Annotated in this window: 43 protein-coding genes (1 of these 43 running past the window's edge); 17 read left to right on the top strand and 26 right to left on the bottom strand. The window is 69.2% G+C overall.

Going from position 1 to position 42,579, the window contains the following annotated elements; all coding sequences use genetic code 11:
• Positions 1-1,021, bottom strand: the 5' portion of a protein-coding gene (locus ACLQ2O_RS23095) for an RNA polymerase sigma factor (protein ID WP_425834685.1). 236 nt of this gene lie to the left of the window's left edge; 1,021 of the gene's 1,257 nt are visible here — the first part of the coding sequence; its start codon is at positions 1,019-1,021; its stop codon lies off the left edge, out of view.
• A gap of 205 nt (positions 1,022-1,226) precedes the next feature.
• Here ACLQ2O_RS23095 and ACLQ2O_RS23100 point away from each other — a divergent pair, with 205 nt between their 5' ends.
• Positions 1,227-1,601 carry a YciI family protein gene (locus tag ACLQ2O_RS23100; RefSeq protein ID WP_425834687.1) on the top strand — a complete coding sequence of 125 codons (375 nt, stop codon included), beginning with the start codon at positions 1,227-1,229 and terminating at the stop codon, positions 1,599-1,601.
• A gap of 35 nt (positions 1,602-1,636) precedes the next feature.
• Here ACLQ2O_RS23100 and ACLQ2O_RS23105 read toward each other — a convergent pair whose 3' ends face one another.
• Both ACLQ2O_RS23105 and ACLQ2O_RS23110 read right to left on the bottom strand, forming a co-directional pair.
• Entirely contained in the window at positions 1,637-2,656 is a 1,020-nt protein-coding gene (locus ACLQ2O_RS23105) for a dipeptidase (RefSeq protein ID WP_425834689.1), read from the bottom strand.
• Between the two features lie 51 nt (positions 2,657-2,707).
• On the bottom strand, positions 2,708-3,535 hold the full coding sequence (locus ACLQ2O_RS23110) for an SDR family NAD(P)-dependent oxidoreductase (protein ID WP_425834691.1): 828 nt from the start codon (positions 3,533-3,535) through the stop codon (positions 2,708-2,710).
• A gap of 103 nt (positions 3,536-3,638) precedes the next feature.
• Here ACLQ2O_RS23110 and ACLQ2O_RS23115 point away from each other — a divergent pair, with 103 nt between their 5' ends.
• The 4 genes from ACLQ2O_RS23115 to ACLQ2O_RS23130 all read left to right on the top strand — a co-directional run bounded on the left by ACLQ2O_RS23115 (position 3,639) and on the right by ACLQ2O_RS23130 (position 9,110).
• Complete coding sequence (locus ACLQ2O_RS23115; RefSeq protein ID WP_425834693.1) at positions 3,639-4,244, top strand: TetR/AcrR family transcriptional regulator; 606 nt, start codon at positions 3,639-3,641, stop codon at positions 4,242-4,244.
• 89 nt (positions 4,245-4,333) lie between these two features.
• Positions 4,334-4,960 (top strand): hypothetical protein, encoded by a 627-nt coding sequence (locus tag ACLQ2O_RS23120; RefSeq protein WP_425834695.1) that lies wholly within the window; start codon positions 4,334-4,336, stop codon positions 4,958-4,960.
• Positions 4,961-5,282: 322 nt separating this feature from the next.
• Positions 5,283-6,809, top strand: a complete 1,527-nt coding sequence (locus ACLQ2O_RS23125; RefSeq protein ID WP_425834697.1) for an NYN domain-containing protein — start codon at positions 5,283-5,285, stop codon at positions 6,807-6,809.
• Between the two features lie 18 nt (positions 6,810-6,827).
• Positions 6,828-9,110 (top strand): NACHT domain-containing protein, encoded by a 2,283-nt coding sequence (locus ACLQ2O_RS23130; RefSeq protein WP_425834699.1) that lies wholly within the window; start codon positions 6,828-6,830, stop codon positions 9,108-9,110.
• A gap of 31 nt (positions 9,111-9,141) precedes the next feature.
• Here ACLQ2O_RS23130 and ACLQ2O_RS23135 read toward each other — a convergent pair whose 3' ends face one another.
• The 3 genes from ACLQ2O_RS23135 to ACLQ2O_RS23145 form a co-directional block, all read right to left on the bottom strand.
• Positions 9,142-10,683, bottom strand: coding sequence for an LCP family protein (locus ACLQ2O_RS23135; RefSeq protein ID WP_425834701.1), 1,542 nt, complete (start codon positions 10,681-10,683; stop codon positions 9,142-9,144).
• Positions 10,684-10,812: 129 nt separating this feature from the next.
• Positions 10,813-11,595 (bottom strand): ABC transporter permease, encoded by a 783-nt coding sequence (locus tag ACLQ2O_RS23140; protein WP_425834703.1) that lies wholly within the window; start codon positions 11,593-11,595, stop codon positions 10,813-10,815.
• Positions 11,592-12,545, bottom strand: a complete 954-nt coding sequence (locus ACLQ2O_RS23145) for an ATP-binding cassette domain-containing protein (RefSeq protein ID WP_425834705.1) — start codon at positions 12,543-12,545, stop codon at positions 11,592-11,594. Before ACLQ2O_RS23145 ends, ACLQ2O_RS23140 begins: the two co-directional genes overlap by 4 nt.
• 99 nt (positions 12,546-12,644) lie before the next feature.
• On the opposite strand from ACLQ2O_RS23145, the gene ACLQ2O_RS23150 reads away from it, so the two are divergent.
• The gene (locus tag ACLQ2O_RS23150) at positions 12,645-13,409 is read left to right on the top strand and encodes a TetR/AcrR family transcriptional regulator C-terminal domain-containing protein (protein WP_425834707.1); all 765 of its coding nucleotides are present in this window, start codon (positions 12,645-12,647) and stop codon (positions 13,407-13,409) included.
• Positions 13,410-13,518: 109 nt separating this feature from the next.
• On the opposite strand, the gene ACLQ2O_RS23155 is transcribed toward ACLQ2O_RS23150, so the two are convergent.
• Genes ACLQ2O_RS23155 through ACLQ2O_RS23165 form a run of 3 tightly spaced genes read right to left on the bottom strand, consistent with a single transcriptional unit; the run spans position 13,519 to position 16,014 of the window.
• Entirely contained in the window at positions 13,519-14,193 is a 675-nt protein-coding gene (locus ACLQ2O_RS23155; protein ID WP_425834709.1) for an SDR family NAD(P)-dependent oxidoreductase, read from the bottom strand.
• A gap of 9 nt (positions 14,194-14,202) precedes the next feature.
• Positions 14,203-15,078 carry a hypothetical protein gene (locus ACLQ2O_RS23160; protein WP_425834711.1) on the bottom strand — a complete coding sequence of 292 codons (876 nt, stop codon included), beginning with the start codon at positions 15,076-15,078 and terminating at the stop codon, positions 14,203-14,205.
• A gap of 30 nt (positions 15,079-15,108) precedes the next feature.
• The gene (locus ACLQ2O_RS23165) at positions 15,109-16,014 is read right to left on the bottom strand and encodes a GntR family transcriptional regulator (protein WP_425834713.1); all 906 of its coding nucleotides are present in this window, start codon (positions 16,012-16,014) and stop codon (positions 15,109-15,111) included.
• A 98-nt stretch (positions 16,015-16,112) separates the two neighbouring features.
• On the opposite strand from ACLQ2O_RS23165, the gene ACLQ2O_RS23170 reads away from it, so the two are divergent.
• On the top strand, positions 16,113-17,324 hold the full coding sequence (locus ACLQ2O_RS23170) for an FAD-dependent monooxygenase (RefSeq protein WP_425834715.1): 1,212 nt from the start codon (positions 16,113-16,115) through the stop codon (positions 17,322-17,324).
• Here ACLQ2O_RS23170 and ACLQ2O_RS23175 read toward each other — a convergent pair.
• Positions 17,296-17,919, bottom strand: coding sequence for an HD domain-containing protein (locus tag ACLQ2O_RS23175; RefSeq protein WP_425834717.1), 624 nt, complete (start codon positions 17,917-17,919; stop codon positions 17,296-17,298). The two genes, ACLQ2O_RS23170 and ACLQ2O_RS23175, sit on opposite strands and share 29 nt — an antisense overlap.
• Positions 17,920-18,031: 112 nt before the next feature.
• Between ACLQ2O_RS23175 and ACLQ2O_RS23180 the strand changes: the two genes are divergently transcribed.
• Complete coding sequence (locus ACLQ2O_RS23180) at positions 18,032-19,006, top strand: GlxA family transcriptional regulator (RefSeq protein WP_425834719.1); 975 nt, start codon at positions 18,032-18,034, stop codon at positions 19,004-19,006.
• On the opposite strand, the gene ACLQ2O_RS23185 is transcribed toward ACLQ2O_RS23180, so the two are convergent.
• Positions 18,992-19,582: a TIGR03086 family metal-binding protein gene (locus ACLQ2O_RS23185; RefSeq protein WP_425834721.1), complete on the bottom strand. Its 591-nt coding sequence runs from the start codon at positions 19,580-19,582 to the stop codon at positions 18,992-18,994. The two genes, ACLQ2O_RS23180 and ACLQ2O_RS23185, sit on opposite strands and share 15 nt — an antisense overlap.
• Positions 19,583-19,746: 164 nt before the next feature.
• On the opposite strand from ACLQ2O_RS23185, the gene ACLQ2O_RS23190 reads away from it, so the two are divergent.
• Positions 19,747-20,313, top strand: coding sequence for an HhH-GPD-type base excision DNA repair protein (locus ACLQ2O_RS23190; protein WP_425834723.1), 567 nt, complete (start codon positions 19,747-19,749; stop codon positions 20,311-20,313).
• 226 nt (positions 20,314-20,539) lie between these two features.
• Here ACLQ2O_RS23190 and ACLQ2O_RS23195 read toward each other — a convergent pair whose 3' ends face one another.
• From ACLQ2O_RS23195 to ACLQ2O_RS23205, 3 genes are all read right to left on the bottom strand, one after another.
• Positions 20,540-20,911, bottom strand: a complete 372-nt coding sequence (locus ACLQ2O_RS23195; RefSeq protein WP_425834724.1) for a hypothetical protein — start codon at positions 20,909-20,911, stop codon at positions 20,540-20,542.
• A gap of 362 nt (positions 20,912-21,273) precedes the next feature.
• Complete coding sequence (locus ACLQ2O_RS23200; RefSeq protein WP_425835271.1) at positions 21,274-22,164, bottom strand: RNA polymerase sigma-70 factor; 891 nt, start codon at positions 22,162-22,164, stop codon at positions 21,274-21,276.
• A gap of 107 nt (positions 22,165-22,271) precedes the next feature.
• Positions 22,272-23,132, bottom strand: a complete 861-nt coding sequence (locus ACLQ2O_RS23205; protein ID WP_425834726.1) for an SDR family NAD(P)-dependent oxidoreductase — start codon at positions 23,130-23,132, stop codon at positions 22,272-22,274.
• A gap of 321 nt (positions 23,133-23,453) precedes the next feature.
• Between ACLQ2O_RS23205 and ACLQ2O_RS23210 the strand changes: the two genes are divergently transcribed.
• Entirely contained in the window at positions 23,454-23,846 is a 393-nt protein-coding gene (locus ACLQ2O_RS23210; RefSeq protein WP_425834728.1) for a DoxX family protein, read from the top strand.
• A 511-nt stretch (positions 23,847-24,357) separates the two neighbouring features.
• Here the strand turns inward: ACLQ2O_RS23210 and ACLQ2O_RS23215 are convergent.
• From ACLQ2O_RS23215 to ACLQ2O_RS23250, 8 genes are all read right to left on the bottom strand, one after another.
• Positions 24,358-24,828 carry a tyrosine-type recombinase/integrase gene (locus ACLQ2O_RS23215; RefSeq protein WP_425834730.1) on the bottom strand — a complete coding sequence of 157 codons (471 nt, stop codon included), beginning with the start codon at positions 24,826-24,828 and terminating at the stop codon, positions 24,358-24,360.
• A gap of 129 nt (positions 24,829-24,957) precedes the next feature.
• A complete protein-coding gene (locus tag ACLQ2O_RS23220) occupies positions 24,958-27,048 on the bottom strand; it encodes an iron ABC transporter permease (protein ID WP_425834732.1) in 2,091 nt (696 codons plus the stop codon).
• Positions 27,045-28,016 (bottom strand): ABC transporter substrate-binding protein, encoded by a 972-nt coding sequence (locus ACLQ2O_RS23225; protein ID WP_425834734.1) that lies wholly within the window; start codon positions 28,014-28,016, stop codon positions 27,045-27,047. Before ACLQ2O_RS23225 ends, ACLQ2O_RS23220 begins: the two co-directional genes overlap by 4 nt.
• Positions 28,017-28,023: 7 nt before the next feature.
• Complete coding sequence (locus ACLQ2O_RS23230; RefSeq protein ID WP_425834736.1) at positions 28,024-28,860, bottom strand: ABC transporter ATP-binding protein; 837 nt, start codon at positions 28,858-28,860, stop codon at positions 28,024-28,026.
• Between the two features lie 75 nt (positions 28,861-28,935).
• Positions 28,936-29,514, bottom strand: coding sequence for a dihydrofolate reductase family protein (locus ACLQ2O_RS23235; RefSeq protein WP_425834738.1), 579 nt, complete (start codon positions 29,512-29,514; stop codon positions 28,936-28,938).
• 66 nt (positions 29,515-29,580) lie between these two features.
• Positions 29,581-30,420: a helix-turn-helix domain-containing protein gene (locus ACLQ2O_RS23240; protein WP_425834740.1), complete on the bottom strand. Its 840-nt coding sequence runs from the start codon at positions 30,418-30,420 to the stop codon at positions 29,581-29,583.
• 43 nt (positions 30,421-30,463) lie between these two features.
• On the bottom strand, positions 30,464-32,533 hold the full coding sequence (locus ACLQ2O_RS23245) for an FAD-dependent oxidoreductase (protein ID WP_425834742.1): 2,070 nt from the start codon (positions 32,531-32,533) through the stop codon (positions 30,464-30,466).
• Positions 32,530-33,075, bottom strand: coding sequence for a PadR family transcriptional regulator (locus ACLQ2O_RS23250; RefSeq protein ID WP_425834744.1), 546 nt, complete (start codon positions 33,073-33,075; stop codon positions 32,530-32,532). Before ACLQ2O_RS23250 ends, ACLQ2O_RS23245 begins: the two co-directional genes overlap by 4 nt.
• Positions 33,076-33,219: 144 nt before the next feature.
• Here ACLQ2O_RS23250 and ACLQ2O_RS23255 point away from each other — a divergent pair, with 144 nt between their 5' ends.
• The gene (locus tag ACLQ2O_RS23255) at positions 33,220-33,702 is read left to right on the top strand and encodes a cation:proton antiporter regulatory subunit (RefSeq protein WP_425834746.1); all 483 of its coding nucleotides are present in this window, start codon (positions 33,220-33,222) and stop codon (positions 33,700-33,702) included.
• A gap of 10 nt (positions 33,703-33,712) precedes the next feature.
• Complete coding sequence (locus tag ACLQ2O_RS23260) at positions 33,713-34,933, top strand: cation:proton antiporter (protein ID WP_425834748.1); 1,221 nt, start codon at positions 33,713-33,715, stop codon at positions 34,931-34,933.
• A 152-nt stretch (positions 34,934-35,085) separates the two neighbouring features.
• Here ACLQ2O_RS23260 and ACLQ2O_RS23265 read toward each other — a convergent pair whose 3' ends face one another.
• Positions 35,086-35,682: a YdeI/OmpD-associated family protein gene (locus tag ACLQ2O_RS23265; RefSeq protein ID WP_425834750.1), complete on the bottom strand. Its 597-nt coding sequence runs from the start codon at positions 35,680-35,682 to the stop codon at positions 35,086-35,088.
• A gap of 99 nt (positions 35,683-35,781) precedes the next feature.
• Between ACLQ2O_RS23265 and ACLQ2O_RS23270 the strand changes: the two genes are divergently transcribed.
• Positions 35,782-36,402 (top strand): hypothetical protein, encoded by a 621-nt coding sequence (locus ACLQ2O_RS23270; RefSeq protein WP_425834752.1) that lies wholly within the window; start codon positions 35,782-35,784, stop codon positions 36,400-36,402.
• On the opposite strand, the gene ACLQ2O_RS23275 is transcribed toward ACLQ2O_RS23270, so the two are convergent.
• From ACLQ2O_RS23275 to ACLQ2O_RS23285, 3 genes are read right to left on the bottom strand one after another with little or no spacing between them, the layout of a single operon-like run.
• A complete protein-coding gene (locus ACLQ2O_RS23275) occupies positions 36,399-36,884 on the bottom strand; it encodes a methylated-DNA--[protein]-cysteine S-methyltransferase (protein ID WP_425834754.1) in 486 nt (161 codons plus the stop codon). The genes ACLQ2O_RS23270 and ACLQ2O_RS23275 overlap by 4 nt on opposite strands.
• 1 nt (position 36,885) lies before the next feature.
• Positions 36,886-37,422: a GNAT family N-acetyltransferase gene (locus ACLQ2O_RS23280; protein WP_425834756.1), complete on the bottom strand. Its 537-nt coding sequence runs from the start codon at positions 37,420-37,422 to the stop codon at positions 36,886-36,888.
• Entirely contained in the window at positions 37,419-38,888 is a 1,470-nt protein-coding gene (locus tag ACLQ2O_RS23285) for an AlkA N-terminal domain-containing protein (protein ID WP_425834758.1), read from the bottom strand. The genes ACLQ2O_RS23280 and ACLQ2O_RS23285 overlap by 4 nt, the downstream gene beginning before the upstream one ends.
• A gap of 198 nt (positions 38,889-39,086) precedes the next feature.
• On the opposite strand from ACLQ2O_RS23285, the gene ACLQ2O_RS23290 reads away from it, so the two are divergent.
• From ACLQ2O_RS23290 to ACLQ2O_RS23305, 4 genes are all read left to right on the top strand, one after another.
• On the top strand, positions 39,087-39,827 hold the full coding sequence (locus ACLQ2O_RS23290) for an SDR family NAD(P)-dependent oxidoreductase (RefSeq protein ID WP_425834760.1): 741 nt from the start codon (positions 39,087-39,089) through the stop codon (positions 39,825-39,827).
• Between the two features lie 36 nt (positions 39,828-39,863).
• Complete coding sequence (locus ACLQ2O_RS23295; protein WP_425834762.1) at positions 39,864-40,655, top strand: LLM class flavin-dependent oxidoreductase; 792 nt, start codon at positions 39,864-39,866, stop codon at positions 40,653-40,655.
• A gap of 1 nt (position 40,656) precedes the next feature.
• Positions 40,657-41,187 carry a kinase gene (locus tag ACLQ2O_RS23300; RefSeq protein ID WP_425834764.1) on the top strand — a complete coding sequence of 177 codons (531 nt, stop codon included), beginning with the start codon at positions 40,657-40,659 and terminating at the stop codon, positions 41,185-41,187.
• A 106-nt stretch (positions 41,188-41,293) separates the two neighbouring features.
• Entirely contained in the window at positions 41,294-42,304 is a 1,011-nt protein-coding gene (locus ACLQ2O_RS23305; RefSeq protein WP_425834766.1) for a LacI family DNA-binding transcriptional regulator, read from the top strand.
• Positions 42,305-42,579: the final 275 nt, after the last annotated feature.

The raw sequence follows: 42,579 nt of genomic DNA on the forward strand, positions 1-42,579 counted from the left end.
TCAGCTCGACGACCGGCGACGGCACGAGCTGCGCCAGTACGGCGTACAGGCCCGCGATCCGCGCCCAGTCGGTGTCCTCGGCCTCGGCCGCCCGGGCGTGACAGGCGGCGATCGCGGCCTGCAGCAGGTACGGGCCGGGCGCGCCCTCCAGCGCCCAGGCGCGGTCGATGCTCTCCAGCCCGCGGCGGATCAGCAGCCGGTCCCAGCGGCGGCGGTCCTGGTCGAGCAGCAGCACCGGCTCACCCGTCGGGCCGACCCGCGCCTTCGCGCGGGACGACTGCAGCTCCATCAGGGCGAGCAGGCCGTGCACCTCGCGCTCCTGCGGCATCAGCTCGGCGAGCAGCCGGCCGAGCCGGATCGCCTCGTTGCAGAGCGTCGGGCGCATCCAGTCGTCACCGGCGGTCGCCGAGTAGCCCTCGTTGTAGATCAGGTAGACGACCTCGAGCACGGACGCGAGCCGGTCCAGCAGTTCGTCGCCGGTCGGCACCTCGAAGCCGACCTCGGCCTTCGCGAGGTTCTTCTTCGCGCGCACGATCCGCTGCGCGATCGTCGCCTCCGGCGCGAGGAACGCGCGGGCGATCTCGTCGGTCTTCAGCCCACCGAGCAGCCGCAGCGTCAGGCTGACCCGCGCGTCGGTGGTGATCACCGGGTGGCACGCGGTGAACACCAGCCGCAGCAGGTCGTCCTCGATGGTGTCCTCGAGAATCGCCTCGACGTCGTCCTCGACCGACTCGCCGTCGATCTCCAGCTCGTGACCCAGCTCGGCGAGCTTGCGCTGGTAGGTCTCCTTGCGCCGGATCAGGTCGATCGCGCGGCGCTTGGCGATCGCCATCAGCCAGGCGCCGGGATTCCTCGGTACGCCGGACTCCGGCCACTGCTCGAGCGCCGCCACCAGCGCGTCCTGCGCCAGCTCCTCGGCCAGCCCGACGTCGCGCACGATCCGCGCGACCCCGGCCACGATCCTGGCCGACTCGATCCGCCAGACCGCGTCGATCGCCCCGTGCGTGTCCGTCACCGTCACCCGACCGATAGAACAGCACGCGCGGGGTCAGAGCAAGCCGGTACGGCGGGCGCCGACCTCAGCGGGCACCCGGCGCCCGACGATGGTCGACACCGGGTCGGGTCGGCGTCCCCGGAAATCCTTTCCGGCAGGTGTGTCGATCTGCCGGTGACCCGGTCGACGTGAGAGTAAGTGATCGACCGACGACCGAGGGAGTGGGCAGCAGATGCGTTACATGATCATCAACAAGGCCGACGAGGCGAGCGAGGCCGGGCGGATGGTGAGCGACGAGGTCGCCGCGAACGTCGGCGCGCTGGTCGACGACCTGTCCAAGGCCGGTGTCCTGCTCGTTGCCGAGGGCGTGCACCGCAGCGCGCTGGGCGCCCGGGTGAAGGTGAGCGGCGGCAAGCGCACCGTCACCGACGGGCCGTTCGCCGAGACCAAGGAGCTGATCGGCGGCATCATCGTCGTCGAGGTCCGCAGCAAGGACGAGGCGATCGAGTGGGCGGCCCGCCTGGCCGAGGCGCTGGACGACGAGGTCGAGGTCCGCCGCGTCGTCGACGAGGCCGACTTCGGTCCGGACTCGGACCTGTTCAGCTGAGCCTCGATCCGGCCGCGCAGGGTGCTCCGGGACGGTCAGGCGTGCGCCATGACCTCCCGGAGGACCCGCAGCACGTTCTCGCCCAGGATCTTGCGGATGTCGGACTCGGCGAACCCGCGCCGTACGAGGGCCTCGGTGATCCTCGGCAGGTCGGACGGACGCGCGACCTCGGCGTGGGCGGTGGTGGCGGCGAAGTCGGGCGGAAGGATCCAGCCGCCGAAGACCTGCTGGTAGTAGTCGTCGATGAAGTCGGGGCCGAGCCCGACGTGGTCGATGCCCGCCACCTCGACGATCCGCTCGATGTGGTCGACGACCCGGTCGGCCGTGGGGTGCTGGGCATCGATGAAGAACGGGATCGCCGCCGCGACCCCGACGACGCCACCGAGCTGGGCGATCTGCCGGATGTGGTCGTCGTGCAGGTTGCGGTGGATGTCGGTGATGCCGAGGCAGGCCGAGTGGGTCGCGAGGAACGGCCGCGTGGCGAGCTCGAGCACGTGGTCGACACCGCCGAGACCGAGGTGGCTGATGTCGAAGACGATGCCCAGGTCCTCCATCTCCCGCAGTGCCTCGATGCCCTGCGGGGTCAGGCGGCTCCGCGAAGTCGTGTCGAGGCCGCTGCCGTCGGCGAGGAACGTACGGCCGAAGTGCGCCATCGACACGACCCGGACGCCCACCCGGTGCAGGGTGCGGACGAGCGCGACGTCCTGCCCGATCCCGTGCGCTCCCTCGAGCGCGATGACGAGGGCGATCTTGCCGGTGGCAACCGCCGCGTCGATCTCGGCGCCGGTCAGGCACACCGCCACGTCGTCGCTGTGCTCGGCGGCGAGGCGGTGGATGCGCTCGACGAGCAGCAGCGTACGGCGCAGTCCGCCCTCCGACTGGAAGGCCGGTTCGAGGCAGATGGGCAGGATCTGGACGTCGACGCCCCCGGCCCGCAGCTCGGGCAGCCAGAAGTCCCTGAAGTGGTTCGGCTGATCGCGCTGGTCGAAGTGGTCGACCAGCAGGATGAGGTCGTTGTGGCAGTCCACGACCACGGCGTCCTGGTGCAGAGACATGCCGCGAGTCTAGGCTCCACGACCGCACCCGCCTCACCTGAGCAGCCCACCTCAGCTCGGGGTCAGTACGTCCTTCGTCAGGTCGTACAAGCGCTTCGCGTCCACCGGATCGAAGGTCGGCAGCGAAGGATCGACCGGCTTGTCCAGGGCGCGCAGGATCAAGCGCTCGGGCGGCTGGTCGTCCATCAAGGCGATCGTGCCGCGGATGCTGGCCTCCGGGGACTTGGCGAAGAGCTTGCCGAGAGTGCGGGCAACCGTGCGATGGGGCTGCGGCAGGTGATTGGTGCCGCTGTCGGTGTACCACGGCCGTAGTTGCAGGTACTTCGTCCGCCCGTCGGGGTGGTTCTGGACGTAGTGCACGCCGAGCAGGTCGTTGGCGCGGCCTCCGCTGACCATCGCCTTCACCATCCCGTACGACGAGGTGAACTGCGGGTCCGCCCAGTTCACCGCACCCTTCGTGAGGCCGGTCGCGCCGATATTGACGACGAGTGGGGTGTCGCCGCGTTCGAGCAGCTCGGTCAGCCGGTAGCTGAGCACGAACCGGCTCACGTAGTACAGCGAGAAGACCCCCTCGAACCCGTCGACCGTCTCGTGGCGCTTCACGAACGGCATCAGCTGGGTCAGCACCAAGCCGTCCAGCGCCTCGTGCCGCTGCTCGATCTCGGCGACGACGCGATGGTTCTCCGCGACCGAGCGCAGGTCCGCGCGGACGAACCCGGCCCGCTCCCCCGCACCGAGCGCGGCCGCGTCGGCGAGGAACTGCTCGCCGCGCGCCGGCGTACTGCCGATCACCGTCACCCGCGCACCCTGCCGCAGGTGGTGCAGTGCGATCACGCGGCCCATCCCGGTCGTTCCACCGGCTACCACGACGTTCTTCATCCCAGCCTCCGTCTCCAAGTCATCGATCGATGACTTAGCCCGAGGGTAGGCACTGGCGCGCTACCATGTCAACGATCGATGACTTGGAGACGGAGGGACGGCGATGGCGCACAAACGGGATCGGGAGGCGACCCGGACCGCACTGCTGGACTGCGCCCGCGTCCGGTTCGCCAGGGACGGGTACGACGGCGCGAGCGTGCGCGACGTCGCCGGGGACGTCGGCGTCGACCCGGCGCTGGTGTTCCGCTACTTCGGCTCGAAGTCGCAGCTGTTCACCGAGGCGATGGCGACGTCGACCGCCTCGGTCGTCCTGCCGGACGGCCCGGTCGAGGAGCTCCCCGCGAAGCTCCTGCACGACCTCGTCTTCGAGGACTGGGCCGCGTACGCCGGCGAGCACCCGCTGATCGCGATGCTCCGCTCGGCCGGCCACGAGGACATGCGCGACCGCGTCCGCGAGCAGGTCTGCAACGGCTACCTCGGCATCCTCAAAGAACTTGCCAACGGCAACGATGACGCCGAGCTCCGGACCGAGCTGTTCGCCGCCTGGCTGCTCGGCATCGGCATCCTCCGGACCGCCGTCGGCACCCCCACCCTGACCAAGGCGACCGAGCAGGACCTGATGCCCCACCTGGCCACGGTCGGCGAAGCCCTCTTCGGCCGCGCCATCCCTGTCCCTGCCGACAGCCCGGGCCCCGAAGCGACACCCTGACTCCACCGGGCTGCTCTCCACAAGCTCGTCGATAGCTCCCCGACGCAGGAGAATCTACTCTGAAGCTCCGTCCAGAGAATCAGGTGGAGATGACAGTCGAAGCCATGCTGCCGACAGCAATCAATTGGGACAACGTGATCCCCTTTGCCGGGACTGGATTAGCTGTTCTCAGCGCCGTCGTGGCGATCTGGCAGGCACGCATCGCTCGCACCGCCGCCAAGTCCGCCGGTACGTCAGCAACCGCGGCGTCTGTCCAGGCGCAAGCAACGGTCGAGCAGGCAAACCTGCTTCGTCGACAAGTTGACTCCGAAGCCGAAGAACGTCACAAGCGCTCCGCGCCCGTCTACAGAGTGCGAATGCTCGCCGACGAGGAATGGGGCGTGCTCACCGCGAAGGGGAGGTCCACCGGCACACTGACACCCTTCCACCACGGCCACACTCCACCGGTCACCGATTGGATCAAGAAACAAACGATTGAAGTCACTCTGGTCGCGGCACCCGGTGAAATGAATCTCGGCGTCGACCTTCGCGATTCGCCAAGTGCATTGATCTTCGACTCGGGGCCGGCAGCCATCAGCCTGAACGGCGTCGCGCGATTCTCCCTCCTCACGCCGAACGCCCTCGTCGGGCGGCAGCTCACGCTGCGGATCACCAGTTCGGCGGCCTCACAAGGGGACTCTCGTCGCTGGACCAGTGAGCACAGCATTGCTCCCTGACCGGCCCGCCATCGCTTGACATCGTGGCGGAGCGCTTCTACCTTTGAATCAAACAGGGCGACTAGTGGCTCTCGACGGCTGGCTTCGGCCACACTGTTGGCAATCTAGTCAGGATCCCCGGTTGGAAACCCTCTCGCGACAATGCGTGAGGGTTTCTTTCTTTTGGTCCAGCACGACATGTTGCGCACGTCAATCAGCGGCGCTACGGTGCGTATCTCGACCAAATCGCGGTCCAGGGGGGCTCGTGAAAGATCTTTCAGGGTACTTCAGCACGCCCATTTTCTTCAGCCGAGCAGTCGAATAGCCGGCCACGAAGATGGCATTGAACAATGAAGCAGTTCTGCTGGTTGACTGGCTCAACCTGAGCATTCATCTCAAGAACCTGCGCCTCAACTTCGGCGCCGATCTCGTTCATCAACTCATTGCTGTCGCCCGGCAGGAGTGCGCCCGGCTGCCTGGGCAGGTCGATCTCGCCCGGGCACACTTCGTCGGCGAGAACATCTCGGGCAACGTGCGAACTGCCGTTCAGAAAACGCTGGTGGCAGAACTGCACGAGACCCGCACGGCCAAGGAGCAGGCAGACCTGCAGCTCGCCGTCCTGGCGATGGACCACCTGCATGCCCCCACTGGATGCCCGGCGCTGTTCTTCCTGGCCACCGGCGATCAGGATTTCGTGCCACTGATCGAGCGCATCGTCGCAGAGAAGAGCCGGGTCGTACTCGTAGTCGCGTCGTCGGGGAACCTGGCGCCCGCGTATCGCACCGTCGCTTCCCAACCGAACGTGTCGCTGATCTCCCTGGTCGAGACCCTGCAGTTGCAGCCTCTTCCGACCACGTCGGCCGAACGCACGAGTTCCGCCGTTCTCGCGCTCTTCCGTCTGAATCTGGATGGTCGCGTACTCGGCGGAGACCAGACGAAGAACATCCAGCTGCTCACGACTTGGGGCCAGCTGTCGACGACCGGCCGGGAAGAGATCGACTACCAGGGCTTTCTCACCGAGTTCACCCGCACCGACCCGCGCAAAGTCGCGTTCCCGGCCCGCAGCGAGACCGGTAACAAGTTCACCGTCATGCGCCGGACCAGCCTGAGCTTCCAGATCGAAGCGGTCGCGTCGACGATCGACAGCGCCGACTGGGTGCTCCGCAGGCTCGCGAACCCGACCCGCCCTGCTGGGATCGGCGACCTGTCGGGCGGACCGTTCAGGTCCGACGACAACGCCAGCAAACTGACCCGGTTGCTGCTGGCAATGAAAGAGCTGGGCTGGATCCTGCAGCGACCTGACAACACGTATCAGGCGGACGTGCAGCGCCCGTCGGACGGACTGCTCGAACCGATTCTCCGACTGATCACCGAAGCCAGTCGACTGAGTTTCGAGGCCGTCGCGGACGGCGTACCGCGGGACACGTTGTTCAAGGCGCTCCGCAGTACACCGATAGCGCAGGACGCCGACCGCAGGGGAGGCAAGGCCGCCGGCGACGTCATCGAGCTGGGCCGACGGCTGGGGGTCATCGACGCCATCCCTCACGGCACGGACGGATACTTGCTCACGGTCATCCACAGCCACCCCTTGTGCCGCCGAGTATCGACGATGGTCCGAAACGTCGCCGGTCTGTTCGACTTCGAATTCGGCCGGCCGATCGCCGAGCACGACTTCCTGGCCCGGATGGCCACGCGCGACGAACAGGCGAACTCACCGGTGTTCGGGTACGACACCCGCGACCGGCAACGAGCCTTGAGAATCCTGCGCAGGTCGAGTCTGTTGGATCGGCGAACCTCGCCAGAACCCTCCTTGACCCTCAGACGATCTGCCTGGGTCGAGAGCCTGTTGCCGCCGAGCACCGCACGCTGAGTCCGCGAGGAGGAGACGATGGCTACCCCGGACTGGCGTGCGAAATCGATCGAGTTCGAGACCGAGGTCCGCCGGATCGCGGCCCTGCTGTTCCCTGACGAGCGCGGCGGCAGCACGATCTATCAGGGCCGCGAGCACGACGGCGTGTTCGTTACTGAGGACCTCGCCGTCGCGATCGAAGCGACCACCGCCACGGACAAGGCGAAGGCTGAGCAGGACGGCCGAAAGCTGAAGGCGATCTGCGAGCGACTCGCGAGCAGGTACCCGTACAAAGGCATCAAGGGCTACTTCATCACGCAGGGAGAGCCGACGGCGTACCAGCACGACGTCATCCGCAGGATCGGTCAGCCTCTTGCCGCCTTGAGCTACGCAGCCTTTCGCGCGCATCTCGTCGATGTCCGTGCCTACATCGCGGCGCGCAAGGACCATCCGTTCGGCAGTGCGCGGGACCCGGAGACCAACAAACCCAACCTGCTCGACGAGTACGTGGCGCTGGACTTTGTGGACGTCGGCGACCGCAACACGCAGTACGGAATCGACGACCTGATCAAAGCGATGTCCGAGTCGGCGCGTCTGGTGCTGCTGGGCGACTACGGTGCGGGCAAGAGCATGACCCTGCGGGAGATCTTCCTGAGGTCCGTGTCGACGAAGCAGAAGCGTGAATCCGGAAAGTTCTGTCTGCACCTGAATCTCAACGAGCACCAGGGGCAGACGAACCCGGCGGAGGCGCTGCTGCGCCACGCCGAAACGATCGGCTTCGAGAATCCCCACCAGCTGGTTCGCGCGTGGAAGTCAGGGGACGCACATATTCTCCTGGACGGATTCGACGAGCTGTTCACCCCCGGCCTCGGCGCGATCACCCAGAAGTCGCCGGTCGCGAACTTCCGTCACCGCAGCGTGCAACTCATCAGGCAGTTCCTCGTCCAGACTCCGGCCGGCGCATCGGTGGTCATCGCCGGGCGGCAGCAGTACTTCGACTCGCTCGCCGAGATGCGGGTCGCCTTCGGCCTGGACAAGAAGACCTTGATTGCCAGCGCCACCGACTTCACCGAGGCGCAGGTGCAGCAGTACCTCGACAACCGGAAGTGGACCGCGGTCCTGCCCACCTGGCTGCCGCGTCGCCCGTTGCTCATCGGCTACCTCGCCAGCCGCTCGATGCTCGATCTGGTGGGGCCCCTGTCAACGATCGACGTCGGGGCCGGCTGGGACGGGTTGCTCGACTCGATCTGTGAACGGGACGCTCAGCTCGAGTCCGGTGTCAGTGGGGCGTCGATCCGCCAGATCATCGAACGTCTGGCGACGCTCGCCCGAAGAACGGCAACCGGCCTTGGGCCCATTTCCTTCGAAGACCTGGTGCTGGTCTTCCAGGAACTCCAGGGCCGCGCACCGGACGAGGCGGCGTACGGCGTTCTGCAAAGACTCCCCGGACTGCGAACCGACGACACACAAACCAACTCGAGGGTCTTCGTAGACGACGACTACGTCGACGCAGCGCGGGCGGGAGACGTGCTCAACTGGGTCTCCCACCGATTCAACGACGAGTTCATCGAGGGGTTCCGGAACTGGCAGAACATGCTTGGCGACACCGGCATGGCCGTCCTGAGCTACCGCCTGGCGACCAACGGCACCTACATCGGAACTCTGCAGGCAGCGGCCGAACGCGCGTGGAACAAAGAAGGTCTGGAGGGAATCGGCACCGAACTGATCCGCCTGATTCTGCTCTGGGGTGCGACACCTACGAAATCCGTGCCCATCCACAGTCAGCACATCCCGTCGCTGGCGATCGGAGGTTCCGCTGACGCGTCGAAGCTGACGTTGACCCAGTGCATCATCGACACCCTCGACGTCACCGATGTCGTGGCCTTCGACAACCTTCCGTACATGATCGACTGCGCCGTCGGGACCGTTCACGGCATGGCGGAGATCGACGATTTTGCCAGTGAGAAGATTCGCAACTGCACGTTCGAATCATTCTCCGACAGTACCGAGAACATCAGTGCAATCCTGAAGCTCGACCTGAGCGACTACACCCGCATCGCCTTGACGATCCTTCGGCGAACCTACGGCCAGAGCGGCCGGGCGCGGAAGGAGAATGCGTTCTACCGTGGCTCGATGACCCCGCATCAGCGTGAACTGATTCCGAAGGTCCTGCACGATCTCCAGGCACAGGGGGCGGTCCGGCGGATCCGGCGCCGTGACGTCACGCTGTGGGAACCCAACCGGGCACTGGTCGCCCGAATCCGGACGATCCTCGACTCTCCCACTTCGACCCGAGACCCTTTGGTCATCCAAAAGTCCTGAACCGGTCTCTCGCCGAGCCCGCAGCAGGCGGTCAGCTGTCGGCACCCGGCGGGTGGTAGGCGCAGGCGTCGCGGAGGTCCTCGGTGGGGCCGGGCGGCGGGGTGGTCGGCTGGCCCGGGCGGTTGAGGGTGCCGGGTTTGCCGGTGGGCGGCGTGGTCGGCGGCTGGGTCGTGGTGACCGGCTCGTGCTCGAGGGCCTTCTCGATGGTTTCGCGCAGGCCGTCGTAGTCCGGGTGCAGGTACTTCATCTTCAGCTTCGACTGGTCGAGCGCGACGTTGGACACCGTGCCGGACTTCACCTTCAGCGCGAGCTGGACCAGGGCCGGGAGCAGTTCCTGCGGGATGTCGGTGCGGAGCAGGTTCTTGCCGGCCCTGGCGATCGCCTGGTACTTCGTGACGAGCGTCTTCGGGTCGGCCGCGTCGACGATGCCCTTGATCGCGCAGCGCTGGCGGATCTGGCGCTGGTCGTCGTCGGCGCCGTACCGGCCGCGGGCGAACCACAGCGCCTTGAAGCCGTCGAGGTGCTGGTTCGGGCCGGGCTCGATCCACTGGCCGGGCGGGATGTGCGAGCTGCTGATGCCGCCCATCGCGACCCGCTCGTTGACGTTCACGGTGATGCCGCCGAGCGCGTCGACGATCTGGTCGAAGCCCTGCAGGTTCACCTGGAGGTAGTAGTCGATGGGGAGCCCGGTCGCCTCGCCGACGGACTGCTTGACCACGTCGGCGCCCTCGTTGTCGGACGGGCCGAGGATGCCGGGGTGCATTTGGGAGATGTTCTGGTACATCGCCGTCAGCATCCACTCCAGCCGGCCGGTCAGGCTGAGCCCCTCCTTGCCGAAGCCGTTCGGGTAGATCTTGTGCAGCGGCGAGCTCTCCGGGAACGGCATGAACGTCAGCTGGCGCGGCAGCGAGATCAGCGCGGTGTCCCCGGTCCTGGTGTCGATGCTGGCGACGATCACGGTGTCGGTCCTAACGCCGACCCGCCCTTTGCCGTCGTCCCCGCCGAGCAGCAGCAGGTTGACCCGCGGCTTGTCCTCCCAGGGGTCCTTCACGTTCACCGTCTCCGGCCGCGTCGCGCTCTTGCTCTCACCCTGGGAGACGAACACGTTGGTCACCAGGTCGCGCTGCGCGAGCACACTCTGTACGCCGACCGCCGCCGGCGCCGTGATCGCGAAGCAGAGCACCCCGACGAAGACCGCACCCGCGGCCCGGCCGCCCGGACCACCCGTTGCCGGGCGCAACAACCGGTGCGAGGCGACGACCACGATCACCCAGCCGAGCGCCAGCGCGCCGATCGCGATCGCGGCGCCGACCAACCGGTTCGGCACGACGCTGGACTCGACGACGTCGTCGCGCCGCCAGAACCCGACGTACAGGCCGAAGGCGATCAGCCCAAGGGTGAGGGTGAGCACGAACGCGCCGATCCGGCGACGTCCGCCGAGGATCAGCCCGGTTCCGGGCAGGATCGCGCTGATCAGCGTCAGCCCAAGCGACTGCGGCACGGTCCTGGCCCGGCCGTCGGGCGTGCCGGTAGCTGTCCCCTTGGCGCGGGTGGCGCGTGAACGACGACCCATGGCTCCCCTGTCGATACCCCGTGGCCTGGACAACAAGTACCCAGGCCGCACACTGGTCAGACGTTGGGCGGGGTCGATCGGTTTACCTCGTACGGAAGTCTACTGGCTCACGCGCCACCCGCGCTGGTATCAGCGGGACAGGTTTCGGAACTTGCGGGCCGACAGCGGCAGGAAGACCACCACCAGGAGCAGCGGCCAGATCACAGCGCCGGCCAGGGCGTGCTCACCGATCCACGACCCGGCGGATCCACCCGGGTTGCCGAACAGCGCGCGGGCCGCGGTCGCCGTCGACGACATCGGGTTCCACTGCGCGACCGCGCCGAGCCAGTCGGGCATCGTCGCGGTGTTCACGAACGCGCTCGACAGGAACCCGACCGGCCAGACCGCGACCTGGACGGCGCTCACCGACTCCGCGTTGCGCACCGAGAGCCCGATGAAGATCCCGACCCACAGGAACGCGAACCGCAGCAGCAGAAGCAGCCCGAACGCCGCCAGCGCTTCCAGCAGCGACCCGTGCCACCGCCAGCCGAGCGCGAGCCCGGTCGCCGCCAGGACGACCAGCGTCACCACCGAGTCGAGCATGTCCGCGATGCACCGCCCCAGTACGACGGCCGCCGAGCTCATCGGCAGCGACCGGAACCGGTCCGTCACCCCCTTGGCCGCGTCGGTCGTGATCGCGGTCATCGTGCCCTCCAGCCCGAAGAGCATCGACAGCGCGAAGATGCCCGGGACCAGCAGTTCGTAGTACGACTCTCCACCCGGCACCTCCATCGCCCCACCGAGCAGCGCGCCGAACACCAGCAGCATCAGCACCGGGAAGAACCACCCGAAGATCACCACCCCGGGTTGCATCCGCCAGTGCAGCAACGTGCGCTGCGCGATCGTCCAGCCGTCGGCCAGCGCCCACCTCATCCGGCCACCGCCGATCCGGTCAGGTGCAGAAAGACTTCGTCCAGCGTCGGTCGTCTCAGCGCGATGTCCTCCGGTTCGATCTGTACGTCGTTCAGCGCGGTGGCGATCTCCACCAGCGCCTTGGTGCGGTCCCGGACCGGGATGCTGACGGTCAGGTCGTCGACCTTGACCTCCCCGTCGGCGTACCGCTCGACCAGCGCCTGGACCTTCGGCACGTCGGCCGGATCGGCCAGCACCAGGTCCAGCCAGTCCCCGCCGAACTGCGCCTTCAGCTGGTCAGGGGTGCCCTCGGCAACTACTTTGCCTGCCTTGAGCATCGAGATCCGGTCGGCGAGCTGGTCGGCCTCCTCCAGGTACTGCGTGGTCAGCAGCACCGTCGTACCGGCTCGGACCAGCTCCCGGACCGCGGACCAGACCTCACGCCGGCCGCCCGGGTCGAGCCCGGTCGTCGGTTCGTCGACGAACAGCAGCGCCGGAGCGACGATCAGGCTGGCGGCCAGATCGAGCCTTCGGCGCATGCCGCCGGAGTACTTGCTCGCCGCCTGGTCCGCGGCGTCCTGGAGCGAGAACCTCGCGAGCAGCTCGTCGGCCCGTTGCCCGGCCGCCTTGCGCGACAGGTGGTTGAGCCGGCCGAACAGGACCAGGTTCTGCCGGCCGGTGAGGATCTCGTCGACCGCGGCGTACTGACCGACCAGGCCGATCCGCTTCCGGACCTCCTGCCCCTGGCGGCTGACGTCGTACCCGGCGACGCTCGCCCGGCCGGAGTCGAGGTCGAGCAGGGTGGACAGGATCCGGACCGCGGTGGTCTTGCCGGCCCCGTTCGGGCCGAGCAGTCCCACCACCGACCCGGCCGCGACCTCGAGGTCGAACCCGTTCAGGCCCGCTCCCTCGGTGCCGCCGGGGTAGTTCTTGCGCACGTCGTCCGCGACGATCACGCGTTCTGCAGTCACTTCCACCTCGTTCTTCGTTGATACTTCGGTACGGCGTACCGTACACCGTACGACTCAGGTACGATCGAGTCAACGACGAGCGGTTGGAGTTTGTTCCCGGTGAGTGGAAAGAAGTCCGCGGCGCCCGATCCGGCGCGCAGCCTGGCCCTGCTCTGGGGCAGTCACAGCAAACCCGGACGCTCCGGGCTGACCGTCCGGGCGATCGTCGAGACGGCGATCCGGCTGGCCGACGCCGACGGGCTGGAGTCGGTCTCGATGCGTCAGGTCGCCGAGCAGCTGAAAGCGGGGACGATGTCGCTCTACACGCACGTCCCGGGCAAGGGCGAGCTGACCGACCTGATGTTCGACAGCGTGTACGCCGAGCTGTACGCCGACGTGGACGAGCCGGCGCGGCAGGACGGGTGGCGTGCCGGGATGGAGTTCGTCGCGCGGCGGAACTGGGAGGTGCTGATGGCGCATCCCTGGCTCCACGAGGTGCCCGCCGTACGGAACGCGCTCGGGCCGAACATCACGCTCAAGTACGAGGCCGAGCTGCGGCCGCTGGACGGGCTCGGGCTGGGCGACGTGGAGATGGACTCGGCGCTGACGCTCATCCTCACCCACGTGCAGGGGACGGCGCGGGGCGCCGCCGAGCACCTGCGGACCCAGCGCGAGAGCGGACTGACGGACGAGGAGTGGTGGCTGACCACGGGCCCGCTGCTCGACCGCTACATGGCCGGGTTGGCGGATCGCTTCCCGGTCGCGGGACGCGTGGGGCAGGCGGCCGGGGAGCAGTTCCAGGCGCCACTGGACTCGGACCATGCGTTCCGCTTCGGGCTGGATCGGATCCTGGACGGCATCCAGCTGCTGATCGACCAGCGTTAGTGAACCGCGCACCCCACGCCCTGCGGGCGCGGGGCGCGCGGGAGAGGAGGAGGGGCGCGGGGGCCTGGACGGGGTGGAGCGGGAAGGCCGGGCCCGGGGGCGCGACGCCCTAGACCGGGATGTGGGCTCCGGTGATGGCGTCGGAGTCGATCAGGAAGTGGATGGCCTGGGCGATCCGGCCGGGTGGGGTCCAGTGGGTGGTGTCGGCGCCCGGGCGGGCCTCGCGGTTGGTGGGGGTGTCGATGGTGCCGGGCAGGATCGTGTTGACCCGGATGTGGTCGGCGGCGTACTCGACGGCCAGGGCATCGGCGAAGGCGATCACGCCGGCTTTCGAGGTGATGTAGCCGGCGGCGCCGGGGAACGGCTTGAGTGCCGTTTGGCTCGACGTACAGACGATTGCTCCGCCGCCGTTGGCGATCAGGTGCGGGAGGGCTGCCTGGGTGGTCAGGTAGAGCGGGCGGAGGTTGACCGAGAGCTGCCGCTCGAAGTCCTCGACCGGGGTCTCGTGCACGCGCTTGCCCGAGGCGAAGCCGCCGACGAGGTTGACGAGCGCGTGCAGCGGGGCGCTCTCCTCGGAGGTCGCCAACGCGACCACGTCCGCGACGCCGGCCGGATCCGACAGATCGGCGAGCACCGGAGCCAGCAGCTCGTGCGCCCCCAACGCGGCGAGCGACTCCTCACTACGACCTGGTACGACGACCCGCCAGCCACCCTCGAGCAGCTCGGCCGTGACGGCCCCACCCAGCCCACCGGTGCCCCCGGCAACAATCACAGTCCGCTTCATGGGTGAAGCCTACTCAGGCAGTGCGAGTGTGCGCCCGGCGTCGCGGGCTGCCTTGATGGATCTTGCGAACGTGTCCTTGAGCGCCGCGGCCTCGTCGGCGAAACCCTGGACCACGGCGGTGTCGCCGGCCGGCTCGGTGCGGGCGAGCAGCTCGATGTAGCGGTCGCCGTCCTCGAGGGCCGCTTCGGCGCGCAGGGCGGCGTCGGCGGAGCGCACGCGGTCGGCGTACTGCTCGAACAGCTCGACCTTGCGCCTGATCGCGTCGACCGAGCGGGACAGCGCGCGGCGCTGGGGACCGAGGACAGCCTCCAGCTCGGCGGTCGCCATCCCGCGCGCGACCTCCTGCTGACGCGCCCGCAGCACCGACTGCTCGTGCAGCACCTGGCCGATGTCCCACAGCTGCTCGGGCAGCACCAGCTCGTTCTGCATCTCGTCGAGCAGCCCGCGCTGGGTAACTGTTGCCTCAAGCACCGTTTTCACCGCGCGCTGCGCCCGGCCGAGCAGCTTCCCGGACGGCTCGTCGAAGTCCTCGGCCAGCAGGTACTTCCCGTGCTGCCGCCGGACCTGCTTGCGGTCGCGGTCCTCGACTGCCGACCGCACCGCGATCCCGCCGGTCGCGACCACCGCGAGCACGGCCAGCGCGACCGAGGCCCACGCCGCGACCGCGGTCGGCAGCGCGAGCGCCAGGACGATCACGGCGAGGATCCACCCGCCGACGCAGACCGCGAGCCAGACCAGCATCGTGCCGAAGGTGTTGCCGGGCGCCTCCGACCACGACGTCCGCCGCTTCGGCGGCGCCTGACCGGCGGGCACGAACAGCTCGGGCCTGCGCTCGAACAACCGGCGTACCGCGATCGGCACACCCGGCGCGAACACCGGATCCATCGGCACCTCCCAACCGTCGACGAACGACACTCAGCGTAGCCGCGAGCGCACGGTTTCGAGGCGGACGCCCAGCCCGTCGAGCACCAGTTGCAATCCGAACTCGAACAACTGGTCCAGGTCGAAGTCGAAATCGAACCCGTCCAGCAGCGTCTCGAAACCGGCCAGCCCTCGTGCCACCGCCGCGAGCCGATCGGCGTGCTCGTCGGCCCACTGGTCTGCCGTCAACCCGGTGTCCTGCTCGGCGAGCGCCTCCGGCTCCAGGTTCAGCGCGACGCCGCGCACGTACCCGAAGACCGTGATCGCCGCGTACAGCGCGGTACTCGGATCGACCCCGAATCCGCTGACGGCGCGCAGTACGGCGTCCGTGTGCGACAGCAGACTCGGCAGCATCTGCGGCCGGCCGAGCGAGATCGCGCCCGGCAGCCACAGGTGCCGCCGGTACGCCGCCCACTGCAGCCGCGCGGCGGTCTCGATGCCGGCTCGCCAGTCCGCCGGTTCGCCCGGCGGGAACGGGAAGTCCGCGATCGCCCGGTCGACCATCTGCAGCACCAGCGCGTCCTTGCCGCCGACGTGCCGGTACAGCCCCATCGTCGCCACCCCCAACTCGCTCGCGATCCGCCGCATCGACAGCGCGGCCAGCCCTTCCGCGTCGGCGAGCGTGATCGCGACCCGGACCACCTCGTCCCGGCTCAACGCGGGCTCATCGGCCCGGACCGGCGTTCGGCGGGCAGGCCCGACGACTGTTCCGACGCCAGGCCGCGAGTGCACGAGGCCTTCCTGCTGCAGGGTCGTCAGCGCCTTCGTCGCGGTCGCCATCGCGACGCCGTACTCGCGCATCAACTCACGCGTCGACGGCACGCGTTCGCCCTGACCGAGCTCCCCGGTGCTGATCCGCGCCCGGATCCCCGCGGCGATCTGCTGGTACGGCGCTGGCATGCGTTCTCCCTGGGTGCCCTAGTGCACGTGGACGTCGGTTCCGCCGGTCAGGCATCTTGCTGCGTACACCGTACAGCGCACTACCTCTGGGAGACACCATGAAGGTACTGATCAGCGGAGCCGGCGTCGCCGGACCGGCACTCGCGTACTGGCTGCAGCGCGCGGGCTTCACCCCGACCGTGGTCGAGCTCGCCCCGGCGCCTCGACCCGGCGGCCAGACCATCGACGTCCGCGGCGTCGCGCGGGACGTCGTCGAGCGGATGGGGGTGATGCCCGCGATCAAGGCTCGGCAGTTGCACGAGAAGGGGCTCGCTTACGTGCGCGCCAACGGCAAGCGCGCCGCAGCGCTGCCTGCCGAACTGCTCGCCGACGGCGGGCCGGTCGCCGAGATCGAGATCCTGCGTGGCGACCTGTCCGAGGTGCTGCTCGCGGCGACGCCGGACGTCGAGTACCTGTACGGCGACTCGATCAGCGGGCTGACCGACACGGCCGACGGGGTCCGGGTGTCGTTCACGGGCGGTGCGGTGCGGGAGTTCGATCTCGTCGTCGGCGCCGACGGCGTGCACTCGCGGGTCCGCGCGCTCGCCTTCGGGCCGGAGGAGGAGTTCGTGCACCACCTCGGCGGCTACGGCGCGTACTTCACGATCCCGGCACCCGAGGACCTGGACGGCTGGCTGAAGATCCACACCGCGCCGGGCGGCCGCTGGGTCGGCCTGCGCCCCGACCACGATCCGCGGTTCGCTCGCGCGCTACTCAGCTTCCGCTCGCCGGTGATCCGCTACAACCGGCGTGACGTCTCCGAGCAGAAGGCCCTGCTGCACAAGACGTTCCAGGGCGCCGGCTGGTACACCCGGGAGATTCTCGACGGCATGGATGCCGGCGACGACTTCTACTTCGACAGCACCAGCCGGGTCGTCGTACCGGAGTGGTCGCGCGGACGGGTCGTGCTGCTCGGCGACGCCGGGTACTGCGGTTCACCGTTGGCTGGTTACGGTACGGCGCTGTCGCTGGTCGGCGCGTACGTCCTCGCCGGGGAGTTGGTTGCCGACGGCGACCATCGGCGCGCGTTCGCGGCGTACCAGCGGGTGATGCGTGAGTACGTCGTCCAGCGCAGCGCCCTGCCGCCGGGCGGGATCGCGCTGGCGATGCCGAAGACCGCGCTCGGGATCCGCGCGCGGGACCTGATGACCGCGACGATGACGTCCCGGCCGTTCCGCGGCGTACTGGCGAAGGCTGCCGCGGCGCAGCCGGACGCGATCGAGCTCGCCGACTACGCCGGGCTCACTCCGGCCACTCCGACCCGAGGATGACGTCGACGAAGTTCGTCCGCTCGAAACCGGGCACGAACCGGTCGAGCACGTCGGCCTTCACGGTGCCGAACGTCGTGGCCGGGCGGTGCTTGATGCCCTCGGTGAACGCGTGCAGGATCTGGTTCTTGAAGTCCGGCCGGGGGTGCGCCGCGACGATCTCGGCGCGCTCCCCGGCGGTGATCCGGTCCAGGCCGAGACCCAGTACGTCGGCCTCGACGCCGCGGGTGACCAGCGCGATCTCGGGCTTCAGGTGCACCGGGACCTCGGGCGTCGTGTGCAGCGCGATCGCCGTCCAGACCGTGACCGCGTCCTCCTCGGCGATGCCGTGGGCACGCAGGAAGTCGGCGGCCGCGTCGGCGCCGTCGATCTCGAACCGCTGCAGCGAGTCGCGGTAGCCGCCGGTCAGGCCGAGGTCGTGGAACATCGCCCCGACGTACAGGAGCTCCGGGTCGTAGCTCAGGTCGCGGCCGTGCAGCGCGCCGAACAGGTACACCCGGCGCGAGTGGTCGTAGACCAGGTCGTCGGTCACGTCGCGGACCAGCTCGGTCGCCTCGGTGGCGAGCTTGCTGTCCGGGATCTCGATCCCTGCGATCACTGTCGTTCAGCTCCTTCATCGGTGGATTTCCCCAGCGTGACGCGGGCGCGGCGGCCGGCGTACGGGTGATCCGGACGGGTGACCCTCCGATCCGGACACGCATACTGCTGGGGTGGAGCGCGTTGTGGTGGTCGTCGTGTACGACGGAGTCCGGCTGCTCGACGTGACCGGGCCGCTCGAGGTCTTCGCGGTGGCGAACGAGCAGGGCGGCGGGGCGTACCGGTCGGTGATCGCTTCGCCCGACGGCGCTGACGTGGTGGCGAACACGGGGACGCGGCTCGGGGTGGACGTGAGCCTGGCCGACGTCGACGCGCGGGGCGCGACGCTCGTCGTACCGGGTGGGCCGAACTGGTTGCACACGATCAGCGACGCCGGGCTGCTGGCTTCGATCCGGCGGTTGTCGCAGCAGTCCGCTCGGACGGCGTCTGTCTGTGCCGGCGCGTTTGCCTTGGCGGCAGCCGGGCTGCTGGACGGGCGGCGGGCAACGACGCACTGGGAGCTGGCCGATCAGCTGGCGCTGCGGTTTCCCGCGGTGCGGGTCGACAGTGACGCGATCTTCGTGCAGGACGGGCCGGTGATCACGTCGGCGGGAGTGACGTCGGGGATCGACCTGGCCTTGGCGCTGGTCGAGGCAGATCTGGGCGCTGCCGCTGCGCGACTGGTGGCCAAGCATCTGGTGGTGTTCCTGCAACGGCCCGGCGGCCAGTCCCAGTTCAGCGTCCGGCTCGCCGCTGGTCAGGCCCGGCACGAGGTGGTCCGTGGAGTGCTCGACTCCATCACGACCGACCCCGCCGGTGACCACAGCCTCTCCGCGCTGGCGCGGCAAGCCGGCGTCAGCGAGCGTCACCTCACCCGCCTCTTCAACGACGAGATCGGCACCACCCCCGGCCGGTTCGTCGAGAAGGTTCGCGTCGAGGCCGCCCAGCATTTGCTAGAGGCAACCACCGACCCTCTGGACGTGATCGCCCGGCGGACCGGGCTGGGGACGGCGGAGACGCTGCGGCGGGCCTTCACCCGGGTGCTGGGAGTGAGTCCGGGGACCTACCGCAATCGCTTTCGCACCAGTGGAGTGTCAGTCGATCGGTGAGATCCAGTCGGGGTTGCGGCCGAGCAGCGCGAGCAGCGTCTCGAAGTCGTCCGCTTCGCCGGGCACCTTCACCGAACGCTCGAAGGCGGCTCCCGGCCCGCGGTTGCCCTCGGTGTCGGGGATCCGCCGAGCCAAACTCAGCGCCATCTCCACCAGGTCGATCGGCGGGTCGTACGGTACGTCGATCGCCCGCGCCAGGTCCCACGCGTGCACGATGCAGTCGAGCTGGTGGAAGGTCAGCGCCACCCGCCGCGGAAACGTCCCGAACTCCCGCACCTCGATCGGCCGGTCCAGCGCGCCACCGTCCGCGAACGCCTCCGCGACCTTCACGTTCGACCGCCGGTAAGCACCGGCCGGGTTGTCGCCGAGCCGCCCACCGTTCCAGGTCTGCACCGGAGCCGACCCGTTCGCCGCCGCGGCCGCGAACCCTTCGTTGTCGCTCACGATGTGCCGGAGAAGCCCCCGCACCGTCCAGTCCGGGCAAGGCGTCGGGAACCACAGCTGCTCAGCCCGAACCTGCATCACCACCTCGCCGAGCACCGCACCAGCCCGCCGATCCAGATCCCGGATGTCCACCCGTGCTCCTCCCGTCGACCCGCCCTTGCCGAGCATAGGCCCGCCCGAGCGCCCCCGCCCGGAACTCACCGGGGATCCACGGGTTAACCCGCACGCGAACACGCGGACGCCGTACTGGAAGTGACCCTCCGTGTGCGGGACCCGAGGGTCCTACCATGGTCCCTATGGGCTTCCAGATCGCCAACGAACCCGAGGCCGACCGCGTCCTCGACCAGTACCCGTTCGCCGTGCTCGTCGGGATGATGCTCGACCAGCAGTACGGCATGGAGCACGCGTTCCGCGGCGGCTGGAAGGTGCTGAGCCGGTTCGGCAACCTCGACCCGGCCGCGATCGCCGCCGCCGACCCCGAAGAGTTCAAAGCACTCTGCAGCACGCCACCCGCGATCCACCGCTTCCCCGGCTCGATGTCGGCCCGCCTGCAGGAGCTCGCCGCGCTGATCGAGTCCAAGTACGACGGCGACGTCACCCGCCTGTGGACCGAGCCCGACACCGGCAAGGAGCTCCTCGAGCGCGTCCAGGAACTCCCCGGCTTCGGCAAGCAGAAGGCCCAGATCTTCGTAGCCCTCCTCGCTAAACAACTAGGCATCAAGCCGGACGGCTGGGAAGCCGCCGCCGGCGACTACGCCCTCGACGGCCACCGCTCAGTCGCCGACGTCGTCGACGCCGACTCACTGCTCAAGGTCCGCGAGTACAAACAAGCCAAGAAGGCCGCAGCCAAAGCCGCCGACTGACGTCGGCATCCCTCCCGGCTCAGCTGAGCTAACCCGTCAGCCCACCAATGGCCGCCACCGTGCGCCCAGACTTGGGACACACCCACTCCGGCCCCAGCAACTTCAGCGCCAGCCCACCCGTACTCGCCAGGTCCCGGACCACCAACTCCACGCGTCCGCCAACGAGATCTCCACCCAGCAAGCCGACGGACGGGCGGTGTACTCAACGCCTGCCCTGCTGATCAAGTCACGATGCCGGCAGAGCCGCGGAGATTCGCTCCAGGACAGGAACAGAGCGGTCCCCGGAAACAAGCCTCGTCTCCGCCATCGCGAACGGCGCATCCTCCTTGACGATCTGCAGCGTCGATGCAAAGCGCGTGTCCGCCGTCAGGAACAGATCACAGTCGACGAGGTACGAACTGTGCTGCTCGTGCTGCAGCAGGTACTCGCTCACTGTTCGGTCCGAGAGCTGATGCTCATGGATTCCCCGTGAATCCTCCAGCACCTCCCGCCAAATACGCTTGGTCCAGAAGGCATTGAGGAACGCGGTGCCTGCCGTGTCCGGCATCGTGCGCATCCAAGCCGGCCGAAGACGCCGGATTTCGGCAACAACCTCCATGCATTCCACCTCGGCCTCGGTCGGCAACCGCCGCCTTTGGTGTCGAGCATCACCCGCATCAGCAGATGATGTCTTTACTGAACTTGGCGGCGTCCAGAAGTCGTTCACCGGCGCCCCCGGAGAGCTCTGCTCGAGATCCCGCCAAGAGATGGGCGGATTCTGGTATCCCACCGCAACGCCTCCAGCTCCGTCGGCGCGCCGTCCCCCGCAGATGTATCAGTGGGCCGAGAGCGCGGTACGCGGGAACCGAGGCGCGTTCGGCGGCGAGTCGCGGATGGCAGCCGACCAGGTCGACCCGATGTGATCGCGCCCGGCACCCGTACGAGTTCGCCTTGTACTACGACGCCAGAGTTGCAGCGGGTTTACCGGGCGAGTTCGGCCGGTTCATCGAGCCGCGCCAGCTTTCGCGGGTTTGCCATCGCGTAGATCTGGGTGATCCGCCCGTTCTCCACGACGAGGCTCAGCGCGGCCAGCTCGCCGTCGATCTCGATCCGGCCCGCAGGCGCGCCGTTGAGCCACACGGTCGTCGTCTCGAACGTGGCCACCACCCGGTTCAGGCGCGCGAGCAACTTCGCCACCAGTTCGGCCCCGTGAATTGGAGCCCGAGTGGCGGCCACAAGCCCGCCACCGTCGGCGATCAGGACCACGTCCGGCGCCATGATCTCCAGCAGTTCCCGCAAATGCCCGGTTTGCAACGCGAGCAGGAACCTCTCCACCACGGCCTGTTGCTCCGCTCGACTCACCTGCACCCGCGGCCGCCGAGCCGCCACATGCTCGCGTGCTCGCCGCGCGATCTGCCGAACCGTCGCCGCGGGCTTACCGATGGCCTCGGCGATCTCGCCGTACGGTATCTCGAAGACCTCGCGCAGCACGAACACCGCCCGCTCGGTCGGCGTGAGCGTCTCCAGCACCAGCAGCATCGCCATCGAGACGCTGTCGGCCAGCTCGACGTCCTCGGCCACGTCGGGCGCGGTCAGCAGCGGTTCGGGCAACCAGGGGCCGACGTAGGACTCCTTGCGCCGGGTGAGCGTACGCAGCCGGTTGAGCGCCTGCCGGGTGATGATCCGGACCAGGTAGGCACGCTTGTTCCGCACCGTGTCGAGATCGACGCCCACCCACCGCAGCCAGGTCTCCTGCAGGACGTCCTCTGCGTCGGCAACTGAGCCAAGCATCTCGTAGGCGATTGTGAAGAGCAGGTTGCGGTGGGCGACGAACACCTCAGTAGGTGGGTCTGGGCGGCTGTTCTCATTCATGGCCCCGCCACGACCTCCGGCGCGGTCCGCAACGTGCCGGCCATGGCGGCTCCTGTCTCTCGGCTCTCGGCTCTCGGCTGTGCCATCCATAAACACCCCACGCGCTCTTACGAGTCCTGCGACTTCGGGGAGTAGGTGTTGGCAAGGGCGGCAACCCGGTCGGCGCTGGTTGTTCGATCCTCGGAATCATCCTGGAGGTCAATGCCGCCGGCCAGCCAGCCGCCGTCGATGGTGAACACGCTGCCGGTGATGAACGCCGCCCTGTCACTGGCCAGGAACGCGACCAGGTCGGCGACCTCCTCGCTGCGCCCCGGTCGGCGCAGTGGAAATCGGCTGTCGATGTCGAGTTCCTCGCCCATCTTCCGCAGGAGATCGTTGCTGGCGATGTACCCCGGGCAGATGGTGTTGACCCGGATACCGATCGGCCCCAGCTCCAGGGCAGCCGACTTGACCAAACCGATCACACCATGCTTCGACGCCGAGTACGCCGATGACATCCGAACCCCGGTGAGCCCGGCCGCCGACGAGGTGACCACAACCGAGCCGCCACCCACGTCGCGCATCGCCCGACCCGCCGCCTGCAGACCGAGCAGTACACCGCGCAGGTTCACCGCCATCGTGCGGTCCCATTCTTCCAACGGGTACTCCAGAACACCTGCCCAGTGCCCCGTTCCGGCGTTGAGATGTGCGATGTGTACAGCGCCGTAGCGGGCAACCGTCTCGCGGACCATCGCATCGTTGTCCTCCGGCGATGCCACGTCGACCCGCAGCCCGAACGCCTCGCCACCAGCAGCCGTGATCTCATCGACCGTCCGCTCAACACGCTCGACATGACGGCCGGCGCAGCACACCCGCGCTCCCAGGGCCGCCAGCGTTGCCGCAGTCGCCGCGCCGATACCGGACCCCGCCCCGGTCACGACCGCCACCTTCCCGGCCAGCGAACCCGTTCCTTGCTCCGCCATCGTCATCACTTGCTTCCTGTCCTGATCGAGATCGAGCCCTCTGGTCGAGCATGAGACGTCAGCGCCTCGGTCCTTTGTGACACCGCAGCTACATGACGTGCGCCACAATCAGGTGATCAGCATCAGAGATGTCGCCGTCCGTGCGGTGGCGCACGTCACACCGGCGTGGTGTCACACATGCGGCGCCGTCGGTGTTTAGTGCCCGACAGTTACACCACAGGGCAGCCGGCCGGGACGCCCGCGAACGGCATCGCCCGGCAGCCTGCGACGACGGGGTTCCGCCCGATCGAGGACGAACCCAAGTCGCGCGCACCTCAGGAGAAACTTATGAACCTCGCTCTCTGGATCGCGGCCGGGCTGCTTGCCGCCGTCGCCCTGTCCGGCGGCATCAGCAAGGCCTTCATGCCCAAGGACAAGCTGGACGAACTGAGCGCGAAAACCGGCGGGGGTTGGACCATGCACGCAAGCGCTGCCTTCGTCAAAACCCTCGGGGTGCTCGAGATCTTGGCCGCGGCCGGCCTGACTCTTCCCGCCGCGCTCGACATCGCACCGGTCATGGTGCCGGTGACAGCCGTCTGCTGGATCCTGTTGATGATCGGCGCAATGATCACCCATGGTCGCCTTGGGCAATACAAGTACGTCGCGCTGAATCTCGTCTACCTCGCCCTGGCCGCCTTCGTAGCCTGGGGCCGCTTCGGCCCCGAATCCTTCACCGGCTGATTCGGGTAAGTCGCCAGTGGATCGCGGCATGCGGTTCGGCGGTGCCGACGCTGACCGCCGTGTGCGGCGTGACGAAGTAGCTCATGGCGAAATCCCGGCACCGCAAACCCGAGAACCTGCCCGCTACTTCGAACCGTCCCCGCAGGACATGCGCGACCTCACCAGCCTGCTCGACCCGATCGCGGTCGCCAACAACGCCTACGCCCTATCCGCCCGCTTTTCGGCGAATATTACGGCGACGCCGATGAGCGGGACCTGGCGACCTGATCGCCATTCAATGGCGCAGGTAGGACCTCGGCCCCTGACACGATCATCGCCGAGCGGTCAGGCCGTCGTGATCTGACGGAAGACTGGTAGGCCGAGATCGGCCGAATCGCGGCATCAACAGGAGGTTGCTGCTTGGGCCAAGCTCAACGGGTGGCATGGAGAAGTTGGGTATCCACGAGCACGCCTGCATCCGCCGAGTTCGACCTTGCGTAGCTCGAAATGTTGCTGGAAGTCGGTCCGTTCCTCAGCGGTTGGTTCGCGGTACTCGGCCGCGGATCAGTTCCGCATCGAAGATCGCTGGATACGCCTGGGTCGTCGCCAGACTGCGATGTCCGAGACGCTTCGCCGCGCTGTGGACCGGGAGTCCGCCCGCGACGGCATCGGTGGCGAACCTACGGCGGAGGTCCTGCGGGGTGAACCGGAGCAGCTCGCCGGCGTTGTCCCGAAGCCCTGCGCGCTGCAGGGTGTTGCTGCGCAGCCGCTGGACCGCCCCGGCACCCATCGCGTACGCCCGCCATCCGGCCTTGCGCTGGAACAGATGCGGCAACAACGGGCAGTCGACGCGCTCATGGGCGCCATAGCGCGCGACCAGTGGGATGGTGCCGCCGTTCTGGGCGCCCAGCCGGGTGATCATGCTGGCCAGCACGCTCGCGAGCTCAGGGCTGATCAACAGGACGCGCTCCTCATCGGTCTTCGAGGGCACGACCTGCAGCATCGGAACGAGTTCGCCGGTATCGGCCAGCCGGTAGGAGACCAGCGCCAGGTGAGATCTCGACCAGCTCTTCGAGCCGGACTCCGGGATGGCGCAGTGTTTCGGTGACCCTTCTCTGCTCTTTGTACTTCTCTAGAGCTTGTTGGCGCGGGTTCTCCACAGCAGGTACACGAAGTACGGCGCGCCGATCATCGCGGTGAGGAGGCCTGCGGGGATCTGGGCCGGGGCCAGCAGGGTGCGGCCGAGGCTGTCGGCTACGGAGACCAGGACGGCGCCCAGGAGTGCGGCGACTGGGAGGAGGCGGGAGTGGCGGCCGCCGACCAGGGCTCGCGCGGCGTGCGGGGCGACCAGGCCTACGAAGCCCACGACTCCGATGGCTGAGACGGCGGCTGAGGTGAGCAAGGCGGAGGCCGCCAGCGCCAACAGCCGGGTGCGTTCCAGGCGTACGCCGAGGATGCGTGGGACGTCGTCGTCCAGGGACAGTAGGTCGAGCTCTCGGCGCGCGAGGACAACGACCGGCGTCAGGACCAGGAGCGCCGCAGTGACCGGTATGACCTGCGGGAGCGTTCGTCCGTATGTACTGCCCGAGAGCCACGTCATCGCGAGCGTGATGTTCCACGGGTTGGTGTACACGATGACGAAGGTGATGATCGCGGTCGTCGCCGAGGAGACGCCGACCCCGATCAGCACCAGCCGGTCCGAACTGAGCCCACCCCTCCAGGAGACCAGGTAGACCAGCGCGAAGGTGCCCAGCGCGGCCGCGGAGGCGACGCCGGACAGGAGCCAGATGCCGGCCGACGGGACCAGCATCAGCGTGACGACGGCGCCGAAGCCGGCACCGCCGGTGATGCCGAGGATGCCCGGCTCGGCAAGGGGGTTGCGGCAGACGGCCTGCACGGTCGCGCCGGCGATCGCCAGCGCCGCGCCGCACAGCACGGCCGACAACACCCGCGGGAACCGCTGGTCGAGGACGTACGTGATCGCCCGCCCGGAGCGTCCGTTGATCCAGTTCGCGATGTCACCCGTCCGCAGGAACGCATCCCCGGCAAGCATCGCCAGCACCAGTGCGGCGACCAGCAGCACAGCCAGTACGCCGACCACGATCCAGAACGTCCGCGCACTCCGCAGCCCGGACGATGCGCCCGACGGCGTACGGCTCGGTCCTGAGTCGCGGTACCGGCGCGCGAGCCACACCAGCACAACAGCCCCGACGAGCATAGTCATGATGCCGGTCGGAATCTCCACGCCGGCCTGCCCACCGAGCACAGCCCGCAGTACGACGTCCGCCCCGAGCACCACCAGGATCCCGGCGAGCCCCGACAGCGGCAGCAGCACCCGGTGCCGCATCAGCCCCGGCACCAACGGCGCGACCAGCCGCACGAGCACCGGCGCGACCAGGCCCACGAACCCGACCGGCCCGGCCACCGTGACAGCGGCCGCGGACAGCATCACCGTGACGAGCGTGATGAGCACCCGCGTACGTCGTACGCGAACTCCCAGCACCGCCGCGGTGTCGTCGCCCAGCGACAGGATGTCGAGCCGCGACGCCAGCCACAGCGCCGCGACCAGCGCGACCGCGACGATCGGCGCCATCTGCCCGACCGCGTCGAGATCGGTCTGGACGAGCGTCCCGCTCCCCCATGCGAACGTCCCGATCGTCTCCTCGCGACGCAGCAGCATCAGCAACGTCGTCACACCCGACAACGCCATTGCCACAGCGGATCCGGCCAGGATCAACCGGGTCGGCCCGGACGTCCCACCGGCCGACAACGCAAGCACCAGTACGGCGGCCGCGAGCCCCCCGACGAACGCGACCCCACCGGCCGGCAGCACCGGCAGGTTGATCCCGAACGCCGCGACGATCACGACCGCCAGGTACGCGCCCGCGTTGACGCCGAGCGTGTCCGGCGAGGCGAGCGGGTTGCGTGCGAGCGACTGCAGCCCCGCGCCGGCGACGCCGAGCGCGAGGCCGACCAGTACGCCGGCCAGCAGCCGCGGCAGCCGCGACGCGATCAGCACGTTGGCCGAATTGTCTGTGCCCTGGCCGATCACCAGCCGGAGCAGGTCCCCGGCGCCGACCGACGAGGTTCCCTGGGTCAGGTGCACGCCGGCCAGGACGACGACCGCGGCCAGGGTGATCACGAACACCCCGGCGACGCGGATCCGTCGTACCGGCTGGAGGGCTTCGGCGACCTGGGGCCGCTCGGTGGTGACCTGGGTCAAGAGGTGACTGCCTGCACCGTCGCGTCGATGAACTGCTCGGTCGACTTCGGTCCGCCGAACATCCAGATCCCGTCGGCCAGGCGGTGCACGCTGCCGGCCTTCACGAACGGCAGGTTCTTCCAGATCGCGTTCTTCGACAGGTCGCCGCCGAACACGTCACCGCCGTCGGCGGTCGAGGCGATGTAGAGGAAGCTGCCGTCGCCGAGCTTGGTCAGGCCCTCGATGTCGGTCTGCGCCAGGCCGTAGTCGGGGTCGCCCGCGCCGGTCCAGTTGTTCTTCAGGCCGAGCTCGCCGGCGACCGCGCCGAGCAGCGAGCCGTTGGTGAACATCCGGATCGAGATCGTGCTGCCCTCCTTGTACCCGTCGGCCATCGTGAAGCCCTCGCCGGCCTTGCCAGCGTCGGCGATCTTCTTCTTGCCGTCGGCAACTGCCTGGTCGAACGCGGCGTTCGCCTCGGTGGCTTCCTCGGCCTTGCCGATCGCCTGACCGACCAGGTCGAGGTTCTTCTTCATCTGCGGGATCGCGTTCTTCGCGTCGGAGCCCTTGACGACGAGCACCGGCGCGGCCTTCTCCAGCTGGGTGATCGTGCTGGCCGACTCGTCGGTGGTGGTGATGATCAGGTCGGGGTTGAGGGCAACGATCGCGTCGACGCTGGCCTCACCGCGGGTGCCGACGTCCTTGACGCCGGCGTCGAGCTTGGCCGCGGTCACCCAGGTGGTGTAGCCCTTCACGTCGGCGACCCCGACCGGCTGGACGCCGAGGGTGATCAGGTTCTCGACCACGCCCCACTCCAGGCCGACGACCTTGGTCGCGGGCTTCGGCAGGTCGAGCTTCTTGTTGCGGGCGTCGGTGACGGAGACCGGCTGCGCGGCGGCGGACGAGTCCGCCGCCGGCTCGGTCGGTTCGCTGGTGCCGCAGGCGGTCAGGGCGAGCAGCAGGCTCGCGGCCAGGACGGTGACTCTTCTCATCGGGTCCTCAGATGTCTTGAAGGCAGTGGTTTTGAAGGACGTGCCGGTGCAGGTGCCTGCCGACCGGCTGGGTGCTGATCCGCCCGGTGACCGGGTCGGTACCGACGTCGATCCGGATCCCGTAGGTCTCGGTCAACGACTCCGCTTGCAGGACCTCGGCCGGCGTACCGGTCGCGCGGACCCGCCCTTGGTCGAGCAGGACGATCCGGTCGGCCACGTCGGCCGCCTGGTTCAGGTCGTGCAGTACGACGCCGACGGCGACCCCGTGCTCGTCGGCGAGGTCGCGCATCAGGTCGAGGATCTCGATCTGGTAGCGCAGGTCGAGAAAAGTGGTCGGTTCGTCGAGCAGCAGTACGCCGGTGTCCTGCGCCAGACAAGTGGCCAGCCAGACGCGCTGCAGCTCACCACCGGACAGCTCGTCGACGGCCCGCTCGGCCATGCTCGTCACGCCGGTGACGTCCATGGCGTGCTCGATCGCGGCGTTGCCCTCGGGGTCGTCGTGACGCCAGCGCCCGCGGTACGGGTGCCGGCCGTAGCCGACGACGTCGCGCACACTCACGCCGTTCGGCGTCGGCCGCGACTGCGAGAGCAAGGTGACCTTCCGCGCGAAGTCCTTCTGCGACAGCGCCAGGGCGTCCTCGCCGTCGGCGAGCCGAACGGTCCCCGCATCAGGCTTGTGCAACCGAGCCAGCGCCCGCAACAGCGTCGACTTCCCACTCCCGTTGGGCCCCACCAGCGCGGTCACCCCCGCCGGGTCGATCTCCAGCCCGGCGTCGTCCACCACCAACCGCCCGTGGTACCCCAGCCGCAACCCGGCGCCCGTCAGCCCCACCGACTCTCGCATGGCCAGAGGATAGCCTTACCTAACCCCAGATGTCAGCCTCGCGGAACGTGATCGGCCCTTCACAGCAAGGTGTCGTCAGCGGCGCACCTGGTAGCGCAGGTGCAGTACCCGGTCGCCCTGGATCACGTCGGGGTTCTCCAGCAGGTGCTGCGCGTCGACCGACCCGAAGTAGCGCTTGCCGGACCCGAGCACGACCGGTACGACGTCCATGCGCACCTCGTCCACCAGCCCCGCGGCGAGCGCCTGGCCACCGACGTCGCCGGCGGCGACCTCGACGATGCGGTCACCCGCGAACTCCTGCGCCTTGGCCACGGCCGCCTCGACGCCGTCGACGAAGTGGAACGGCGCCTCGGCGTCCCAGCCCTCGGGCTGCGGCCGGTGCGTCACGACGACCACGTGGTCGATCCCGGCCGGAGGCTTCCCGCCCCAGCCATCCGTCAGGTCGAAGACGTGGCGGCCGGCGACGGTCACGCCGATCTGGTCCCAGTACGCCCGGGTGTAGTCGTAGGACACCTGCGACACCTTGACCACGCCGCTCTCGTCCAACGGGACGTCGCCGCTGGTCAACCAGTCGAACAGCGGTCCGGGCTGGTCGTTCTCGTCCGCGACGAAACCGTCCACCGACACCGAGCTGTACAGGACCACCTTGCCCACCGGACTCTCCTCTGCTTCAGGGTGCCCCAAAACTAGCGTCCGGTGAGCTGTCGTTCTTGTAGGAAATCAATCGGCCGGCAGCGGCCAGCCCTCCAGCGTGTGGCCGGGATGTTCGCGCAGGAACCGCCGCCGGACCTCGACGTACCGGGTCGGCGTGAGCCCGGTGAACGCCCGGAACTCGTGGCCGAAGTGGGCCTGGTCGAAGTAGCCCGCCCGACCGGCGACATCGCCCCAGTCGATCGGTCCGGTGGGGTCGATCGCCAGCACGGTCGTGGTGAAGCGGTAGGTGCGGGCCAGCCGCTTCGGCGTGACGCCGACGAGCTCCTTGAACCGCTGCGCCAGATGCGTGCTGCTGACACCGGCGGCCACGCTCAGGTCGCCGATCGCCACCGTCCCGCCGGTCGCCGCGATGACACTGCTCGTACGGCGGACCAGCCCCAGGCCGGCGGTTTCGCACAGCCGTCGCCTCAGCTCCTCCTCGAGCAGCGTCAGCAGCTCGTGCGGTCCGCGCGCCGTCGCCAACCGGTCTCTTAGCTCCGCAACGGCGGGCCGGCCCCAGACCTGCTCGATCGTCACCGGCCGGTCACACAGCTCGGCCGCGGGCATCGGCAGGAACGGCGCCAGCCCCCACGGCTTCAGGTGCACGCCGACGGACCGGGTCCGCAGCGGGTAGCCGAACTCGAACGCGCGGGTGGGCATGGTGATCACGCAGCCGTCGGCGTACTCGGCCGTCTCGCCGTCGAGGCCGGCGCGGATGCGGAACGGTGCCCCGAGGTTGACGATGAGCAGGGCCGACGGGCTCGGCGGCAGCGTCAGCCGCGCGTACGGCGACGCACCCTCCAGGTAGTAGAGGTCGTCGATCAGGCCGTCCAACGGCGGTCGCGGCACTCTGGACACGTACTCCATGCCCACAGCATCGCCGACGAGCGCCGCTCTTGTCGTTGCTCTGCTACAACCTGGCGGCCAAGCGGGTCCCTTGGTCGATCGCTCGTTTGGCGTCCAGCTCGGCGGCGACGTCAGCGCCGCCGATCACGTGGACGGAGTGGTTGGGGAGTTGGGCGGCGAGGTCGTTGACGGACTCCTGGCCCGCGCAGATGACGATGGTGTCTACCGCCAGCGTGCGGGGGTTCTCGTGGTTGGGGCCGAAGGTCAGGTGGAGGCCTTCGTCGTCGATGCGTTCGTAGTTGACGGCTCGGAGCTGGGTGACCTGCTTGTTCTTCAGGGCGGCTCGGTGGACCCAGCCGGTGGTTTTGCCCAGGCCGGCGCCGATCTTGCCGGGCTTTCGTTGGAGGAGGTAGACCTCCCGGGGGGACGGGTCGGGGTGGGGCTCGGTGAGGCCGGCTCGGTCTTCTTCCGGGTTGCCTACGCCCCATTCGGACTTCCACAGCGCCAGGTCGAGGGTGGGGGACTTGGCAGTGGTGAGGAATTCGGAGATGTCCACGCCAATGCCGCCGGCGCCGATGACGGCTACCGACGAGCCGACCGGGTGATGGCCGCGGACCAGTTCGGCGTACGAGAGGACGCTGGGGTGGTCGATGCCGGGGATCGACGGGATACGCGGGACCACGCCGGTGGCGAGGATGATCTCGTCGAAGCCGGCCAGGTCTTCGGGGATGGCTCGGTGGTTGAGGTGGACCTTGACGCCGGTGAGGTCGAGGCGGCGGCGGTAGTAGCGGATCGTCTCGGCGAACTCCTCCTTGCCGGGGATGCGCTGGGCGATGCCGAACTGGCCGCCGATCTCCCGGTCGGCCTCGAAGAGCGCGACGTCGTGGCCGCGTTCGGCAGCGGTGACGGCCGCCGAGAGGCCGGCCGGGCCCGCGCCGACGACCGCGACCTTCTTCGTACGGCGGGTCGGCAGCAGGACGAGCTCGGTCTCGCGGGCCGCGCGCGGGTTGACCATGCAGCTGGCGAGCTTCTTGGCGAAGACGTGGTCCAGGCAGGCCTGGTTGCAGGCGATGCAGACATTGATCTCGTCGGCGCGCGATTCCGTTGCCTTGAGCACCCAGTCCGGGTCGGCGAGGAACGGGCGGGCCAGGCTGACCAGGTCGGCGTCGCCGCGGGCGAGGACCTCCTCGGCGACCTGGGGCAGGTTGATGCGGTTCGACGTGACGACCGGGATCGCGACGTGCGGGCGGAAGGCGGCGGTGATCGAGGTGAAGGCCGCCCGCGGGACCGAGGTGACGATGGTCGGTACGCGGGCCTCGTGCCAGCCGATGCCGGTGTTGATGATCGACGCACCGGCGGTCTCGATCTCCTTGCCTAGTGCAACGACTTCGTCCCAGGTCTGGCCGCCCTCGACGAGGTCGGCCATCGAGAGCCGGTAGATGATCAGGAAGTCCGGCCCGACGCGCTCGCGGGTTCGGCGGACGATCTCCACGGCGAGGCGGCGGCGGTTCTCCGGTGAGCCGCCCCAGCGGTCGGTCCGGCGGTTGGTGCGTTCGGCGAGGAACTGGTTGATGAAGTAGCCCTCGGAGCCCATGATCTCGACGCCGTCGTACCCGGCCTCCTGGGCGAGCGCGGCGCAGTCGACGTACGCGTCGATCTGCTTCCGGACGCCGCGGTCGGACAGAGCGCGCGGGCGGAACGGGTTGATCGGGGCATTCAGCCGGGAGGCGGAGACGCTGAACGGGTGGTACGCGTAGCGCCCCGCGTGCAGGATCTGCAGGGCGATCCGGCCGCCCTCGGCGTGCACGGCGTCGGTGATGATGCGGTGCCGGCGAGCTTGCCGGTGGGAGGTCAGCCGGGAGCCGAAGGGGGTGAGCCAGCCGGTGCGGTTGGGCGCGTAGCCGCCGGTGACGATCAGGCCGACGCCACCGCGGGCGCGCTCGGCGAAGTACGCCGCGAGCTTCGGCAGGTCGCGCGCCCGGTCCTCGAGACCGGTGTGCATCGAGCCCATGATCACCCGGTTCGGCAGCGTCACGTGCCCGAGGTCGAGCGGCGCCAGCAAGGTCGGGTACGCCGAACCCGCCGGCGGCGCCGAACGCGGGGAGCCGTTGTTGGTCGGGAGCGAGCCGTTCATCGGGCGCCTTTCGGTCGTAGGGCCTGGAGGACTTCGTCGCACCAGTCGGTGAAGGACTGTTCGGCGCGGACCCCGCCGCGGAGCACGAGGTACTGGTGCAGCTCACGTCCCGCCAGCGTCGACGGCTTCGGGAAGTCGCGGCGTTCGATCGCCTGGTACGCCGCCAGGCGCGCGGCGTGCTCGTCGCGGTGCCGCTCGACCTCACGCCGTACGGCGTCGAGATCGCCCAGCGACGCGCCGCGCAGCTTCACGCCGAGCTCGTCGCGCAGCATCGTCGGCTCGATCGGTTCGGCCAGCCAGCGGGTGAGCTCGGTGCGGCCCGCGCCGGCGACCTGGTAGACTTTCTTGTCCGGCCGGCCCTCCTGCGCGACGTCGGTGTGGGTGACCCAGCCGGCCTCCTCCATCCGCCGCAGCACCCGGTAGATCTGCTGGTGCGTGGCCGCCCAGAAGAACCCGATCGACCGGTCGAACCGGCGGGCCAGTTCGTACCCGGACCCTTCCCGCTCGCTGAGCGAGACCAGCAACGCGTGCTCGAGCGCCACCGCGACCACCTCCAGACGCCGTCAGCGTACCTATGCAACTAGTTGCAGTGCACCTGATTGCAGCACAGGTCACAGCGGTGGAACACCCCGTACGGGAGAATGGTTGTCACCACTGATTGCATTTTCCGAGCCGGAGGACTACTGATGGACCACGCCCACCCGACCCGGACCACACTGCCCGGGATCGGCACCCGCTACGACCTCGTCACCGGGGGCGGCAAGCACGTGTCGATCGTCGTCCACGAGGACGGCCGCCGGTTCCTGGGCTTTCACGATCCCGAGGACGACGACAACTGCACGAACTCCGTCCCGCTGGACGCGGCCGAGGCCGGCGCGCTGGCGCAGCTGCTCGTCCCGACGCCGATCGACCCGCTGCACAACGACCTGGAGATCGACCTGGTCACCGAGCAGATCCCGATCACCAGCCGTTCGCCGTACTCGGGCCGCACGCTCGGCGACACCCAGGCCCGCAGCCGCACCGGCGCCTCGATCGTGGCGGTGCTGCGACGGACCGGCGCGACACCGTCGCCGACCCCGGACTTCCGCTTCACGATCGGCGACACGCTGGTCGTGGTGGGCACACGTGAGGGCGTCGACGCCGTGGCCGACCTGATCTCGGGAGGCTGACGTGCACGACATGACGATGCTGCTGATCGAGCTCGGCGCGGTGATCCTTGCCCTGGGCATCCTCGGCCGGATCGCCGGCCGGGTCGGCTTCTCCCCGATCCCCCTGTACCTGCTGGCCGGGCTCGCCTTCGGCCACGGCGGGCTGCTGCCGCTCGACGCGAGCGAGGAGTTCGTTGCCACCGGCGCCGAGATCGGCGTGATCCTGCTGCTGTTGCTGCTCGGCCTGGAGTACACCGCGGCCGACCTGGTCAGCACGCTGAAGACGCAGTACCTGTCCGGTGTCGTCGACTTCGTGCTCAACGCGCTGCCGGGCGCGGCCGTCGCGCTGATGCTCGGCTGGGGTCCGGTCGCCGCGGTCGCGCTGGCCGGCGTCACCTGGATCTCGTCGTCGGGAGTGATCGCGAAGGTGGTCGGGGACCTCGGCCGGCTGGGTAACCGCGAGACGCCGGTGATCCTCGGGATCCTGGTGCTCGAGGACCTGTCGATGGCGGTCTACCTGCCGATCCTGACCGCGCTGCTGGCCGGCGTCGGGCTGGCCGGCGGAAGCATCACGCTGCTGATCTCGCTCGGCACGGTGAGCATCGTGCTGTTCGTCGCCCTGCGGTACGGGCGGGTGATCAGCCGGGCGGTCTCGTCGGACAACCCGGAGATGCTGCTGCTCGTCGTACTGGGTCTGACGCTGCTGGTCGCGGGAATCGCGGCGAAGCTGCAGGTGTCGGCGGCGGTCGGCGCGTTCCTGGTCGGGATCGCACTCTCGGGTGAGGTCGCGCACGGTGCGCGGAACCTGCTGAGCCCGCTGCGGGACCTGTTCGCGGCGGTGTTCTTCGTGTTCTTCGGGTTGAGCACGGATCCGGCGGACATCCCGCCGGTGCTCGGCGTCGCGCTGGCGCTCGCGGTGTTCACCGCGCTGACGAAGGTGCTCACCGGCTGGTACGCCGCCAGGCGCGCCGGGATCAAGGCGGCAGGGCGTTGGCGGGCCGGTGGGACGCTCGTCGCCCGCGGCGAGTTCTCGATCGTGATCGCCGGGTTGGCCGTTGGGGTCGAGCCACGGTTGGGGCCGCTCGCGACGGCGTACGTGCTGATCCTGGTGATCCTCGGGCCGATCGCCGCGCGGTACACCGAGCCGGTCGCGAAGAAGCTGTCCGGGCTCCGGAAGACGGCGCCGCCGGCGATCCCGGCCGGCGGACCTGCCGAGGAACGCCTCGACGACCCGGCCAACACCGGGAGCTGAATCTCGGCCACACTCTCCGCCGCGCCGGCGCAGGCGTCGGGGCGCCAGGCTCTCGTTCCCCCACCACTCACCAAGCCGCGGCCTCGGCCTTCGCCCACGCTCAGGAGCGGCCGGTCGCGGGTGTTTCGAGGGGGTTGGTGAGTGGTGTGTGTTCACCTCGGGTGGTTGGCCCGCTGGTTGTTCTCGGCGAGCTCGACCGTCTGCTGGATCCGTCGGGCGCGCGTCTCGGGGCGCTTGGCGAGGGCGATCCACTCGAGGATCAGCCGCCGGGACGACGGCGGGAACTTCGCGAAGTGCGTGGCTGCCTGGTCGTTCCGGTCGAGCTCCGTCTGGAGGTCGGCCGGGACGACCAGGTTCTGCGCTTCGGCGAGCACGTCCCACACGCCGGTCTCCTGCGCCCGTTTGACCACCTCGAGGCCCGCCGGCGCCATCAGGCCTTCCGCCGTCAGCCGGGCGACCCGCTGGCGGTTCACCTTGCTCCAGGTGCTGCGCGGGTTCCGAGGGGTGAAGCACTGGTACGTCGTCGAGTCGTCGCGCTTGATCGTCTTGCTGTCCACCCACCCGAAGCACAACGCGTGCTCGACCGCGGCGACGTAGTCGACCACGTCGTCGGCACCTCGTCCGACCACCAGCCAGACGGCCCGCTCACTCTGCCCGTTGACCGAAAGCCAGCCCCGCCACTCGTCCACATCCGCCGGCCGCACCGCCAGGTCGTCCGACAGGTCCACCTTCGCCACCGTGCTGCTCATCTCCGGGGTCCCTTCCCTCGCTGCCTGGTCCCACTCTGCCGTAGATAAGTGCTCACCCAATGAGCACTTATCCGGACGGTTTCTGAGGATGATCAGGTCATGGACGACACTCTGGACATCGAGCAGTACTCCGACGAGAGCCGGGCCGCGTTGCGCCGGCGGACCGACGAACTGATCGACGGCCTGCGCGCACACGCCGAGGCCGTGCTCGGTCTCCGCGGCGGCAGCGCCGAGCAGGCCGACCTGTGGGCCGAGAACGAGAAGCTCGGCCGGCTGCTCGGCGGCTGGGACGACGCCGTGCTCGACCACACCGGGACCTCGGTCTCACCCGGCGGGTACGACGACGAGGACGAGCTGGAGGACGACGAGGAGGTCGCGGTCGACGTGATCTCGCTGGTGACGCGGGTCGACCTGGGCGTGCGCGACGCCGACGAACTGCTGACCGCCGGGCGGGCGGCGCACCGGCGCAGTTGGGCGGAGGAGACCGAGGCGGACGCCGAGGTCGCGGTCGACGACGTGGTGCAGGCCGTGTACGCGATCATCCACGACGCCGGCGAGCCGTGGCTGGATCTCCCGGGCACAGGCCTGCTCGCGGCGACGCGCGTCTACGTCTCCCCGGAGGACTACGAGGCGCCGCACGAGGACTTCTCGCCCGAGGCCGTTCTCGAACAGGTCGCCGTGCCGGACGGGATGGTGGTGTTCAGCGAGTCCTGGGGTTAGAAGAGAGCGTCGCCGCGTTCCAGGTCGAGGAGTTGCTGCTTGCGCGGGAGGCCGCCGCCGTACCCCGTGAGGCTGCCGGTCGAGCCGATCACGCGGTGGCAGGGGACGATGATGCTGATCGGGTTCTTGCCGTTGGCGAGACCGACGGCTCGCGAGGCGGTCAAAGGCTTGCCCATGGTCAGGGCGAGCTCGCCGTACGTCGTGGTGGTGCCGTACGGGATGTCGAGCAGGGCTGTCCAGACCTCTTGCTGGAAAGGGGTTCCGACGGGGGCGAGCGGGACGTCGAAGGTGGTGCGCTCGCCGGCGAAGTACTCGGTGAGCTGGTGCGCGACCTTGGGGAGGATGCTGTCGTCGCGCGCGCCGAAGGTTTCCATCGCGGGGCGGTGACGTTGCTGCTCCATGTAGAGGCCGACCAGCTCGTCGTCGGGTGTGGCGACGAGGGTGAGGTCGCCGATCGGGCTCTCGAGTACGGCGTACGGCATGTCAGGGCTTGGTGATGCGGTAGAGGACGTGCCGACGCAGCGGGTGGCCGGGCTCGAGTCGTGAGTGGTCGAAGTCGTCAGCCTCGTCGTGGGTCATGCCGATGCGCTGCATGACGCGCTGGGACGGCAGGTTCGTCGTCGCGGTGAAGGAGACGATCTCGTCCAGCCCGAGCGGGCCGAACCCGTACTCCAGGACTGCCCGAGCCCCCTCGGTCGCATAACCATTGCCCCAGGCATCTTTGGACAGACGCCAGCCGATCTCGACGGCCGGGGTGAAGGGAGCCTCGAAGCTCGCCACCGACAATCCGATGAACCCGATGAACCGGCCCGTCTCGAGCACCTCGACCGCCAACCAGCCGAGCCCTCGCTCGACGACAGCCCGGGCAGTCCGGTCGACCATCTCGTCGCTCTGCTCGCGGGTCAGCATCGACGGGAAGTGCTCCATCACCGCCGGGTCCGCGTTCAGCGCCGCGAACGGCTCCTTGTCGGCCTCGGTCCACTGCCGCAGCAGCAGCCGCTCGGTCTTCAGGTCGGTCATCTCACTCCGTCGTTCGGAAGCTCGGTCGGGATCTTGTTGATGGCATGGTCCCCGGTCGCCCACAGGTACTGCACGGCGTACGCGCGCCACGGCCGCCAGGCCCGTGCGTGCGCGATCAGGGGTTTGGGGGCCTCGGGCAACCCGAGGTCGCGGGCGGCGTACCGGATGCCCAGGTCGCTGGCCACGAAGGCGTCCGGATCACCGAGCGCGCGCATCGCGATCGACTCCACCGTCCACGGGCCGATCCCGGGCAGCTCGGCGAGCTGGGCGCGGGCGCGGTCCCAGTCGCTGCCGGCGCCGAGGTCGATGTCGCCGGCCGCGAGCGTCGCGATCAGCGTGGTCAACGTCGTACGCCGGGACTTCGGGAACGCCAGCGTCTCCGGATCGAGCCCGGCCAGCGCCTCCATCGTCGGGAACAGGTGCGTGAGTCCGCCAGCCGGGTCGTCGACCGGTTCGCCGTACGCCAGGACGAGCCGGCTCGCGTGGGTCCGGGCGGCGGCCGTCGACACTTGCTGACCGAGCACGGCCCGTACGGCGAACTCGTTGCCGTCGACGGTCCGCGGCACGCGGCGGCCGGGTGCCTTCGCGATCAGCGGCGCGAGGAACGGGTCGTCGGCGAGCAACTCGTCGACGGCGATCGGGTCGGCGTCCAGGTCGAGCATCCGGCGGCAGCGGCTGATCGCGATCGCGAGGTCGCGCTGGTCGGTGAGCGACAGCTGGCAGGCGATGTGGTCGGGCATCGGCTTGAGCGCGACGACGCCGTGGCCGTGCGGGAGGCGGAGCGTGCGGCGGTAGGCGCCGCCGTACCACTCCTCGACACCCGGTACGCCGGTGGCGATCAGGTGGCCGAACAGGTTGTCCGGCGTGAGCGGCGCGCGGAACGGGAGCCGCAGCGAGATCGTGCCCGGGGCGGTCGGGTGCGAGCCGCGCTGCGCCCGGCCGCGGAGCTCGCTCGGCGAGAGCGCGAAGACCTCCTGGACGGTCTCGTTGAACGTGCGCACGCTGGAGAATCCCGACGCGAACGCGACGTCGGCCATCTGCAGGTCGCTGGTCTCGATCAGCATCCGCGCCGTCTGCGCGCGCTGCGCCCGGGCCAGGGCGAGCGGGCCGGCGCCGAGCTCGGCCTGGAGCTGGCGCTGCACCTGACGGACGCTGTACCCGAGCTGGGTCGCGAGGCCCGGTACGCCGTCGCGGTCGACGACACCGTCGCTGATCAGGCGCATCGCACGGGCGACCAGGTCGGCGCGGTCGTTCCACTCCGGGGAGCCCGGGCTCGCGTCCGGGCGGCAGCGCTTGCAGGCGCGGAAACCGGCCTGCTGGGCCGCGGCGGCGCTCGGGTAGAACCGCATGTTCTGGACCTTCGGCGGGACCACCGGGCAGCTCGGGCGGCAGTAGATCTTGGTGGTCAGTACGGCGGTGAAGAACCAGCCGTCGAACCGCGCGTCCTTGGACTGGACCGCTCGCACGCACCGCTCGACACATTCGTACACCTCCCCAGCATCGCTGGTTCCGCCGACATGTACTAGCGGATTTGCGCCATCGAGGTGATCGTCCCGGTCGCGGGAAAACGACGGCAGGATCCGGCGGCGTGAAACCGCCAGCTCTCGGGCTCCGCGGCCGCTGAACTGGAGCGGTAGCGACGGACAACGAGAAGGCAGGAAACGATGAACGACCTTACGGGCAAGCTGGCGCTGGTGACCGGCGGGAGCCGTGGCATCGGAGCCGCGACCGCTCTGGCGCTGGCCGCGGCGGGCGCGGATGTGGCGATCACCTATCAGAGTGCGGCTTCGGACGCGGCGGACGTGGTGAAGCAGATCGAGGCTGCGGGGCGGCGGGGGTTCGCCTTTCAGGCGGACGCCACCGATGCCGCGGCTGTCGAGGCGACGGTGGCGCGGGCCGTCGACGCGCTCGGCGGGCTCGACGTACTGGTGAACAACGCGGGCGTCGGGACGAGCGGGATGATCACGGACGTTCCTCTGGAGGAGATCGACCGGGTGATCGCGGTGAACGTGCGCGGCGCGTACGTCGCCGCGCGGGCTGCCGCGTCGCGGTTGGCGGACGGTGGCCGGATGATCCACGTCGGCAGCACGATCGCCGAACGGAACGCCGGGCCGGGGATGACGCTGTACGGGCTGAGCAAGTCGGCGGTGGTCGGTCTCAGCAAGGGACTGGCGCGAGATCTCGGCCCGCGAGGGATCACGTCGAACGTCGTACAGCCTGGCCCGACGGACACGGCGATGAACCCGGCCGACGGTCGGTACGCCGAGGCACAGCGTGGAGCGCTGGCACTACCGCGCTTCGGCACGCCGGACGAGGTGGCGGCCGCGATCGTGTACCTGGCGGGGCCGAACGCGGGGTACGTCACCGGCACAGAGCTGACCATCGACGGCGGCCACGCGGCCTGATCTGGTTCTGTCGGTAGGTCCATCTACGGTGACCGGATGAAGTTCTCGGTGACCTTTGGCGCGGTGGGTGACGGGCGGGATCCGCGGGGGCTGGCGGATCTCGCCCGGCTCGCCGAGGAATCCGGGTGGGACGGGGTGTTCCTGGAGGACTATCTCGCCTATCAAGGCACCTCGCTTCCGACGTACGATCCGTGGATCTGTCTGGCGGCGATGGCGTGCGCGACCAGCCGCGTGCGGCTCGGTACGACGGTGACGCCGCTCCCCCGCCGGCGTCCGTGGAAGGTCGCGGCCGAGGCGGTCGCGCTGGATCACCTGTCGGACGGCCGGATGATCCTCGGCGTCGGGATCGGCGACCCCGCGGACCCGTTCCTCGGCGGGGTCGGCGAACCGACCGATCCGCGCGTTCTCGCGGAGATGCTCGACGAAGGCCTCGCGGTGATCGACGCACTGTGGTCCGGCGAGGCCGTGCACCACCGCGGAAAGCACTACCAGCTGGACGGTGCCCAACTGACCGCCCGCCCGATCCAGCACCCGAGAATCCCGATCTGGATCGGCGGCAACCTGCTCGTCCCCGCCGTACGCCGAAGAATCCTGCGATGGGACGGCTCCTGCGCCTACAAGGGCCCAACCACCGCCTCCCTGCCAATGCTCCCCGAAGACGTCCAAGCCCTCAGAGCCCAACGAAGCAACGACTTCGACATCAAGACCAGCGGCGGCAGCCCCCAAGCCTTCGCCGAAGCCGGCGCCACCTGGTGGGGCCGCTGGATCCCCCCAGGCCCCCGAGCCGAAGCAGAACAAATCCTCCGCGCCGGCCCCCCGAGGATCTGACATGCCGGCGCTGGTCGTCCTCCGAGGCAACTCCGCCTCCGGAAAATCCGCCCTCGCCCTGGAGCTCCAGCGCGCCCTCGGACCCGGTACGGCGAACGTCGGGCAGGATCACCTCCGCCGCGTGATCCTCCGCGAGCACGACGTACCGGACGGCGACAACATCACCCTCATCGCCGAGACCGTCCGCACCTGCCTCCGCCTCGGGTGCACGACGATCCTCGAAGGCATCCTCCACGCACCTCACTACGGCGAGATGCTCCGCGAGCTGCTCGCCGAGCACCCGGGCCCGTCCCACGTGTTCTATCTCGACGTTCCCCTCGACGAAACCCTGCGCCGGCACGAGCTCAAGCCGATGACAGTCCCCGCTGCCAAGCTCCGCGAGTGGTACCACCCCCTCGACCTCCTGGGCGTCCCCGGCGAGATCACCGTCGACGGTTCGCCCGGCCTGCAGGAAGTCCTGGCCCTCGTCCTCGCCCGGATCGGCCCGATCACCACTCCCCAATCAGCCCGTGACAGGGAACGTTTCCTGTAGGCCGCCGGATGGCCCTCGGCCGGCCTGCCGTTGACAACGCAGGTTGTGGCGGGTGAGACTGCGGGGGGAATTTTAACGTTCAAACCCGCAGCGGTGAGGGGGTCTGGTGGCTACGCTCAAGCAGGTTGCGGCGCATGCCGATGTTTCTGTGCAGACCGTTTCCAACGCGTTGAATGCTCCGCACCGGTTGCGGCCGGACACGCTCGAGCGGGTGACTCGGTCGATCGAGCTGCTCAACTACCGGCCCAATCGTAACGCCCGGAGTCTGCGGACCAGTGCGGTCGAGCTGATCGGGTACTGCGTGCCGAGCTGGCACGGTGGGCAGGCTCATCTGGTGATGGACCAGTTCCTGCACGCGTTGTGCGCTGCGGCGGAGACGACCGGGCGGCACATCTTGTTGTTCACGGCCCCTGCCGGCGCCGACGGGATGTCGGTGTACGACGACCTGCACGCGCGGCGGCTCGTCGACGGGTTCGTGCTGTCGCAGACCGAGACGCACGACCCGCGGCACGGGTGGTTGAAGGACCAGCGGATTCCGTTCGTCTCCTTCGGGCGGGTGTGGAAGGAGTCCACGCAGCCCGGGCCGTACGTCGATGTGGACGGCGCCAGTGGGTGCGCGATGGCGACGCGGCACCTGTACGACGGTGGGCGGCGGCGGATCGGGTTCCTCGGGTGGCCGCGGACGTCGGGGCTCGCGGAGGACCGGCTCGCGGGGTGGCGTGACGCGTGCGTCGAGCTCGGGCTGCCGGTGGACGGGCTTGCGGTGCACTGCGTGGAGGACACCTTCGACGAGGGTGCACGCGGTGCCGCTTTGTTGCTCGACGCATCCGAACCCGTCGACGCGATCGTTGCCCTGAGCGACGTACTGGCCCTCGGGGCGCTGCGGGAGCTCAACCGGCGTGGGCTGGTCACCGGGAGCGACGTCGCGCTGACCGGGTTCGACGACTCGCCGCTGGCGTCGGTCGTCTCGCCCGCGCTGACCACGCTGCGGCAGCCGATCGACCTGATCGCCAACGAACTGATCGACATCCTCACCAGCACGGCCGACGTCGAAGGACCGACCGAACGCCTGCTGCAGCCCGAACTGATCGTCAGGGGCAGCTCAGCCCCCGGCTGATGACGCGGCGCGCGAGAGTGCCGCGAGAAGGAGGAATCCTGTCATGACACCCCGCCCGACTACCTCCCAACCACCCGGCCGACGCCGAACCCGTACGGCGGGCGCCGGGCTGATCGCCGCAGCTCTCCTGGTGAGTGTGGCGACCCAAGCCTCCGGCGCACCACCTGCCACCGACCCCGCGCGCTCCCCGGGGCGGGCGGGGAGCCCGGGGGTGGGGGGGGGGGGGTGCCGGGCCCCCCCGCCCACCACAAACCGGGGGAACGCGCCGGGGGCGG

It is taken from the genome of Kribbella sp. DT2 (assembly GCF_049844575.1).
GTDB lineage: Bacteria > Actinomycetota > Actinomycetes > Propionibacteriales > Kribbellaceae > Kribbella.

Coding starts and splice junctions, on each gene's coding strand:
- ACLQ2O_RS23100 (WP_425834687.1), top strand. CDS start 1,227: ATGCGTTACATGATCATCAACAAGGCCGACGAGGCGAGCGAGGCCGGG.
- ACLQ2O_RS23105 (WP_425834689.1), bottom strand. CDS start 2,656: ATGTCTCTGCACCAGGACGCCGTGGTCGTGGACTGCCACAACGACCTC.
- ACLQ2O_RS23110 (WP_425834691.1), bottom strand. CDS start 3,535: ATGAAGAACGTCGTGGTAGCCGGTGGAACGACCGGGATGGGCCGCGTG.
- ACLQ2O_RS23115 (WP_425834693.1), top strand. CDS start 3,639: ATGGCGCACAAACGGGATCGGGAGGCGACCCGGACCGCACTGCTGGAC.
- ACLQ2O_RS23120 (WP_425834695.1), top strand. CDS start 4,334: ATGACAGTCGAAGCCATGCTGCCGACAGCAATCAATTGGGACAACGTG.
- ACLQ2O_RS23130 (WP_425834699.1), top strand. CDS start 6,828: ATGGCTACCCCGGACTGGCGTGCGAAATCGATCGAGTTCGAGACCGAG.
- ACLQ2O_RS23135 (WP_425834701.1), bottom strand. CDS start 10,683: ATGGGTCGTCGTTCACGCGCCACCCGCGCCAAGGGGACAGCTACCGGC.
- ACLQ2O_RS23140 (WP_425834703.1), bottom strand. CDS start 11,595: ATGAGGTGGGCGCTGGCCGACGGCTGGACGATCGCGCAGCGCACGTTG.
- ACLQ2O_RS23155 (WP_425834709.1), bottom strand. CDS start 14,193: ATGAAGCGGACTGTGATTGTTGCCGGGGGCACCGGTGGGCTGGGTGGG.
- ACLQ2O_RS23160 (WP_425834711.1), bottom strand. CDS start 15,078: ATGGATCCGGTGTTCGCGCCGGGTGTGCCGATCGCGGTACGCCGGTTG.
- ACLQ2O_RS23165 (WP_425834713.1), bottom strand. CDS start 16,014: ATGCCAGCGCCGTACCAGCAGATCGCCGCGGGGATCCGGGCGCGGATC.
- ACLQ2O_RS23170 (WP_425834715.1), top strand. CDS start 16,113: ATGAAGGTACTGATCAGCGGAGCCGGCGTCGCCGGACCGGCACTCGCG.
- ACLQ2O_RS23190 (WP_425834723.1), top strand. CDS start 19,747: ATGGGCTTCCAGATCGCCAACGAACCCGAGGCCGACCGCGTCCTCGAC.
- ACLQ2O_RS23195 (WP_425834724.1), bottom strand. CDS start 20,911: ATGGAGGTTGTTGCCGAAATCCGGCGTCTTCGGCCGGCTTGGATGCGC.
- ACLQ2O_RS23200 (WP_425835271.1), bottom strand. CDS start 22,164: ATGAATGAGAACAGCCGCCCAGACCCACCTACTGAGGTGTTCGTCGCC.
- ACLQ2O_RS23205 (WP_425834726.1), bottom strand. CDS start 23,132: ATGACGATGGCGGAGCAAGGAACGGGTTCGCTGGCCGGGAAGGTGGCG.
- ACLQ2O_RS23210 (WP_425834728.1), top strand. CDS start 23,454: ATGAACCTCGCTCTCTGGATCGCGGCCGGGCTGCTTGCCGCCGTCGCC.
- ACLQ2O_RS23215 (WP_425834730.1), bottom strand. CDS start 24,828: ATGCTGCAGGTCGTGCCCTCGAAGACCGATGAGGAGCGCGTCCTGTTG.
- ACLQ2O_RS23225 (WP_425834734.1), bottom strand. CDS start 28,016: ATGAGAAGAGTCACCGTCCTGGCCGCGAGCCTGCTGCTCGCCCTGACC.
- ACLQ2O_RS23230 (WP_425834736.1), bottom strand. CDS start 28,860: ATGCGAGAGTCGGTGGGGCTGACGGGCGCCGGGTTGCGGCTGGGGTAC.
- ACLQ2O_RS23240 (WP_425834740.1), bottom strand. CDS start 30,420: ATGGAGTACGTGTCCAGAGTGCCGCGACCGCCGTTGGACGGCCTGATC.
- ACLQ2O_RS23245 (WP_425834742.1), bottom strand. CDS start 32,533: ATGAACGGCTCGCTCCCGACCAACAACGGCTCCCCGCGTTCGGCGCCG.
- ACLQ2O_RS23255 (WP_425834746.1), top strand. CDS start 33,220: ATGGACCACGCCCACCCGACCCGGACCACACTGCCCGGGATCGGCACC.
- ACLQ2O_RS23260 (WP_425834748.1), top strand. CDS start 33,713: ATGACGATGCTGCTGATCGAGCTCGGCGCGGTGATCCTTGCCCTGGGC.
- ACLQ2O_RS23265 (WP_425834750.1), bottom strand. CDS start 35,682: ATGAGCAGCACGGTGGCGAAGGTGGACCTGTCGGACGACCTGGCGGTG.
- ACLQ2O_RS23270 (WP_425834752.1), top strand. CDS start 35,782: ATGGACGACACTCTGGACATCGAGCAGTACTCCGACGAGAGCCGGGCC.
- ACLQ2O_RS23275 (WP_425834754.1), bottom strand. CDS start 36,884: ATGCCGTACGCCGTACTCGAGAGCCCGATCGGCGACCTCACCCTCGTC.
- ACLQ2O_RS23280 (WP_425834756.1), bottom strand. CDS start 37,422: ATGACCGACCTGAAGACCGAGCGGCTGCTGCTGCGGCAGTGGACCGAG.
- ACLQ2O_RS23290 (WP_425834760.1), top strand. CDS start 39,087: ATGAACGACCTTACGGGCAAGCTGGCGCTGGTGACCGGCGGGAGCCGT.
- ACLQ2O_RS23295 (WP_425834762.1), top strand. CDS start 39,864: ATGAAGTTCTCGGTGACCTTTGGCGCGGTGGGTGACGGGCGGGATCCG.
- ACLQ2O_RS23300 (WP_425834764.1), top strand. CDS start 40,657: ATGCCGGCGCTGGTCGTCCTCCGAGGCAACTCCGCCTCCGGAAAATCC.